The 57,436-nt window shown below is 48.9% G+C and carries 50 protein-coding genes, 13 tRNA genes and 3 pseudogenes (2 of these 66 only partly in view); 48 read left to right on the top strand and 18 right to left on the bottom strand.

Translation table 11 applies throughout. The features are described from left to right. Nucleotides 1-492: the 5' portion of a TIGR04219 family outer membrane beta-barrel protein gene (locus J7438_RS11920; protein WP_209276704.1), read on the bottom strand. 75 nt of this gene lie to the left of the window's left edge; the window shows 492 of its 567 coding nt (coding positions 1-492); the start codon lies at nucleotides 490-492; its stop codon lies off the left edge, out of view. 246 nt (nucleotides 493-738) lie between these two features. On the opposite strand from J7438_RS11920, the gene J7438_RS11915 reads away from it, so the two are divergent. From J7438_RS11915 to J7438_RS11895, 5 genes and pseudogenes are all read left to right on the top strand, one after another. Next, a complete protein-coding gene (locus tag J7438_RS11915) occupies nucleotides 739-1,023 on the top strand; it encodes a hypothetical protein (protein ID WP_209276703.1) in 285 nt (94 codons plus the stop codon). Between the two features lie 19 nt (nucleotides 1,024-1,042). Then, on the top strand, nucleotides 1,043-1,741 hold the full coding sequence (locus tag J7438_RS11910; RefSeq protein ID WP_209276702.1) for a capsular polysaccharide export protein, LipB/KpsS family: 699 nt from the start codon (nucleotides 1,043-1,045) through the stop codon (nucleotides 1,739-1,741). Further along, nucleotides 1,728-2,126 (top strand): capsular polysaccharide export protein, LipB/KpsS family, encoded by a 399-nt coding sequence (locus tag J7438_RS11905; RefSeq protein ID WP_209276701.1) that lies wholly within the window; start codon nucleotides 1,728-1,730, stop codon nucleotides 2,124-2,126. The genes J7438_RS11910 and J7438_RS11905 overlap by 14 nt, the downstream gene beginning before the upstream one ends. Nucleotides 2,127-2,365: 239 nt before the next feature. Next, nucleotides 2,366-3,213 (top strand): annotated as a pseudogene (locus J7438_RS11900) (capsular biosynthesis protein); the annotation flags it as partial. Further along, nucleotides 3,202-3,855, top strand: coding sequence for an acyloxyacyl hydrolase (locus J7438_RS11895; RefSeq protein WP_353620127.1), 654 nt, complete (start codon nucleotides 3,202-3,204; stop codon nucleotides 3,853-3,855). The pseudogene J7438_RS11900 and the gene J7438_RS11895, both read left to right, overlap by 12 nt. On the opposite strand, the gene J7438_RS11890 is transcribed toward J7438_RS11895, so the two are convergent. Both J7438_RS11890 and J7438_RS11885 read right to left on the bottom strand, forming a co-directional pair. Next, on the bottom strand, nucleotides 3,791-4,090 hold the full coding sequence (locus J7438_RS11890; RefSeq protein ID WP_209276698.1) for a helix-turn-helix domain-containing protein: 300 nt from the start codon (nucleotides 4,088-4,090) through the stop codon (nucleotides 3,791-3,793). The genes J7438_RS11895 and J7438_RS11890 overlap by 65 nt on opposite strands. 208 nt (nucleotides 4,091-4,298) lie before the next feature. Then, entirely contained in the window at nucleotides 4,299-5,120 is an 822-nt protein-coding gene (locus tag J7438_RS11885) for a hypothetical protein (RefSeq protein ID WP_209276697.1), read from the bottom strand. Between the two features lie 116 nt (nucleotides 5,121-5,236). Between J7438_RS11885 and J7438_RS11880 the strand changes: the two genes are divergently transcribed. Further along, nucleotides 5,237-5,443: a hypothetical protein gene (locus J7438_RS11880; protein ID WP_209276696.1), complete on the top strand. Its 207-nt coding sequence runs from the start codon at nucleotides 5,237-5,239 to the stop codon at nucleotides 5,441-5,443. A 333-nt stretch (nucleotides 5,444-5,776) separates the two neighbouring features. Here J7438_RS11880 and J7438_RS27685 read toward each other — a convergent pair. Then, nucleotides 5,777-6,955: pseudogene (locus tag J7438_RS27685) on the bottom strand (ISAs1 family transposase). Nucleotides 6,956-7,307: 352 nt separating this feature from the next. Here J7438_RS27685 and J7438_RS11865 point away from each other — a divergent pair. Then, entirely contained in the window at nucleotides 7,308-8,474 is a 1,167-nt protein-coding gene (locus tag J7438_RS11865; RefSeq protein WP_209276694.1) for a hypothetical protein, read from the top strand. A gap of 531 nt (nucleotides 8,475-9,005) precedes the next feature. Here the strand turns inward: J7438_RS11865 and J7438_RS28265 are convergent. After that, nucleotides 9,006-9,293 carry a LysR substrate-binding domain-containing protein gene (locus J7438_RS28265; RefSeq protein ID WP_353620126.1) on the bottom strand — a complete coding sequence of 96 codons (288 nt, stop codon included), beginning with the start codon at nucleotides 9,291-9,293 and terminating at the stop codon, nucleotides 9,006-9,008. A 306-nt stretch (nucleotides 9,294-9,599) separates the two neighbouring features. On the opposite strand from J7438_RS28265, the gene J7438_RS11855 reads away from it, so the two are divergent. The 15 genes from J7438_RS11855 (at nucleotide 9,600) to J7438_RS11785 (ending at nucleotide 15,449) form a co-directional block, all read left to right on the top strand. Next, entirely contained in the window at nucleotides 9,600-10,547 is a 948-nt protein-coding gene (locus J7438_RS11855; protein ID WP_209276711.1) for a TDT family transporter, read from the top strand. A 75-nt stretch (nucleotides 10,548-10,622) separates the two neighbouring features. Next, nucleotides 10,623-11,939, top strand: a complete 1,317-nt coding sequence (locus tag J7438_RS11850) for a cation:proton antiporter (protein ID WP_209200485.1) — start codon at nucleotides 10,623-10,625, stop codon at nucleotides 11,937-11,939. A gap of 281 nt (nucleotides 11,940-12,220) precedes the next feature. Then, entirely contained in the window at nucleotides 12,221-13,699 is a 1,479-nt protein-coding gene (gene gltX / locus J7438_RS11845) for a glutamate--tRNA ligase (protein WP_209276692.1), read from the top strand. Nucleotides 13,700-13,930: 231 nt separating this feature from the next. Continuing rightward, nucleotides 13,931-14,006: transfer RNA gene (locus tag J7438_RS11840), tRNA-Ala, on the top strand. Nucleotides 14,007-14,025: 19 nt separating this feature from the next. Further along, nucleotides 14,026-14,101, top strand: a tRNA-Glu gene (locus J7438_RS11835). Nucleotides 14,102-14,155: 54 nt separating this feature from the next. Next, nucleotides 14,156-14,231 (top strand) — tRNA-Gly (locus J7438_RS11830). Between the two features lie 47 nt (nucleotides 14,232-14,278). After that, nucleotides 14,279-14,354, top strand: a tRNA-Glu gene (locus tag J7438_RS11825). 54 nt (nucleotides 14,355-14,408) lie between these two features. Beyond that, a tRNA-Gly gene (locus J7438_RS11820) sits at nucleotides 14,409-14,484 on the top strand. Between the two features lie 36 nt (nucleotides 14,485-14,520). Next, a tRNA-Gly gene (locus tag J7438_RS11815) sits at nucleotides 14,521-14,596 on the top strand. A 48-nt stretch (nucleotides 14,597-14,644) separates the two neighbouring features. After that, a tRNA-Glu gene (locus J7438_RS11810) sits at nucleotides 14,645-14,720 on the top strand. A gap of 51 nt (nucleotides 14,721-14,771) precedes the next feature. Then, nucleotides 14,772-14,847 (top strand) — tRNA-Gly (locus J7438_RS11805). Between the two features lie 37 nt (nucleotides 14,848-14,884). Next, a tRNA-Gly gene (locus J7438_RS11800) sits at nucleotides 14,885-14,973 on the top strand. 47 nt (nucleotides 14,974-15,020) lie between these two features. Then, nucleotides 15,021-15,096: transfer RNA gene (locus tag J7438_RS11795), tRNA-Glu, on the top strand. Nucleotides 15,097-15,153: 57 nt separating this feature from the next. Then, nucleotides 15,154-15,229, top strand: a tRNA-Ala gene (locus J7438_RS11790). A gap of 144 nt (nucleotides 15,230-15,373) precedes the next feature. Further along, nucleotides 15,374-15,449, top strand: a tRNA-Glu gene (locus J7438_RS11785). A gap of 259 nt (nucleotides 15,450-15,708) precedes the next feature. On the opposite strand, the gene J7438_RS11780 is transcribed toward J7438_RS11785, so the two are convergent. After that, nucleotides 15,709-15,930, bottom strand: a complete 222-nt coding sequence (locus tag J7438_RS11780) for a hypothetical protein (protein WP_101745863.1) — start codon at nucleotides 15,928-15,930, stop codon at nucleotides 15,709-15,711. 354 nt (nucleotides 15,931-16,284) lie between these two features. Further along, a complete protein-coding gene (gene fbaA, locus J7438_RS11775; protein ID WP_209276691.1) occupies nucleotides 16,285-17,358 on the bottom strand; it encodes a class II fructose-bisphosphate aldolase in 1,074 nt (357 codons plus the stop codon). Between the two features lie 581 nt (nucleotides 17,359-17,939). On the opposite strand from fbaA, the gene J7438_RS11770 reads away from it, so the two are divergent. Both J7438_RS11770 and adhE read left to right on the top strand, forming a co-directional pair. Then, on the top strand, nucleotides 17,940-18,146 hold the full coding sequence (locus J7438_RS11770; RefSeq protein ID WP_209200488.1) for a hypothetical protein: 207 nt from the start codon (nucleotides 17,940-17,942) through the stop codon (nucleotides 18,144-18,146). 56 nt (nucleotides 18,147-18,202) lie between these two features. After that, nucleotides 18,203-20,818, top strand: a complete 2,616-nt coding sequence (adhE, locus tag J7438_RS11765) for a bifunctional acetaldehyde-CoA/alcohol dehydrogenase (RefSeq protein ID WP_209276690.1) — start codon at nucleotides 18,203-18,205, stop codon at nucleotides 20,816-20,818. 70 nt (nucleotides 20,819-20,888) lie between these two features. Here the strand turns inward: adhE and J7438_RS11760 are convergent, their stop codons facing one another. After that, nucleotides 20,889-21,182, bottom strand: a complete 294-nt coding sequence (locus J7438_RS11760; RefSeq protein ID WP_209200490.1) for a hypothetical protein — start codon at nucleotides 21,180-21,182, stop codon at nucleotides 20,889-20,891. Nucleotides 21,183-22,365: 1,183 nt separating this feature from the next. Here J7438_RS11760 and gap point away from each other — a divergent pair. The 4 genes from gap (at nucleotide 22,366) to crr (ending at nucleotide 26,910) form a co-directional block, all read left to right on the top strand. Then, complete coding sequence (gap, locus tag J7438_RS11755; protein ID WP_209200596.1) at nucleotides 22,366-23,376, top strand: type I glyceraldehyde-3-phosphate dehydrogenase; 1,011 nt, start codon at nucleotides 22,366-22,368, stop codon at nucleotides 23,374-23,376. A gap of 356 nt (nucleotides 23,377-23,732) precedes the next feature. After that, on the top strand, nucleotides 23,733-25,166 hold the full coding sequence (gene pyk / locus J7438_RS11750) for a pyruvate kinase (protein ID WP_209276689.1): 1,434 nt from the start codon (nucleotides 23,733-23,735) through the stop codon (nucleotides 25,164-25,166). 69 nt (nucleotides 25,167-25,235) lie between these two features. Further along, complete coding sequence (gene pfkA, locus J7438_RS11745) at nucleotides 25,236-26,216, top strand: 6-phosphofructokinase (protein ID WP_209200492.1); 981 nt, start codon at nucleotides 25,236-25,238, stop codon at nucleotides 26,214-26,216. Nucleotides 26,217-26,403: 187 nt separating this feature from the next. Beyond that, nucleotides 26,404-26,910 carry a PTS glucose transporter subunit IIA gene (crr, locus tag J7438_RS11740; protein ID WP_209276688.1) on the top strand — a complete coding sequence of 169 codons (507 nt, stop codon included), beginning with the start codon at nucleotides 26,404-26,406 and terminating at the stop codon, nucleotides 26,908-26,910. Between the two features lie 105 nt (nucleotides 26,911-27,015). On the opposite strand, the gene J7438_RS11735 is transcribed toward crr, so the two are convergent. The 3 genes from J7438_RS11735 to ptsG all read right to left on the bottom strand — a co-directional run bounded on the left by J7438_RS11735 (nucleotide 27,016) and on the right by ptsG (nucleotide 30,462). Beyond that, on the bottom strand, nucleotides 27,016-27,615 hold the full coding sequence (locus tag J7438_RS11735) for a hypothetical protein (RefSeq protein WP_209276687.1): 600 nt from the start codon (nucleotides 27,613-27,615) through the stop codon (nucleotides 27,016-27,018). A 492-nt stretch (nucleotides 27,616-28,107) separates the two neighbouring features. Beyond that, nucleotides 28,108-28,752 carry a hypothetical protein gene (locus tag J7438_RS11730; RefSeq protein ID WP_209276686.1) on the bottom strand — a complete coding sequence of 215 codons (645 nt, stop codon included), beginning with the start codon at nucleotides 28,750-28,752 and terminating at the stop codon, nucleotides 28,108-28,110. Nucleotides 28,753-29,028: 276 nt separating this feature from the next. Then, entirely contained in the window at nucleotides 29,029-30,462 is a 1,434-nt protein-coding gene (gene ptsG, locus J7438_RS11725; protein ID WP_209276685.1) for a PTS glucose transporter subunit IIBC, read from the bottom strand. A 592-nt stretch (nucleotides 30,463-31,054) separates the two neighbouring features. Between ptsG and J7438_RS11720 the strand changes: the two genes are divergently transcribed. The 4 genes from J7438_RS11720 (at nucleotide 31,055) to queF (ending at nucleotide 34,737) form a co-directional block, all read left to right on the top strand. Further along, the gene (locus tag J7438_RS11720) at nucleotides 31,055-31,966 is read left to right on the top strand and encodes a TIGR01777 family oxidoreductase (protein WP_209276684.1); all 912 of its coding nucleotides are present in this window, start codon (nucleotides 31,055-31,057) and stop codon (nucleotides 31,964-31,966) included. 129 nt (nucleotides 31,967-32,095) lie between these two features. Then, nucleotides 32,096-33,043 carry an ABC transporter ATP-binding protein gene (locus J7438_RS11715; RefSeq protein WP_209276683.1) on the top strand — a complete coding sequence of 316 codons (948 nt, stop codon included), beginning with the start codon at nucleotides 32,096-32,098 and terminating at the stop codon, nucleotides 33,041-33,043. Nucleotides 33,044-33,159: 116 nt separating this feature from the next. After that, entirely contained in the window at nucleotides 33,160-33,873 is a 714-nt protein-coding gene (locus J7438_RS11710) for an ABC transporter permease (RefSeq protein ID WP_503003902.1), read from the top strand. Nucleotides 33,874-33,885: 12 nt separating this feature from the next. Then, nucleotides 33,886-34,737 carry an NADPH-dependent 7-cyano-7-deazaguanine reductase QueF gene (queF, locus tag J7438_RS11705; RefSeq protein WP_209276681.1) on the top strand — a complete coding sequence of 284 codons (852 nt, stop codon included), beginning with the start codon at nucleotides 33,886-33,888 and terminating at the stop codon, nucleotides 34,735-34,737. Nucleotides 34,738-34,787: 50 nt separating this feature from the next. Here the strand turns inward: queF and J7438_RS11700 are convergent, their stop codons facing one another. From J7438_RS11700 to msrB, 5 genes and pseudogenes are all read right to left on the bottom strand, one after another. Beyond that, a complete protein-coding gene (locus J7438_RS11700; RefSeq protein WP_209276680.1) occupies nucleotides 34,788-35,975 on the bottom strand; it encodes a hypothetical protein in 1,188 nt (395 codons plus the stop codon). 574 nt (nucleotides 35,976-36,549) lie between these two features. Further along, complete coding sequence (locus J7438_RS11695; protein ID WP_209276679.1) at nucleotides 36,550-36,876, bottom strand: hypothetical protein; 327 nt, start codon at nucleotides 36,874-36,876, stop codon at nucleotides 36,550-36,552. 23 nt (nucleotides 36,877-36,899) lie between these two features. Then, nucleotides 36,900-38,582 carry a tetratricopeptide repeat protein gene (locus J7438_RS11690; protein ID WP_286196541.1) on the bottom strand — a complete coding sequence of 561 codons (1,683 nt, stop codon included), beginning with the start codon at nucleotides 38,580-38,582 and terminating at the stop codon, nucleotides 36,900-36,902. Between the two features lie 39 nt (nucleotides 38,583-38,621). Beyond that, nucleotides 38,622-38,822 (bottom strand): annotated as a pseudogene (locus J7438_RS28260) (RING finger protein); the annotation flags it as partial. A gap of 103 nt (nucleotides 38,823-38,925) precedes the next feature. Then, on the bottom strand, nucleotides 38,926-39,318 hold the full coding sequence (msrB, locus tag J7438_RS11685) for a peptide-methionine (R)-S-oxide reductase MsrB (protein WP_503003901.1): 393 nt from the start codon (nucleotides 39,316-39,318) through the stop codon (nucleotides 38,926-38,928). Between the two features lie 170 nt (nucleotides 39,319-39,488). Between msrB and J7438_RS11680 the strand changes: the two genes are divergently transcribed. The 10 genes from J7438_RS11680 (at nucleotide 39,489) to J7438_RS11635 (ending at nucleotide 49,003) form a co-directional block, all read left to right on the top strand. Then, nucleotides 39,489-40,703, top strand: a complete 1,215-nt coding sequence (locus J7438_RS11680; RefSeq protein WP_209276710.1) for a pyridoxal phosphate-dependent aminotransferase — start codon at nucleotides 39,489-39,491, stop codon at nucleotides 40,701-40,703. A 130-nt stretch (nucleotides 40,704-40,833) separates the two neighbouring features. Then, complete coding sequence (locus J7438_RS11675; RefSeq protein WP_209276677.1) at nucleotides 40,834-41,073, top strand: hypothetical protein; 240 nt, start codon at nucleotides 40,834-40,836, stop codon at nucleotides 41,071-41,073. Nucleotides 41,074-41,165: 92 nt separating this feature from the next. After that, entirely contained in the window at nucleotides 41,166-43,478 is a 2,313-nt protein-coding gene (locus J7438_RS11670; RefSeq protein ID WP_209276676.1) for a hypothetical protein, read from the top strand. A gap of 137 nt (nucleotides 43,479-43,615) precedes the next feature. After that, nucleotides 43,616-43,993: a hypothetical protein gene (locus tag J7438_RS11665; RefSeq protein ID WP_209200505.1), complete on the top strand. Its 378-nt coding sequence runs from the start codon at nucleotides 43,616-43,618 to the stop codon at nucleotides 43,991-43,993. 35 nt (nucleotides 43,994-44,028) lie between these two features. After that, nucleotides 44,029-44,469: a hypothetical protein gene (locus tag J7438_RS11660; protein ID WP_209200506.1), complete on the top strand. Its 441-nt coding sequence runs from the start codon at nucleotides 44,029-44,031 to the stop codon at nucleotides 44,467-44,469. A gap of 144 nt (nucleotides 44,470-44,613) precedes the next feature. After that, entirely contained in the window at nucleotides 44,614-45,504 is an 891-nt protein-coding gene (gene htpX, locus J7438_RS11655) for a protease HtpX (protein WP_209276675.1), read from the top strand. A gap of 332 nt (nucleotides 45,505-45,836) precedes the next feature. Next, a complete protein-coding gene (rnd, locus tag J7438_RS11650; RefSeq protein WP_209276674.1) occupies nucleotides 45,837-46,988 on the top strand; it encodes a ribonuclease D in 1,152 nt (383 codons plus the stop codon). Beyond that, nucleotides 46,989-47,288 (top strand): YcgL domain-containing protein, encoded by a 300-nt coding sequence (locus J7438_RS11645; RefSeq protein WP_163369715.1) that lies wholly within the window; start codon nucleotides 46,989-46,991, stop codon nucleotides 47,286-47,288. Continuing rightward, nucleotides 47,285-47,734 carry a YcgN family cysteine cluster protein gene (locus J7438_RS11640; protein ID WP_209200509.1) on the top strand — a complete coding sequence of 150 codons (450 nt, stop codon included), beginning with the start codon at nucleotides 47,285-47,287 and terminating at the stop codon, nucleotides 47,732-47,734. The genes J7438_RS11645 and J7438_RS11640 overlap by 4 nt, the downstream gene beginning before the upstream one ends. Before the next feature lie 99 nt (nucleotides 47,735-47,833). Beyond that, nucleotides 47,834-49,003, top strand: coding sequence for a hypothetical protein (locus J7438_RS11635; RefSeq protein WP_209276673.1), 1,170 nt, complete (start codon nucleotides 47,834-47,836; stop codon nucleotides 49,001-49,003). Between the two features lie 43 nt (nucleotides 49,004-49,046). On the opposite strand, the gene J7438_RS11630 is transcribed toward J7438_RS11635, so the two are convergent. Next, the gene (locus tag J7438_RS11630) at nucleotides 49,047-49,628 is read right to left on the bottom strand and encodes a nitroreductase family protein (protein ID WP_209276672.1); all 582 of its coding nucleotides are present in this window, start codon (nucleotides 49,626-49,628) and stop codon (nucleotides 49,047-49,049) included. Between the two features lie 95 nt (nucleotides 49,629-49,723). Here J7438_RS11630 and J7438_RS11625 point away from each other — a divergent pair, with 95 nt between their 5' ends. Then, the gene (locus J7438_RS11625; protein WP_209276671.1) at nucleotides 49,724-51,166 is read left to right on the top strand and encodes an adenylate/guanylate cyclase domain-containing protein; all 1,443 of its coding nucleotides are present in this window, start codon (nucleotides 49,724-49,726) and stop codon (nucleotides 51,164-51,166) included. Here J7438_RS11625 and J7438_RS11620 read toward each other — a convergent pair whose 3' ends face one another. Continuing rightward, nucleotides 51,167-53,503 carry an ATP-binding protein gene (locus tag J7438_RS11620; protein ID WP_209276670.1) on the bottom strand — a complete coding sequence of 779 codons (2,337 nt, stop codon included), beginning with the start codon at nucleotides 53,501-53,503 and terminating at the stop codon, nucleotides 51,167-51,169. It abuts the gene before it with no gap. A gap of 151 nt (nucleotides 53,504-53,654) precedes the next feature. Between J7438_RS11620 and J7438_RS11615 the strand changes: the two genes are divergently transcribed. The 5 genes from J7438_RS11615 to pxpB form a co-directional block, all read left to right on the top strand. Further along, nucleotides 53,655-53,730, top strand: a tRNA-Glu gene (locus J7438_RS11615). Between the two features lie 238 nt (nucleotides 53,731-53,968). Continuing rightward, on the top strand, nucleotides 53,969-54,937 hold the full coding sequence (locus tag J7438_RS11610; protein ID WP_286196540.1) for a P1 family peptidase: 969 nt from the start codon (nucleotides 53,969-53,971) through the stop codon (nucleotides 54,935-54,937). 126 nt (nucleotides 54,938-55,063) lie between these two features. Continuing rightward, nucleotides 55,064-56,314, top strand: coding sequence for a valine--pyruvate transaminase (locus J7438_RS11605; protein WP_209276668.1), 1,251 nt, complete (start codon nucleotides 55,064-55,066; stop codon nucleotides 56,312-56,314). A gap of 4 nt (nucleotides 56,315-56,318) precedes the next feature. Further along, complete coding sequence (locus J7438_RS11600; protein WP_209276667.1) at nucleotides 56,319-57,062, top strand: 5-oxoprolinase subunit PxpA; 744 nt, start codon at nucleotides 56,319-56,321, stop codon at nucleotides 57,060-57,062. Further along, nucleotides 57,059-57,436 carry the 5' portion of a 5-oxoprolinase subunit PxpB gene (gene pxpB / locus J7438_RS11595; RefSeq protein WP_209276666.1) on the top strand. 351 nt of this gene lie beyond the right edge of the window, so 378 of the gene's 729 nt are visible here — the first part of the coding sequence; the start codon lies at nucleotides 57,059-57,061; the stop codon falls past the right edge of the window. The genes J7438_RS11600 and pxpB overlap by 4 nt, the downstream gene beginning before the upstream one ends.

Here is a 57,436-nt window from a genome sequence, read left to right as displayed (position 1 = left end):
CTCATAATGGCGATAACCGGCCTGGAGATAAATGGCGGGCAGCAACTGGAAGCGGGCACCGGCACTGATGTCGGTTACGGTGGCATCGGAGTTTCTGGCGTAGTTCAGTTTGCTGTAGTAAGAAACCTGACTGCCCGGGAACCATTCGGCATCGGCAACCGCCATGGGCAGGGTTTCGTCGTAGTAACGACTGCCATTGATATGGTGCAGGCCTGCGCCCAGGTCGATGGAGACCAGGTCGTTATCCAGGATTTCGTAGTAGCCGTACGCGTCTACATTGTTCATACCATCCGCTTCACCCTCAAGCGTAGTGGCACGCAGGGCAGCGTTGGGTACCAGAGGCACCGGGTGCTCGATCTGGGCATACGCGGAGCCTCCTTTGCCGTGATCGTTGGTGTGCCAGTAATCCAGTCCGGCCTTTGCGCCGGCAATGTCTGCCTGGGTGAGTGTGCTGGAAAGTAACAGCAAGGATAAGCTGATCGATTTTTTCATCAGGGTGAGATTCGCTTTGTGTCGGTGAGATAGACGTTAGCGTGCACTGTACAGTGTATTCTCCGGTGTGTATTTAGGGTTTTACCGAACGGGTGCTAAACAAGATGACCCGTTTCATTCTTGCCCTCGCATCATTGCTCTTTATTTCTTTCTGGTTGTCTGCGGGAATCTGCGGATTGGGCCCGGGGATAAAGGCTGATACAGTCGTTTGCTTTTAGCCCTGATCGAAGGTGAGTAGAGATAACCTTGAGCCATTTCCTGTGTCTTTCTGCTGGTATTGTTCGAGCCCCTGAATTGAAGCCTTTGCTTCAGGGAAGTGTTTGCCTGCATCGGCCATGGAACCGATGGCCTGGTCTTCGTGAACCGGATGCTGTGCTTGGTTGGGGTATGAAAGCCAATACTGGCAAAACCAGCGCATTGGCCGAACGGCTGCAATTACCCTTCTGGCGGCTGGAAGATGGTTTTATCAGTTATCTTGGTCATCCGGCTTTGGGGGATCGTCGTTTTTCCCTGATCGTGGATAAATGGTGATTGTTCTGTTTCTTGTGGGATGGCCAATGCAGAAACTTTTACTGCAATGTTGGTTGCTGCCTTGCAGGAGAACCCGGAAGCGGAAGTGTGGGTTAAGGTTCATCCGGATGTGGTGCTGGGTACCAAGCAGGGCTACTTCCCGTTTGAGCATGGCCATATAAAGGGCGTGACGGATACAAGGGTTAAGGTGCTGGCGGATAAGGTGAATGCCCAATCACTGTTCCCGCACTTTGACAAGGTGTATGTGGTGACCTCCCAGCTCGGGTTTGAAGCGTTACTGCATAACAAGCCGGTGGTCTGTTTTGGTGTGCCTTTCTACAGTGGTTGGGGGCTGACTGATGACCGGGGAGGGTGTGAGCGTCGCGTTCAGAAGCATTCACTGGCCAGTCTGTTTGCGGCGGCCTGTCTGCTATATACCCGGTATATTGACCCGGAAACCGGTGAGCCCTGTGAACTGGAAGATGTTGTCGAGCTGATTGCGCTTCAACGTCAGTATCAAAATCCTCAAGTTGATCGGCTCTACGCATTGGGCTTTAGCCTTTGGAAGCGAGCCTTTGTTAAAGAGTTTGCTGCCGGGCTGGCGGGTGAAGTGGTGTTTGTGCGCCATCATCGGGCGTTACAAAAGCGGTTAGCGAAGGATACCGGAAACAGCGGCCTGCTGGTTTGGGGGCGAAAGCCTTTACCGGAAGTTGGTGGATCGGGTGGTGACGGACTGTGATATTTTTGATTGCATCAGCCAGTGTGATGAACTCCATGTGATGACTTCCCGGGCCGGTTTTGAGGCGCTGCTTCAGAATAAAACCGTGCATTGCTGGGGCATGCCGTTTTATGCCGGCTGGGGGTTGACCCATGATCATATGGCGGGGAGTACTATTGATCGTCGTCGGCAGCATTCCCGCAATCTGGCGGAACTGGTGTATCTGGCCTTGTGTGAATATCCACGTTATGTGCACTGGCAGACCCGGCGGTTCACCACGCCGGAGCGGGTGGTAAAGGCGCTGGCTCGACAACGGGTTCTGGCTGGTAAACAAGTGATGGATAAGGGCTGGCTTGGGCGAAAATGCCGAAAAGTGCAGTTTTTGCTGGAAGCGATCCGTAGCTGAGGGATGTTAATGCAAATAGCATCGGTACTCTTTCTTCAGGGGCCTCTGGGGCCATTTTTCCGTGAGCTGGCCCGGGAGTTTTCTGACCATGGGTATACACACACAAGATTAATTTTAATGGTGGCGACCGTTTATACAGCGGTGCTGACCACTGTGTTGATTACATCGACACTTTAGAACAGTGGCCAGAGTTTCTGGAAAGCTATCTGCTGGAACATCAGATTCAGACTGTTTTTCTGATGGGGGATTGCCGCCTGTACCACCGGCTGGCCAAACCAGTCTGCGAACGTATGAATGTGCGGTTTATGGTCTTTGAGGAAGGATACCTTCGGCCAGACACCATTACCCTGGAACGTGGCGGGGTAAATGACCTGTCGAGCCTGGATTTTTCCCTAATGGGCCTGGCTTCGGCTTCCAGCCAACGACTGAATGCTGAAATAGCCATGCCACCATCCATGGGGCGGCGGGTGAGGTATGCAGCATTCTATTACTGGGCTGCCTGGTTCCAGCGTCAGCGGTTTGTTGACTACCAGCATCACCGGGCTTTTTCTCCGGTTGTGGAAGGTGCGAAATGGATTCTAGGGTTTGGTCGTAAATGTCTGAGCAAGTGGCGTGACCAGCGAATTCACCAGACGTTAACCGGAAAGCTGAGTGGCCGTTTCTTTTTGGTGGCCCTACAGGTTCATGATGACTCTCAGATGCTTTACCACTCGGATTATCCCTCTGTTGAGTCCTTTATCGAAGAGGTGATCGCCTCTTTGCAGGCCATGCCGACCACAGGGACTTTCTGGTGTTAAAGCATCATCCGATGGACCGGGGATACACTGATTACCAACAGCTGATTCAACAGCTGGCACTGCGCTATGGTGCGGTTGGGCGAATCATCTATTGCCATGATGTTCCATTGCCTTTGTTGTATCACCATGCTCTGGGAGTGGTTACGGTTAACAGTACGGTGGGGATCTCAGCATTACTCCATGACCTGCCGGTAAAAGTAACCGGCCGGGCGTTTTATGATATTCGCCATCTGACTTCGCAATGTTCTCTGGATCAGTTCTGGAAGGCTCCGGAGCCGGTGCATTCGGAGTTGTTTAACCGTTTGCATTCACTGATTTTCCGGGAGAGCCAGATTAATGGCAGCTTCTTTAATGAGCTGCCTCTGACCTGCCAGAATACCCGGCTTTTTTATGAACAGAAGTTTGCGTCAGTCTCTGCGGCAGAGATCGTTAATGTGGCAGAACTGGTGCAAGTGGTGGCAAATGAAGAACTGGATGATTACCGGGCCAGCGTGCGCTGGGACTGGAACAAGGCCTGGCTGGAAGATTCTGATACCTGGCGTTTAACCGGTTACTCTGATCTGGCCATCAATTTCTGGATCAGTCGCCTCGGGCCGGAAGATCAGCCCAGCCCGGATGGGGCGGCTAATGTTTATGCCATCAGCTTTTCTCCGGTCTTTCGCCTGGAACATAACACATCAGACTCAATGCGCCTGTTTGTGGATGCCGGTGTGGGCCTCAGTTACCAATCAAAAAAAGATATCGAGAAAAAACTGAAGTCTCCCATCAATATGGGCGGCCATACACAGTTTGAAATCCGTACCATGATTGGTTCCCGCTTTGGCGGTCAGGTGCAGTACGAGGTATCTGCCGGGTGGTTCCACTACTCTAATGCCAACCTCCACGACCAGAATGAAGCACTGGATTTTGGTGTGATTCAGTTTGGATATTGATGGTGAGAATATTGGAAAACAGATACTCCCAGTCAAAAAAGTCCCTTATTTTTACCCCCAATACCCTGGCCAGTTTTTCTATACTGGCCAGAGTCAGATTCTTCTCGCCTCGTTCAATATCGCCAATATAGGTACGATTAAGCCCTGCACGGTGAGATAGCTCCTCCTGCGTGAGGCATTGCTCCTGTCTGAGTTCCCGTAGACGATTTCCAAATGCTTTTTGAACGGTGTCCAAACTTCGTATCCTTATGGATAACTAATTGCCAACTTATTGTATCTTTCCAGATTGTCATTTAATGGTTTATGTTCTGGGGATTCTGGGCAACGTGAAGGTATGTAGTTACCTTATTGGTAAACCGACAACAAAACATACCCCGGCATCAATACACTTCGTATTGTCTCGCCGGGGTCTTATTAATATACCTTTGAACTATCCCTTTGAATTACGGCAGCTTCAGATCCGTTGCTGTACCACTTTGCAAATAGGATTTTACCTCCTGATAGTGGGGCTGAATCTCCGCGCTGTTAAGTTCTCCCAGCCAGAATGTCCAGGTCATTTTTTTTTCACTACCATCTATAGCCTGGACTGCTCTGAGACCAAAATAGAGCGGTTGGCTATCCTTGTCTGCATCAGTGCCGGTCATGATGTAAGAAGCTCCTACTAAATTATCGGGCATACTTCCATGTGACAATGGGAGATCTTTCAGGCATTTGTTCTGTTCTTTGGCCAGTTCTTTATGATAAGTTGCCTGCTGATTGGTGTCTCTGATCTGCATACCGCTCTTAGGGTAGGCTATGTACAGGGTCACTTTTTCAGGGTCGGATTTGGCCAGGTTCCTGACGGTGACAGTTCTGTCGCTAATGGTTTTCGCCCGTGCACTGTCACCTTGCATTTGTTTGGACATGGCTTCAGGGGGGGCTGTATTCTCGAGAGTAACCAGCGGGGTTGCAGGGGCTTTCGTATGAAATAATACCATCACCCTGGTGACGGATCTTTCTTCCATTAGCTTTAAGAGTGTCTGTTCGAAAATGGTTTGCATGCCTACGCCAATGGGGCGTAATTTTTTGTCATTATCTGAAAGTTGGATTACTTTAGCTTTTGAAATCTCTTGAAAGCGCTTTAATATCTCTTTCTTAATTGTCTGGTCATTCTTATCTGAATCGGACAATGGCTCGTAAGTACTATGTTGGTCTTTAAATCTGGCTTGCAGATTGTCCTGAACTTTAAATCTGGCTTGCAGATTGTCCTGAAAGGGGGGAATCACTTTTTTAAACCTCTCGCCGTGAGTGCAGCCAGTCAAAACAAATACAAGAGTACTGAGGGTCAATGCTTTTAGGGCATTAGAAGGTTCCATGTTTTTATCGAGCAGGCTGATTTTTAATGAATTGGAGTGATAAAAATAGAACAGGATTTGGATATTTCAATCTTTGGCTGACAGTTTGGGCAACATTTTTGGGAATCAATGTGCTTAGTCCTCCTGTGATGGTACGCCTGATCATGGATGTGGCCTGGAATCTACATGAAAACGTCATTACGTCGATCTGGCTAAAGTGGCATGCTCTTCCAACTAAAGCGGGGGGCTTCTGACTTAACAGGCTACGGCCAGTTTATAACAATTTGACTTACACAGAAGCCTCCTGGCCCGTCCGGTTTTAAATTTCAAATTCCCGAACAGCCTCCAGATGTCGGGAGGCTCACGCCAGGGCGATAGAACCAGATGTACGATCATTCGTAAAATACAAAACTTAACTTTCTGACCTGCTTATTTTGCTATCATATGAACGTCCGTATTTCTTCGCTTTCTCAATACCCAAGGTTTTCATTGAAAACCTGCAGATTTTAGCGACAATGAAGCCGCCCATTTCAAAACAGGCAGATTTTTAAAACTGGATTTGTCTCCCGAAAACTATATATGCCGATTTAAGTCAAAAAAGAGTGCTCCAGTATCAATTTTGTTCGGTAGTTTCTATTAAGTCCCGCAAGTTCTATTCTGCGATTCATGCTTTCTTTTGAGTAGTAATCGCTTAATTTGTGAGCATTAAAGCAACAGCGTCGAAGTGTAGCCACATTTCGGGTCGCTGTCCGCTCGTGAATTTTGGATGCATCTTCACCAAAGCTAATATCAAGCCGCAAGTGTTGACCGTTCTCTATACTCCAGTGGTTACGGATTGATGCCAATGCTGACCTGGCTTCATTTACCCTGCTTGAAATGTAGTAATGTAACTCTGTCGATTGTTTAAGGTCTACTGTCCGATCTCTCTGAACCACTACTATAAGCTGCTTGAGTTCCGGCCATTCCGACTTAGGGTCAATACGACGAATATCGTCGAATACCCAGCAACGACGGTGCTCCTTTCTACCCCGGTTTTTCTCTATGGTTTCGGCAAAAAGGCCTGTTTTCTCATCTGGATCAACAGGATTCTCGGTAATATACTCCTGAAAAACAGCTTCACTATTATCAAATAATGTCTTCTGATTTTTTTTTACACACAGCAGGTAGTCTGCTTTCTTTTCGAGGATTTTTTTTCAAATTGATTTTTGACAACCAATGGCATCAATGCTGATCAATGCACCTTCCAGCATGAGTGTGTCCAGTATCTTTGGAATCGCCTTTATTTCATTGGACTTAGTCTCTACAGGCTCCAAGCCTAAAACCAGGCTTAGCTCAGAGCTGTAGGCACTGACGATATGCAGCATCTTATCCCCTTTTTTAGGGAGAGAACCTCTTAAAGCCTTGCCATCCAGGGCAATAACATGATCATCAGATTCACTGGGAGGCCCCATTTTTTTCGCATTGATAGCGGCAACAATATCCTTCATCCAGTCAATGAAAACACGGGTAAGTGCATCAGGATCAACGAGCATACATACGTTTCTAATCGTATAATGTGAAGGGAAACCCCATGTATAGTGAAAAAACTGACGAAACCAATCAGCATTAAAACGAGCAAAATCTTCCATGCCTTTCCAGGTTGTATAACCACTGAGAATGCTGGCGTAGACAATGAACAGGACCTCTGTGAGTGGGTATACTATCTGTTCATTACGTGGATCCTCCAAACTCTCGAGTCTTGCGATGAGTGTCTTGTATCCGGACATGAGTTACCTTCTCTATTATTCATTTCTGACAGAAGGTATTGCAGAAAATCAAAACTAATGCGATTCCGGTACTATTGGTTTTGGTTTCCGATAATCATTTTTTTATACAATCAGGCGTCATTGTTATAATCCAGTCTAATCGGTTAAATAGGTATGGTAAAAAGCATCAAGAAGCGCGGATTAGTGATTTAATGAATGTCCGTACAGCCGATTCTAGCGCCCTGAGGCTCACGCTGATAATGCTGGAAAACTTGAAAAACCACAGCTTCTTAAAATCTGAAATTAAGCATGAACATATCTGATTTTTTGTTGTCTGAAACTGTCCAGGTTTGAGAAATATAAGGTTATGCTTATGATTTCATCCTCCTCTTCTCCAGTATCTTCTCCTGTTACTGTTACTGCTGCTGCTACTGCTGCTGATCAACCATCGTCTTATGAAGAAGCAATGGCACAAAAGGCTGTATCAGGGAGTCACGATGTTCAATCTGCTTCTTCTGATGCAACGATAAGTTTAAAATTTCAAACTACAGTTCCGATTCTGTCGGAAACTTCCCAAAAGGCAAATGCAAATGTTGACACGCATAAAGTCAGTGCCGTTGCAATCAATAGTGCAAATTCACTCAAATCCCTGAAAAGGCCATCCACCGATAACTCAGCCCTCGAGCCTCCCTCCCGGGAAGCGTTAAAAACAGCGGCATCTACTTTTATTGCAAACAGTGCCAAAAGAGGGTATTGCCCTGGTGATCCGCAGACTCACGGTGCTGCGGCTAGACCTTTAGATTTGTATTCCGTATCTCATTCTGATGATTCGGAAGAACAGAAAAATATGTCAAAATTGGCTTTATGTGAACTTGTTCAGAATAATGTTGAGGGTTTCAATATAATATTTCCTTATGTAGCTGTTCCCGGTTGCGGTCGTTTAAATCCAGTAAGATTTCTAAATGTTATGCTCTGTTTATGCGAAAGTGCTTATCAAGACGCTTTTCCAAAAACAGTTATCAGTATTGGTTCGGGGCAAGCATTCCTTGAAAAATGTTTTGGTTTGATGGGTGGAGTTAATGTTAAATGCTATGATCGTGAACCATTAACTCGATTTTTACCTGTTGAACAAGCTGAGTTCCCAAAAGATATTAACAAGTGCCTGCCTGAGGATTGCAGTAGTTGTTTATTGGTTTCAGCATATCCCCAAGGGTATTTAGGCCCTGTGCTCGCGGAATTTATTCGACGTGGAGGGGAAATGCTCTGCACCACTGTTGAGGGTGGTTTGTTTTGTAGTATGCATGAAGGGTATGAAGATAATCCGGACATTCTCAGGGACGGGATTAAAGAGTTAAGGAGAAAGAATGGAGAGTTCTTTCAGGTGCAATTAAATGACTACAGTTTAATGGGGTCGCCATCATTTATCCAATTTTACAATTGGCCATCAAGCGTTAAGCAGTTGATGTTTGATTCTCAGAGGTTAAAGGGTTTGTGTTCCGATATCGAATTTCCAGGAATCCTAACATCAAGTTCACGTTAAAGGAATTAATTATGCAAAATATCAATTCTGGAACCACGCCATCGCAATCACAGGGTATGTTACCCATAAACTCAGAAAGGACAAATATAAATGACATGAAGAGAGAATTAATGGGTTTTGTTAGACCTCTGTTTTCTTTGAATACACGTGTGTGCGGGTTGTCAATGTCTGGCAACAACAGGGGGCAACTTCAGTTCGTTGTTAAGTAGCTAACCATATGGAATCATATATTTCTGACTCCTTGTTCAGGCACTCTGCTTCGTTACAACTCCGGTCACATAGCTACGGCTATGCTCCCTCCGTTGTGCCTCGCATAGCACCTGCCCAAGTAGCCAGAAATATATGATTCCATATGGCCAGCTACTTATAGCTGATTACGATTGCAGCCAAAGGCAGCAGTTGCTCGCCGACTTGGAACTCTTCCTACAGAATAATATTCCGGAGAGGTTGCGCACTGAATTTAAACTCAATATCAGATACATCAGCCTATCGAAGCTCTGTAGGCAGGCTTTTCTCATGGCGTCGGGTATGTCAGGGATTCTCGGTAAGTTGTACCAAATCGCCCTGTACCAGCTCGTTTGCAATGCAGGGTTCCGAAAGGCAGCTGATGCCAATGGAGCTCACCATGCTCCTGATCGCCCCAGTCTGGTTAAGCTCCATCTTCAGATGTCTTTGTCGTAAATACTGACCAATATGATGAAGCTCAAAAAGCATACGGGTGCCTGATCGGGGCTCCCGTAATATCCATTCAGTCTGCTCAAGGCTCTTAATGTTTACCATTTTGTGTTTTGCCAGGGTGGTGCTACTGCAAAAAAGTATAAGTAAAACTTAACCCGGATATTTCATAAACATGCCCCCGCTCTCGCTTGTCCTTTGCCGCTCTAAGGGAGTTTTGCTCAGTCGACCGTACTCCCCGGTACGGCGCTCCTTCACAAAATCCCTCAGAGCGACAAAGTCCCGCGCGAGATTCGGGGCAGTTTATGGCATATCCGGGTTAATCTCACTATCCATAAGTTTGACTTTCCTTATTTTTTGTTGGGTTATATCTTTATTCCAACTGGTTTCTGGAGATGAGTGCAAGTGGCAGTTGTTAGTCAGTTAAAGGATGGCTTGCCAATGCGTAAAATGGCTTTGAGTGTCCGTTTCAGGAATGTACCGACTCCGCTGGGAGGTCTGGCTTTGGGTATTGCCAGTCTGGGAGCTGTCTGGGCTCTGGTGTTGCCTGACTTCGCCGGGTGGTTCAAGTTGTCTTCGGCGCTGGTGGCCAGCCTGCTGGTTTTGGCCATTATTCTGAAATTTGTGAGCAATCCCGATTTGTTTCGGGAGGATCTGGCTCACCCTGTAGTGAGCAGCGTGATGCCAACCTGTGCCATGGCCAGCATGGTCATTGCGCAATCTTTGTTGATGGTAGCGCCTGCTTTTGCCAGAGGACTCTGGCTGTTGGCTGTTATTGCTCATCTGCTTTTGTTTATCAGTTTTACGGCTCACAGATTCATTGATTTTCATTTGCACCAAATGGTTCCAAGCTGGTTTGTGCCGCCCGTTGGCATTATTGTCGCGGCAGTGACCAGCAAGGGTATGGGGCATGAGGAACTTGTCTTTACGTTGTTTGTTTTTGGACTATGCTGCTACTTTATAAAGCTGCCATTGATGTTGTATCGTTTGATTTTCAGAGAGAAAATTCCTGATGCTGCACTGCCCACGTTTGCCATTATGGCGGCACCGGCGAGCCTTTCTCTGGCGGGCTACCTGTCGATAACTGACCAGCCGAATTACTTACTGGTTGCGGTCCTGCTGCCATTGGCTATTTTTATGACGAGTCTGGTCTATGTTGCGTTTGTTCGCTTACTGCGTCTGCCGTTTTCGCCAGGATATGCTGCTTTCACATTTCCGATGGTAATTGGGGCTACAGCGTTGTTTAAGCTGGCAGATATACTTCATCAACAGGGCTATCAAAAAGTTTGTGATGTTATTAACAGTCTGGCCGGTTTTGAACTTTTGGTGGCGACGGTGATCGTACTTTATGTTGCCCTCCGCTATCTCTGGTATTACTTCTCACCTCGCCATCCCTGATGTATGTCGAGATATGGACTGACCGGTCAATATGGCCACGGGTGAATTGTACCCATGGCCTGAAATGCCGAGTTTATGATCCCTCTTCATTTCGGCATTTATTTATTAACGGAACAGGAAATGTCGGTAACACACTCTGACGCTGGTCTCGCCATCCCTATGCTGATCTTTTGCGGCCTGTTTTTATTGGCGGCTATTTCGGCAATCCTGCTTAAAAAGCTGCGTTTTCCCTATACTATTGGGCTGGTTGTGATCGGTATGGCCCTGGGGATAGCGGCTGAATATTCTGAAATACTGGCACCTTTGCTCCGTCTTTCCCTGACTCATGACCTGATTATGTACGTTTTGCTCCCCGTACTGGTGTTTGAGGCGGCCATTAATATAAAGTTTTCCGCCCTGATGAAAGAGCTGGTGCCTGTATTGATGCTGGCCATTGTGGGAGTGATTTTGTCTACCCTGGTTCTCGGTGTGGTTCTGGGTGAGTTGACGTCTCTGACGCTGGCGGGCGCGCTGCTGTTTGGTGCGCTGATTTCGGCAACGGATCCAGTGGCCGTGATTGCGCTTTTTAAAGAGGTGAAAGCGCCTGAACGGATGTCTCTGCTGATGGATGCAGAGAGTTTGTTTAACGATGCAACCGCGATCGTTATGTTTGGCATTGTGCTTTCGATTATCCAATCGGGTACAGGGCTGTCCGGTAGCACGGCTTTTGCTGCCTTTATCGAGTTCTTCAGGGTTTTCTTTGGTGGGATTTTTGTGGGTGCGGCCATGGGGGCAGCCATGCTGGTACTACTCAGGTTGTCCCGGGGGATGCCTTATGTACATATTGCTCTGACAACTATCCTGGCTTTTACCAGCTTTATTATTGCTGACCATGTCTTTGAAACGTCCGGTGTCATGTCGGTTATCGCTGCCGGGATTGTCACTCGCAGCTATGGCCGTCGGGCCATGGCTGACTTTATGACATTGCGTCACCTGGATCCTTACTGGGAGTTTATGGCATTTGTAGCCAATAGCTTTATTTTCCTGCTGTTAGGGTTAAGTGAGGACTTCCTGCTGCGGAATATTGAGCGGCTCGGTACGATCTACCCCACGTTAATCGTTGCCATTGTCGCCGTTCTTATGGCGCGCTTTCTGGTGGTATATCTGTTGCTGCCCGTCAGCAACCTGATGCCATTGAGTAATCAAGTGGACAGCCATTCAATGAAGGTGATGTTCTGGGGCGGATTGAGAGGGGTTGTGCCTGTTGCCCTGATGCTATCGATTCCGGACTCCATGCCTGAAAAGCGCATGATCATAGAAATGACGCTTGCCGTTATTCTTTTCTCACTGTTGATTCAGGGTACAACCATTGGCTGGTTGATGTCCCGTTTGGGGATAAAAAGGGAAGCCTGACGCCACTGAATTCAATCAATATTTGGGTGCTGTTGGCTCTCAGCCTTATAATACCTGTTTTGGCATTCTGTCAGCCTGCGCCCACCAGGAGGCTGACCGAGAATAGCGCCCATAGCGAGGATGGCAGAAAATTGAGGATAAAAATTCGGTTTTGTGAGGTGAATAGCGGGGCTATTTGCCGAACAAAAGCGGATTTTTAGACCAATTTGCTGCCACCGCAGTAGGGCTGTCTATTCTCGGTCAGTCTCCCGGGGCTCGGGCGTTATTGAGAAAGCAATTCCATGACTGTACGCACCCGTATTGCACCTTCCCCTACCGGCGATCCTCATGTCGGTACTGCTTATATCGCCCTTTTTAATCTGGCGTTTGCCAAGAGTCAGGGCGGCCAGTTCCTGCTTCGTATAGAAGATACGGATCAAACCAGAAGTACCCCTGAATCCGAGCAACAGATTCTCGACTCGCTGCGCTGGCTTGGATTGAATTGGGATGAGGGTCCTGATGTTGGCGGCCCACACGGCCCTTATCGACAGAGTGAGCGCTGGGAAATCTACGCTGATCATGCTCAAATCCTGTTGGATAAAGGGCATGCATTCCGTTGCTTCTGCTCATCAGAGCGTCTTGATGCCCTGCGTGCAGAACAAATGGCTAACAAGCAGACACCCGGGTACGATGGTCACTGCCTGCATCTTTCTGAGGACGACGTTCAGGCCAGGCTGAATGCGGGCGAGCCTCACGTTGTCCGGATGAAAGTGCCTGACAGTGGCGTCTGCACGGTGGATGATATGCTCCGTGGTACCATCGAGATTGACTGGTCCCAGGTGGATATGCAGGTTCTGGTGAAAGCCGATGGCATGCCAACCTATCATCTGGCCAATGTTGTTGATGACCACCTGATGGAAATCACGCATGTTATTCGTGGTGAGGAGTGGATCAACTCTGCGCCCAAGCATCAGTTGTTGTACGAATACTTTGGTTGGCAGATGCCTGTGCTCTGCCATATGCCGCTGTTGCGGAACCCTGATAAGAGCAAGTTATCCAAACGCAAGAACCCAACCTGTATTACTTACTATCGTGATATGGGGTATCTGCCGGAAGCGCTGTTGAACTACCTGGGTCGTATGGGCTGGTCCATGCCAGACGAGCGGGAGAAGTTCAGCCTGGAAGAGATGCTGGCGGATTTTGATCTCAAAAGGGTCTCTCTGGGGGGGCCGATTTTTGACCAGGAAAAACTGTCCTGGTTGAATGCCAGCTGGATTCGCGAAAACCTGACCACGGAGCAATTTGCCGATCGCCTGCATCACTGGTTGCTGAACCGTGACTACCTGATGAAGTTTCTGCCAATGGCGAAAGAGCGGGTTGAGCGTCTCAGCGATTTCGCCCCCATTGCTGCCTTTATGTTCTCAGGTATGTTGAATCTGTCGCCTGAAGACTTTGCCCATAAAAAGCTGGAAGCGGGTGATGTTAAGAAGGTGTTGCAGTTCACGCTCTGGAAGCTTGAACAGCTGCGCCAGTGGCAGCGTGATCAGATTTTCGCGGAAATTAAAGGGCTTTCCAAAGCGATGGACATTAAACTGGGTGATTTTAATCATCCTGTCTTTGTTGCTATTGCCGGTACGCCAAACTCCTGGTCTGTTATGGAGTCTATGGAGATCCTGGGCCCGGATATGACGCGTGCACGCCTGCGTCATGCTGTTGAGGTGTTGGGTGGCGTTTCCAAAAAAGAAGCGAAGCGTCTGGAAAAAGAGTTTGCAGCGCTTTAACCCGGCGGCTTCTTTGGGCTAAGGCCGGTTGTCTACCGGCCTTTTCTATAGATGCATATATAACTGCACCATTATTTGATCATAATTTTTATAAGCGACGCTTGACAGGATAGGGGGGCATCCATATCATTCGCCCTGCGTTTCGGGGGGGGCAAAACAAAGCGTCCATCGAAAGGTGCTAAAGCAAAAGCAGTTGTTGAATACGCTAAGTATTGTTGCTGCGAAGGTTTTGGGGCTATAGCTCAGCTGGGAGAGCGCAACACTGGCAGTGTTGAGGTCAGCGGTTCGATCCCGCTTAGCTCCACCAAACATCGTTCGATGTTTGCGTCCCCTTCGTCTAGTGGCCTAGGACACCGCCCTTTCACGGCGGTAACAGGGGTTCGAGTCCCCTAGGGGACGCCACTTATTCTCTTGACTTGAGAGCAAGGATTTGAAGAATCCTTGATATGTTTTATTGCGGGAATAGCTCAGTTGGTAGAGCGCAACCTTGCCAAGGTTGAGGTCGCGAGTTCGAACCTCGTTTCCCGCTCCAAATCTAGAGTTCAAGTGGCTTGATGTTGCTTGAATCAGAAGGATTGCGTCCCCTTCGTCTAGTGGCCTAGGACACCGCCCTTTCACGGCGGTAACAGGGGTTCGAGTCCCCTAGGGGACGCCACTTATTCTCTTGACTTGAGAGCAGGATTTGAAGAATCCTTAATATGTCTTCATTGCGGGAATAGCTCAGTTGGTAGAGCGCAACCTTGCCAAGGTTGAGGTCGCGAGTTCGAACCTCGTTTCCCGCTCCAGATTCAGACCTGAAGCTGTCTTTAAAAGGTTTCGCTGCGGGAATAGCTCAGTTGGTAGAGCGCAACCTTGCCAAGGTTGAGGTCGCGAGTTCGAACCTCGTTTCCCGCTCCAAATCTAGAGTTCAAGTAGCTTGATGTTGCTTGAATCAGAAGGTTTTGCGTCCCCTTCGTCTAGTGGCCTAGGACACCGCCCTTTCACGGCGGTAACAGGGGTTCGAGTCCCCTAGGGGACGCCACTTATTCTCTTTTGAGAGAAGGATTTGAAGAATCCTTAACATGTCTTCATTGCGGGAATAGCTCAGTTGGTAGAGCGCAACCTTGCCAAGGTTGAGGTCGCGAGTTCGAACCTCGTTTCCCGCTCCAGATTCAGACCTGAAAGTTGTCTTTAAACGTTTTCACTGCGGGAATAGCTCAGTTGGTAGAGCGCAACCTTGCCAAGGTTGAGGTCGCACTTTCTTGTTACAAGAGCGAACCTCGTTTCCCGCTCCAAATCTAGAGTTCAAGTGGCTTGATGTTGCTTGGATCAGAAGGATTGCGTCCCCTTCGTCTAGTGGCCTAGGACACCGCCCTTTCACGGCGGTAACAGGGGTTCGAGTCCCCTAGGGGACGCCACTATTATCAAAATGTTGTATTTGCTATCCAGAATGGCATAATGCGACAGGTTGATATGGGGCTATAGCTCAGCTGGGAGAGCGCAACACTGGCAGTGTTGAGGTCAGCGGTTCGATCCCGCTTAGCTCCACCATTTCTATTGCGGTAATTACTCGGTTGTTAGACCGCTCTATTTCCAGGGTAGTGTCACACTTTCTTGTGACAAGAGTTATTGCATGCTTTGTTCCAAATCTAGAGCTTAAGCGATGATTGCATCATTTAAGTCAGAAGGTTTTGCGTCCCCTTCGTCTAGTGGCCTAGGACACCGCCCTTTCACGGCGGTAACAGGGGTTCGAGTCCCCTAGGGGACGCCACTTATTCTCTTTCAGAGAGTCGGGGCTGATAAATTCTTAAAATCACCTTCGCAGCCTGAATAGCTCAGTTGGCAGAATACAATGCTTGCCAGCGTTGAGGTAGAACTTACTTGTTACAAGAGCCAGCCTCGTTTAAACATCCAATTAAAAAAAATCAGCCTGATGGCTGATTTTTTTTGCGTGAATTTTCTTGTTCCCCTTTACCCATCAATCCTCTGTCTTACTCTGATTTCGGATCGGTCTCTGGCTAAAGTGGGCCTTAACGAGTCTGGGACTGACGTCTCTGCTTTTTCAGAGCTTTAAAGCCTTCTTTCAGTAAATCAACCAGCTTAAAGTCATTCTTGGCCGCATACACCTTAAATTCCCTGGAAAACTCAGGGGATACTCGGAAGCTGAGCCCGACCCATTCATCATTGGATGATTTGGCTTGCTGCTTATTTTTTGTGGTGGTGCTTTTGGGTTGTGCTTTCTGTCTGGGCATGGTCTTCCCCCATTCATTTTTGTTTAGAGTTGTGTGGATATATCGTCAAAAGTACTAAAGAGTTTAGAAGAAACAGGGGATTTCGCTGCTTTTGATGTTTTGAGAGGGTGGGGTTTGGCTTGAGAGGTTCTGGCGAAGGGTGATAGACACCGGCAAATGCCGGTGCCTTGGAGGCTGTCCGAGAATAGACTGCCCTACTGCGGTGGTAGCAAATTGGCCTAAAAATTCCGTTTTGTTCGGCAAATAGCCCCGCTATTCACCTCACAAATCAGAATTTTTATCCTCAATTTTCTGCCATCCTCGCTACGGGGTCGCCTGGACGGGCGCTATTCCCGGTCAGCCTCCTGGCTCTGATTACAGCACGTCGATGCTGTTCAGGTCATTATGGGCTTGCTCAAGACGGGAGATCATGGACTCCTGACCAGCTCGCAGCCAAACCCGTGGGTCGTAGGACTTCTTGTTTGGCTTGTCGGCACCTTCAGGGTTGCCCAGCTGGCCCTGCAGGTAAGCTTCGTTCTTCTTGTAGTAGTTCAGAACGCCTTCCCAGCACGCCCATTGGGTGTCTGTGTCGATGTTCATCTTTACTACGCCATAAGAGACGGATTCACGGATCTCTTCCAGAGTAGAGCCAGAGCCGCCGTGGAATACGAAGTTCAGCGACTTGGCTGGAATGCCGAACTTCTCAGAGCAGTACTTCTGGGAGTTGTCGAGAATCTTCGGTGTCAGCTGAACGTTACCTGGCTTGTATACGCCGTGAACGTTGCCGAAAGAAGCAGCGATGGTAAAGCGGTGGCTGATCTTGCTCAGAATTTCGTAAGCGTAGGCTACGTCTTCTGGCTGGGTGTACAGCATGGAGCTGTCCATGTGAGAGTTATCAACGCCGTCTTCTTCACCGCCAGTGCAGCCCAGTTCGAACTCCAGTGTCATGTCCATCTTGGCCATACGCGTCAGGTATTCGGCGCAGGTGGCAATGTTTTCTTCCAGAGATTCTTCAGACAGGTCGATCATGTGCGAAGAGAACAGTGGCTTGCCGTGCTGCTCGTAAAACTCTTCACCCGCAGTCAGCAGAGCATCAATCCATGGCAGCAGTTTGCGTGCAGCGTGGTCAGTGTGCAGGAGTACAGGAATGCCATAAGCTTCAGCAACCGCGTGGACGTATTTTGCACCGGCAATGGCACCCAGGGCACCGGCAGGGTCAGTCTTCAGGCCTTTACCTGAGAAGAAGGACGCGCCACCGTTGGAGAACTGAATGATAACAGGAGACTTTACTTTAGCCGCAGCTTCAAGAACTGCATTGATTGAGTCGGTACCAACAACGTTCACTGCTGGAAGTGCAAATTCACCGGCCTTGGCAGCTTCAAAGATTTTCTGAACGTCATCGCCGGTAACGACGCCTGGCTTTACCAGGTCCAGGATTTTTTGGGACATGTGACTGATTCTTCCTCGATCAAGGGTTAACGGTGTGTTTCAGTTTGAGTGCTGTGTCTGGTCAGGATGTCTTTTCTTGCGACCAAGGCTCAACGACGGGACCGAATCGTTCATCGATCTATCATCAGGGCTGAAAAATTCCGGAATAGACACTTCAAATTCTTGCTAATGATACGGAAAGGTTACAACAGGTAAAGCCTTTTTTCCTGATTAATAAAAAACTATGGCGGGGGGATTTTATAACTGTTGTTTATTGTTGTCTGTTTCTGTTTTTTTTCAATGTGGTTGTGTTTTTTTCAGAGGCTGGATTTTGAAAATGTTGTTTCAGTTTATTGGTTTTTATTGAGAATGCCGTTTTTTAGCCGTTTTTCCGAAGATTTAGTCTGGGAAAAAGCATGTCAATGTATGAATGCTGTTGATCTATTTTGATGCTCTATTTGGCAAAAAAATCAATAGTGGTTTCTTGATTTGAGTCAGTTTTTTTGAGGTTTTCTTGTGTTGTAATGCTGAAAACAGAGAGCGATATATACCTTAAGTCAAATAAAAAATATTTTTAAATAATTATTTGGAATAAAAGTTTTGTGATACCCGGTGAACTTGCAAAGGCTGACGCAGGCAATTTTATCGAAGTTGAGAGTTTACCAATAAATGGCAATGGTCAGGCATTAATACTCAGGATGCACTATCTTGAGGAGGTTGAAATAGAAGACGGAGACCTGATGATTGCCAGCTTATTAAACAGCATTTCTATTCTGGGCAAAGATATAAAAAAAATAGCCTCGGAATAATAGATAGTTTTTTTAAAGGTTATCTTGGTTAACTACTAGAGTAGAGGGCGATAATCATGGCCGGGAAAAAGCAGGCTGGAAAAACTGTAAATAAAGATGCAGTTGTTCAGGATGTTGATGCTCAGATTAATGCGTTAATTGAGCGGGCAATGGTGGCAAGGGAGAAGTTTCTCAAGCTGACTCAGGAAGATGTCGACAGGGTCACCAGGGCTATGGCTCTGGCGGGTCAGGCAGCTCATATGGAGCTGGCTCGAATGGCTGTTGAGGAGACCGGTCGTGGTATCCTGGAAGATAAGGTGACCAAAAACATCTTTGCCACCGAGTACGTTTACCACTCCATCAAGTACGATAAGACCGTAGGCGTTATTGAAGACAACGCTGAAGAAGATTTCATGCTGGTTGCTGAGCCTGTAGGCATTGTGTGTGGGGTTACTCCGGTGACTAACCCGACCTCCACCACCATGTTCAAGTCCATTATTTCTACCAAAACCCGTAACCCGATTATTTTTGCCTTCCACCCTTCGGCACAGAAGTGTTCCAGTGAAGCTGCCCGGATTGTTCGTGATGCGGCGGTTGCGGCTGGTGCTCCTGAAGATTGTGTGCTGTGGGTCGAGTACCCTTCCATTGAAGCGACTCAGAAGCTGATGACCCACCCTGAAGTTGCCGTTATTCTGGCGACCGGTGGCTCCGGCATGGTGCGCGCAGCTTACTCTTCCGGCAAGCCTGCCCTGGGCGTAGGTTCTGGTAACGTGCCTTGCATTATTGACCAGTCAGCAGATATCAAACAGGCCTGTAATGACCTGGTTATGTCCAAGAGCTTTGATAATGGCATGATCTGCGCATCCGAGCAGGCCGCGATTGTTCATCAGTCGGTTTATAAAGAGGTGGTCAAAGAGCTGAAGTCCCAGAATGTGTACTTCACTACGCCGGAGGAAACCGGGCGACTGGCTGAAGTGGTCATTCATGACGGTCATGTAAACAGTAAGATTGTTGGCATGAAGCCTTCTTATATTGCCGGACTCGCCGGTATCAAGGTGCCTGAGAATACCCGTATTCTGGCCGCAGAAATTGAGGGTGTCGGTCCTGAGTTCCCGCTGTCCCGGGAAAAGCTCTCTCCGGTTTTGGGAGTGCTTAAGGCTAAAGATGCCCATCATGCTGTTGAGCTGGCGGATCAGATGTTGAACTTTGGCGGTCTTGGACATTCTGCTGTGTTGCATGCCCAGGATAACCAGGTGATTGATGAGTTCTCTCTGGCCATGAAAGCCGGTCGTATCATTATCAACTCACCAAGTACCCACGGTGCCATTGGTGATATTTACAACACCAATATGCCTTCCCTGACTCTGGGTTGTGGTACCTACGGTGGTAACAGTACCACCTCCAACGTATCTGCGGTGAACCTGATCAATGTTAAGCGTGTCGCCAAGCGCCGGGTCAATATGCAATGGTTTAAACTTCCCAGAAAGATTTACTTCGAGGCCAACTCTCTTCAGTACCTTGAAAAGATGCAAGACATCTCTCGTGTATTTATTGTTACTGATGAGATTATTCAGTCCCTGGGTTATGTGGATAAAATCCTCTACCACCTGAGAAAGCGTACCGTGCCGGTTCAGGTTGAAATTTTCAATCAGGTTGAGCCTGATCCAAGTTTGGAGACCGTTCGCAATGGTGCCCGGGAAATGGCACGGTTTAACCCGGATGTGATCATTGCCCTGGGCGGTGGTTCACCGATTGATGCGGCCAAGGGAATGTGGCTTTTCTATGAACAGCCGGATGCTGACTTTGCCGGTATGGCCCAGAAATTCCTGGATATCCGCAAGCGAGTCTATAAATTCCCGCATCTGGGTAAGAAGGCGAAGCTGGTTGCGATTCCGACCACTTCCGGTACCGGTTCTGAGGTAACGTCCTTCGCCGTTATTACCGATAAGGAAAAAGGTGCCAAGTACCCACTGGCTGACTATGAGCTGACTCCGGATGTGGCGATTATTGATCCTAACCTGGTACTGACTGTTCCGAAGAAAGTGACAGCAGATACCGGTCTGGATGTGCTCACTCACGCCATGGAAGCTTATGTGTCCATCATGGCTTCAGACTACACCGATGCTCTGGCGATGAAAGCGATTCAGCTGGTCTTCGATTATCTGCCGCAGTCTTATGAAACCGCTGACCGAAAAGCCCGGGAGAAAATGCACAATGCGTCCTGTATTGCCGGCATGGCATTTGCCAACGCCTTCCTGGGCGTCAACCATGCGATTGCCCATAAGCTGGGTAATGAATTGCATATTTCTCACGGCCAGGCCAATGCGGTGTTATTGCCTCACGTGATTGAGTATAACGGCTGCCCTAATCCCACCAAGGTGGCATCATTCCCGAAATATCAGTATTACATTGCCCACGAAAAGTATGCTGAGATTGCCAAAATGCTCGGCCTGCCTGCCAAAACGCCGGAAGAGGGGGTTAAATCCCTGGCCAATGCGGTTCGTGATTTGATGAAGCGCCTGGATATGCCTGCTTCTCTTCAGGAGATTGGTGTGGATGAGTCTCTGTTCAAGAGTAAAATCAGCATGCTGGCTAACCACGCCTTTGAAGATCAGACCACAACGGCGAATCCTCGTTTGCCATTGATTTCTGAGCTGGAAGAGCTGCTCACCAAGGCTTATTACGGCAAATAACCTTCGACTGAAACAGGTCGTATGCCTCTAATCAGAGCTTGGTTAGAGGCATTTTTTTATGGTGCAGTTGTTATTGGCTGTGGGTTAGTCCATCCCAGAAGGCTTTCATTTTGTCCATCAGAGACTGGCCTGCATCTTTTGCCTGTGTGGCAAGTTTTCCCGCTGACTCCTTGCCTTGTTCCAGTTCACAGGCTGTTCGCTCTCCCAGGCATTGAGCTTTGCAAGTGCTGCTGTCCTGCTCATTGATAAGGCTCGATGCCTTGCATTTGGCTTCACAAACCGATTGCTTTTGCTCACAATTCAGCACTTCGGCGGTTATCGTGGAAGAAAAAATCAGCATCCCGGCAATAAATAGCTGTTTCATAAAAGACCAATATTAATAAACGGTAAGAAGAATGATATTACCAGTTTACTTGATGTTGAGGGTCTGGGTATCAGCAGAAAAATTGATTTGTTGTGTTTTGTGATGTTATTAAGTGTTTAATTTTTTTGTGTCTGTTTCTGTGGTTATATTTTTTATTTATAAAAAATGAAGTATTTGATGAATCTACTCATAACCAGTCAGATTGTCTGGCGTTTAAAAATGACTGATTACAAAAAAATTACATTTTTTGGGTGGTGAAAGTATCAAGAATTTCCTGATTTTTTGCTTCCTGCCTTGTAAATATGTTTGCTTGGGTGTTGTTTTTTGATGGGATGGAACGGTTGTCTCTGTTGGCATGCTTGTTAATGGATCATATTGCTTAAATTTGAATTTATTTGCTTTCAACCCTGAGTTGCGGCGGCTTTGAGATATTTTAAGCTTATCTCTTCAGATGCGTAGGTGATTTCTGTCGTTTTTCTAATATTGAATAGTTCCTCAGAGTCCTGTGATTAGAACTCTGTGGTCATTTATTCATGTTCATATTTGATAATGTCGGTAAATAAGATCTTGCATTCAAGTAGATGGGAGTGGGCCTGTAATGGGCTTGACTAGCGGGATTACAGTCCGCATTATCCATATAGGTAAAGGTGCTGATCTGAATGTATGATGAAAACGAATCTTGCTGACTGGCTAAGACAGCGTAGTAGCGTGGTTCGTTGGGAGTACATATAAGGATTCGGAATCAATCAAAACTGTAACGGCTTTGCTGAATTCCGGTTTTTCGATCAAACTCTATATCACACTGGTGACCTATGAAGCTAACCAGTGGCTTCGACAATCGGTTGATCCCGGATGGGAAGCGGTGTGAAATTATGTGTTATGTGTTGTTTTCTTTTGCATATTTGTAACTCCGTACCACCAAGAAGTCAACCCTTGTCCGTAAGTTTATGTGCTTCAGGGATACAAGTCCTGTGGAGTGGGTTTCGAAATGCGGCAGCTAACCAGTGTTGCCGTTTGTTTTTAGTGTTGCTGTAGCTATGTAAAAGCTGTGATCTGCCGTTAAACCCTGTAGTTAAGTGTTCGGGTTTTTCGATAGGTGTATTTACTGTGCTGCATTCGCTGTCGAAATCCTTTTTACTAGAGGCAGGGCGGTAATTCCGCTTTGATTAACGGTATTGGAGACATCATGATCAAGATTGCTATTAATGGCTACGGCCGTATCGGTCGCAACGTACTGCGCGCACTTTACGAAGCTGGCCGTCGCGATGAATACCAGATTGTTGCCATTAATGATCTGGGTGACACCAAAATCAATACTCACCTGACTAAGTACGACACCGTTCATGGCCGTTTCAACGCACAGGTTGAAGAAGGCGAAGGCGCTCTGTTCGTAAACGGTGACGAAATCAAGACTTTCTCTGAGCGTGACCCATCAAAGCTGCCATGGGGCGAGCTGGGTGTTGACGTTGTCTTTGAATGTACTGGTGTTTTCCGTTCCAAAGATTCCTGCAAGCCACACCTGGATGCTGGTGCCAAGAAGGTTATCATTTCTGCGCCTGGCTCAAACGTTGACGCTACCATCGTTTATGGTGTGAACCACGACACTCTGACTGCAGATATGACCGTTATCTCTAACGCATCCTGCACTACTAACTGTCTGGCTCCTATCGCCAAGCCTCTGAACGACGCTCTGGGCATTGATAAGGGTCTGATGACCACTATCCACGCTTACACCAACGACCAGCGTCTGAGCGATGTATACCACTCTGACCTGTACCGTGCCCGTGCCGCTGCCATGAATATGATTCCAACAGCTACCGGTGCTGCTGCTGCTGTTGGTGAAGTTGTTCCTGAACTGAAAGGCAAGTTCGACGGCATGGCGGTTCGCGTACCGACCATCAACGTTTCTCTGGTTGACCTGAGCTTCGTTGCTGCACGTGAAACCACCGTTGAAGAAGTGAACGAAATCATTGCTATTGCTGCCAAGTCCAATCCGGCCATGGCAACTGTTCTGTCTGTGAACAACGAAGAGCTGGTTTCCATGGACTTCAACCACAGCCCGTTCTCTTCCAACTTCGATGCTACTCAGACTCGTGTTCTGGGCAACCTGGTTAAGGTTATGTCCTGGTACGACAACGAGTGGGGCTTCTCCAACCGTATGCTGGATACGGCCAAGGCATTGATGAACGCGTAAGGCATTCACACAGTGAACTCAACACAGGCTCGTTTAACGGGCCTGTGCTGGTTACGATAAATGAGATAAGTAGTTTCAGGCTGTTGGTAAACAAAGAGAAGACAGTGCTACGGGGCAAGATGGCTCCTATACTCTAACGGCACTTTCTTCTTTTGTTTGCACTCCGTTCAATACATTCGTCCTGCAGAGCAGAGGTGTACAGGTTGTGAACGGCTGCCGTGCACATCATTAATCCATTAAGTAGTTGGCCAAATTTCATTTGGTTAACTACTTAAGGCCTGTCGCTTGCTGTAATGACTCCGGTGGAGGCTGAAGGCTCCCACGACAGCGGCGGGTTCACAAGCGAGAGGATTATTATGCTCAGACGCACAAAAATTGTGGCAACCCTGGGGCCTGCAACAGAATCTGAAGAACAACTGCAAAAGCTGATTGAAGCTGGCGTCAACGTTGTTCGCCTCAACTTCTCCCACGGTGATCCGGAAGATCACAAAGCCCGTGCCAAAACCATTCGTGAAATTGCTGAAAGGCTGAACCGTCCGGTTGCTATCCTGGGTGATTTGCAGGGGCCAAAGATTCGCATTGGCCGTTTCCAGAATGGCAAGATTCACCTTCCGGATGGCGCAACCTTTCACCTGGATGCCAGCCTTCCCATTGATGATGGCGATGAAACCCAGGTGGGGCTCGGTTATAAAGATCTGCCAAACGACTGCAAGGTTGGTGACATACTGCTGCTTGATGACGGACGGATCAGCCTGAAAGTCATGGCGATTGATGGTCCGTGCATTAAAACCAAAGCGATCAATGGTGGCGAGCTGTCCAACAACAAGGGCATTAACCTTCAGGGTGGTGGTCTTTCTGCGGCGGCATTAACGGAAAAAGATAAGCAGGACATCCTTCTGGCGGCTGAGCTGGAAGTGGACTATCTGGCCGTATCTTTTGTTCGTCACGCCAGTGATGTTGAAGAAGCCCGTCGTTTACTCCGCGAAGCTGGCGGAACCGCCGCTATACTGTCCAAGATCGAGCGGGCTGAGGTGGTGAACGACCATGATCTACTGGCTGAAGTTATTTCTGCATCCGATGCCGTGATGGTTGCCCGTGGTGACCTGGGTGTCGAAATTGGTGATCCTGAGCTGATTGGTGCCCAGAAGCACTTGATTAATGAAGCCCGTCGTTTGAATAAGCCGGTCATTACCGCCACTCAGATGATGGAGTCCATGATTCACAACACGCAACCAACCCGGGCAGAAGTGTTTGACGTCGCCAATGCGGTACTGGATGGCACTGATGCCGTGATGTTGTCCGGCGAAACCGCCACCGGTAAGCGCCCGGATGAAGTGGTCAAGGCCATGAGTCGCATTTGTCTCGGTGCTGAAAAACAGTCCGTTGAGTACATGACAGAGCGCCGCATTGGTCAGTTTACCAATATTGATGAGGCCATCGCTCAGGCAACCCTGTTTGCGGCTAACCATCAGAGTGACATTAAGGCCATCGTCTGTCTGACGAAAAGTGGTGCCACACCCTTGTGGATGTCCAGAATCAATACCCGCCTTCCTATTTTTGCCATGACGCGTTACCAGACTACCGAGCGCCGGGTTGCCCTGTATCGTGGCGTGGAAGCGGTGGCTTTTGACAGTGGTACTGAGTACGGCCCGGAAGTCAATGGACGTGCAATTAATGTCCTTAAAGAGCGTGGTCTTCTGGAAGTAGGCGACAAGATTATTCTGACCAAAGGCGAAAGTCAGGAAATCGAAGGTGGTACCAACACCATGCAGATTATCAGCGTAAGCTGAGTCAACAGAACCTGTTTATTTCTAATTGCTTTACCAGCAGTTAGGCACTTGGAAGGAGAAGAGCCTGGCATGACCGAATTAAAGAGAGTCGGAGTTTTGACTTCCGGGGGCGACGCTCCCGGTATGAATGCGGCCATCCGTGCCGCTGTTCGTGCCTGTATTTACTACGGTATTGTTCCCGTAGTAATTCAGGAAGGCTACAAAGGGTTGATTGAAAACCGTATGGACGTGGCGGATGCCCGGACGGTTGCCAATATCATTAATCAGGGGGGGACCTTCCTGAAATCTGCCCGCTGTCAGGAGTTCCGCACCAAAGAAGGCCGTGTAAAGGCCTACGAAAATGCCCGGGCTGCGGAGCTGGATGGTCTGGTGGTGATCGGCGGTGATGGTTCATTCACCGGTGCCATGCTGCTGGAAGAAGAGCATGGTCTGCCTTGTATTGGGGTTCCCGGTACCATCGATAATGACATTTACGGGACTGACTTCACCATTGGTTATGACACAGCCCTGAATACCGTTGTTGAAGCCATCGATAAGATTCGTGATACCGCAACTTCTCATAACCGCCTGTTCTTCATTGAAGTGATGGGCCGTGATGCCGGCTTTATTGCTCTGAACACGGGCATTGCTTCCGGTGCAGAGGATATCCTGATTCCTGAGCAGGAAAAGACGGTTGAACTGTTCATGGAATCTTTGCAGAAGAGCGGCCGTGCGGGCAAAACCTCCAGTATTATTGTGGTTGCTGAAGGTGATCGCAGTGGTGGTGTTTTTGAACTGTCCCGTGCTGTGGAAGAAAACTTTCCTGAATATGAAGTGAAGGTTACCGTGCTGGGGCATATCCAGCGTGGTGGCAAGCCTAGCTGCTTTGACCGTGTTCTGGCCAGCCGCCTTGGTGTTGCTGCTGTAGAAGCGCTGCGCAATGGCGACAGTGGTATTATGGTCGGCGTCCGTGACCAGCAGGTGGTGAAAACCCCGCTGGAAAGAGCAATCAGTAAGCACAACCAGATTGACAATCACCTGATGAAAGTGGCTGAAATCGTTTCGGTTTGATTCTCTGGAGCCCAATGGTTGAATGCTGATCAGCAGATGACTAAAGTTCTTTAAGTCGGAAAAGCCTCTGAACAAGAGGCTTTTTGCTTTCCTCCCAGCCGGTTAGTCCGGTCCCGCATCTGTGAAGCGGTCTCATGCCATGGGCAAGCTTCACAGAAGATTGTTGTAACAGCCGCAGGTAACAGTTATGGCTATCTTTGACTCTCTCAAAAAAAGTCTGGGCTTTGGCTCGAATGAGGGAACAGTCCTGAAGGCACCTTTGACGGGCAAGATTGTTCCCATAGAGGACGTTCCGGATCCGGTGTTTGCCGACAAGGTGGTGGGAGATGGTCTGGCCATTGATCCAACCGGGCATATTATGGTCGCGCCCTGTGATGGTGTGATTGGCAAGATTTTTGAAACCAATCATGCTTTCAGTATGGAAACCCCCTCGGGCGTTGAGCTGTTTGTCCATTTTGGCATTGACACCGTGGAGCTGAAAGGGGAGGGCTTTAAACGGATAGCGACAGAAGGGCAGCGGATTAAAGCGGGTGATCCTGTGGTTGAAGTGGATCTTACTTTGCTGAAGGAAAAGGCGAGAAGTTTGGTAACGCCCATTGTGATCTCCAATATGGATGATGTCAGTCACCTGGAGAAGTCCAGTGGGCATGTGCAGGCTGGGGCTGATACGCTGTTGACTGTATATATGAAGTGAGTCGCTTTCAATGATGGCCAGCCAGACTGGTTTGGCCATTGACGAAAGTTCGCTTATACAAAAACCGTGCAGGCAAGAAAAGTGCCGCGCAGAAACACGATAAAGTTAGCTTTTTGGCATAAATGAAGGGATTTTCATTTGTTGAAACCTGGCTATGTTTTCGGCAAATTCTGGTGCGTCCTTATTAGCCATTGCCATCTCAAGGTCGAAAGCGTCAACTTTCAGATCATCACCAACGACACTGTTGAAGCTTTCTACTGCCTGTTTAAAGTTTGCTTTAGCCACATTAATGTCAGATTCAGACTCTATGTGAGCATTACTTCTATGACCCAGGTCCTGTAACTCATTTTTACAATCTTGCATCTGTTTCAGGGTATCGCAAAGGTTGGTAAATTTTTTCTCAGTGTCTGGATTTTTGAGGGCCAGATCTATTGGTTGCTCAACATTCTCTGTATTCTCTACAAAGGCAGGGATGTTCATTTGTTTATATTTTGCGGCGTCTTCAGCAAATTCTGGTGAATGTTTATTCGCCATTGTCATCTCAAGGTCTGAAGCGTCAATTTGTTGATCAGCACTGACGGAGTTATTGAAGCTGTCAACTGCCGCATTAAACTTTGCTTTAGCCCGCTGAAGTCCAAGACTACACATTCTGAACTCGTCAGTACCACGCTCCAGGTTTTGTAAATCATTTTTAAAAGTTTGCATCCGTTCCAGATTGGAGCAAAGCCTGTCAAATCTCCTTTTGATGGTGGCTGGATTGGCCTGTTTTGCTGGCTGCTCAACACTCTTTTCTGTTGCTTGTTTGTCACTGACGGTTGGGCCGTGTTGCTGTGTTGGCTTGTACTTTTGGGCGTGTCTGTCCCGGATGCTGGTTTTTCCGGGTGTTGACGAAAAACGGGATAACAGGGATGACAGGAATGACTTGAATGTTTTTGTTGTTGTGACCTTAAACCCGCGAAAGTCTCCTTCTGATTTATTGGTTTCCGGAGCTTTAACGTCGTTGGTTGTCGGTGTCAGGTTGACAGGTTGATGGCCGCCGCCGACTCCATGCATCGCAGTGTCTCCCCCAACACAATTAAGAAGATAGTGAAATATAGTCTATTTGTCGGCCTGTATGGCTAATGAATGAGTGCAAGCCAGAAGGTATCTTTGGCGGGAATGAATGTTCCCATAAAGGATGTTTCGAATCCCTGTTGGCTAGCGCTTAAGTAGATCAGTTTTCATTTTTTCAAACTTGGCTAAGTCTTTAGCAGATTCAGGCGAGCGTTTTTCCTCCGGCACCTGTAACGCGTCAATATCAAGTTTCAGTTGAGGGTCCACCGTTTTATTGAAATTTTCCTGGGCACGGGTGCCCTTTTGTTTGGCACCAGTCATGAAATCTTGACATTCAGTGATTTTTTTATTGACTTCCTTGAATCGCGCGGTATTCATTCCCCCGGGCTTCTTCAGAAGTGCGTGGTTAGTGATATAAAGTTCTGAAAGTTTTTCTTGCAACTGTTGTATTTTCTCCAATTCCTGGTTGATTCGAGAAAAAAATTTCAGGGATTTTGGATTATTACTTGCCTCTTTCAAAGCCTGCTCAAAATCCGGGCTGATGCCTTTGGCTCCGTCGTTATCCCTCTCATTAAACAAGGGGTGCAGGGCGGAGGCGAGCACGGTGATATTTCGTGAAGCAAGCTTGGCGTTGTCGGGGATTGATGAATAATTTGCAGAGAGAATATTTCTTACGCCTTTAACGACAGTGACTTTGAGCTGGCCAAAAAAGCCTTTGTCAGTCTGGACATTGCTGTCGTTTGCTGGTGCCAGATTGGCGAGCTGCTGAGTGCCTCCTACTCCATGCATGCGCTTATCTCCGCAATAATTATGAAAATTTTTCTATCGGCGGATTCCTGTCATTCATAAGCACCGCCAGAAGTCCTGAGACTTGTACATGGTTTCAATGAGCTTGACGGGTTGTCGTGCCTCCGCACTCCGTTCGTCCTGAGCTTGTCGAAGGGCGGAAACTCCGGATTCTGATAGATCGTGCCAAGCACCCTTCGACTCCGCTCAGGGTGAACGGAGGCTGTACACGTCAAACTCATTGAAACCATGTACCAGGCTTCTGGCGTGACCCCCTTATCATATGGTCTTCATGGCCTCCTGCATTTCGGTACGGATATTGTCAGACCTGGGCCCGAAGATTGCCTGCATATTATGGCCAACCACCACCACTGCGGTTGCGCCCAGCTGTTTGATACGGTCTACATCGACATTCTCTGTATTGTTAACGGTAACTCTGAGGCGGGTAATGCAGGCGTCCAGATTTTTAATATTGCCTTTACCACCAAACGCATTAATCAGATTAACGGCCAGCTCGCTGGATGACCCGGCATTGACTTCACTCTCACTTTCATCTTCGCGCCCGGGCGTTTTCAAGTTAAGTGCCAGAATCAGTACCCGGAAAATAACATAGTAAAGTACGGCATAGAGTGCCCCGAGCATAATGATCCAGACAGGTTTGGTGGCAATGCCGAAATAGAGTACGTAGTCGATCAGGCCATTAGAAAAAGACATGGCCATCTTGATGTCCAGATAGTTGGTGATGGCGAAAGCCATGCCAGCCAGCAACGCGTGCATACCATAGAGCAGCGGGGCAACAAACAGGAAAGAAAATTCAATGGGCTCTGTGATGCCCGTCAGTACCGAGGTAAGCGCTGCAGAGATCATGATACCGCCAGCTTTTGCCCTGTTTTCCGGTTTTGCACAATGCCACATGGCAATGGCTGCTGCCGGCAAACCAAACATTTTGAACAGGTAGCCGCCGGCCAGAAAACCGGCGGTTGGGTCTCCGGCAAAGAAGCGGGCAATATCGCCATTAAATACTGTACCGGACTCATCAATAAATTCACCCATTTCCATATGGAAAGGCACGTTCCAGATATGGTGCAGGCCAAAAGGGATAAGTAGCCTTTCGACAAAGCCGTAAACAAACCCTGCCATCTCCGGGTTTTCATTCACTGACCAATGGGAAAAGTTATTGATAACGGATTGGATAGGAGGCCAGATAAAACTCAGCAGAATACCGAGCAAAATGGCACTGATGCCGGTGGCAATGGGGACAAATCGCTTACCGGCAAAGAAACCAAGATACTCCGGTAACTGAATTTTGTAGTACCGGTTAAACATCACTGAAGCCAGTATCCCGACAATGATGCCGCCAAAGACGCCGGTGTCAATGGTACTGATGCCCATCACCGATGAGGGTTCAAAGCCCAGTTGATTGGCCATGATACCCATGGTGCCGAGCATAATGACAAAGCCAACGACAGCAGCCACTGAAGAAACGCCGTCGTTTTCCGCCAGTCCTATGGCGGTACCAATGGCAAAAATCAGCGGCAGATTGCTGAAGACGGCACCGCCAGCCTGGGCCATAATGCTGGAAATCAGGTCCGGTATGAACGAAAACCCTGCACTGCCAACGCCCAGAAGAATCCCGGCTACAGGCAGTACGGCAACTGGCAGCATTAATGCTTTACCAATTTTTTGCAGCGTACCGAAAGTACTTTTGATCATGAGGGTGGCTCCGGAAAGGGATTAACCGGTCAGACCGCCTCTTGAATAGTAACCGGTCAACTGCAACTCCTGCCCGTTATGAATGGCGACGGAGTACAGATACCCTGCTGCGATCAGATTGAGTCAGTCTCGGTTAGTGTGTTGGAGGAGAAAAACAATAGTCCATAAGAATAGACCAACTGGATGCTTTACTAAGGAGCTTGTCAGATTCTGTTGGTTCGTAGGTGGAGTTAATAATATTCCGATAGGTATATGTCGAAATAGTTTGATCTGGATCAAGTGGTCGTGTGCGGCTTTTACGTACAATTCGAAGTGTGCACTGGATCAACAAGAGCAGGTCAAACAACAAGAAATGCCCTGCTCCGGGTCTGGGCAGTCAAAACCACAGCATGGAAATTAGAATAGAAGCGGGAGCATCAGAGTGGCAGTCAATAAAGCTCAGGTTTGAGGGGACCTGGGCTTTTTTTTATCTTTCCAGAAAATGTTACGATTATTAACGGATGTGAGTATTATTAATCAAATGTAGTTTCCCTGCCTCTGCTGGCAATAAGTCAGGGCACAATTGGGGCTGAGCAATGGAGCTGATGGATTCATGCAATATCTGATTACCGGTGGTACCGGGTTTATTGGGCGCCGACTGGTTCATCGTCTGCTTAATGAAGGGCATCAGGTGGTCGTGTTGAGTCGTCAACCGGCTAAAGAAGTTCGTCTGCAACTCTCTACCCGGGTAAAGCCTGTTTCCTCGCTATCCGCTGTTAATCCAGCCTCGTATTTTGATGCGGTGATTAATCTCGCCGGGGAGGGCATTCTCGATAAAAGATGGAGCCAGGCTCGCAAAAAGACCCTGCTGGATAGCCGAATTGGGGTAACGTCAGAGCTGGTGGACCTGATTGAGCGGATGGAAACTAAACCGGGCTGTTTCATCAGTGCTTCTGCGATCGGGTATTATGGTTTCTCCCGTCCTGGTGAGGAGCTGGATGAGTCTGCGGAAGTGGGCAGTGACTTTGCGGCAACCCTTTGTGATCGCTGGGAACAGGTGGCCAGGCGCGTTGAGGCGTTGGGGGTTCGCACCTGTATCGTCAGAATCGGTGTGGTGTTGCACCCCAGTGGCGGAGCGTTGCAGAAGATGCTGCCTGTTTTCCGTCTGGGGCTGGGAGGGCCAATTGGCAATGGCCGACAGATCATGTCCTGGATACATATGGATGATATGCTCAATGCATTGCTCTATCTGGTAAACCATCCGGAAACAAAAGGGGTTTTTAATGCCGTTTCCCCGGAGATTCTGACCAACAAGGCATTTGCCAAAGAGCTTGGGCGTGCGGTTCGCCGACCGGCGATCCTGACCACGCCAGAAAGTGTTCTTGCGTTGATGCTTGGAGAGTCTGCACAGTTGCTAACGGAAGGGCAGGCGGTGACGCCCAGGCGACTTCAGGAAGCAGGCTTTACCTTCGCTTACCCCAATGCCAGAAAGGCTTTGGCATCACTGCTCGCTTACCTGCGATAAACGCTCCTCACTGGCCGGGGGCGTTTCTTATCCTGATCATTGCAGACCGTGTAAATAAATTAACGGTCTCAAAGATTTTTTTATTATAAGATTTCATAACTGATTATAGATATCTCAAGGCTGAGAACCATGACTCAGGCATTGGCCATCAAGAATTTAAAAAAAGTATACGACGACGGTTTTGTTGCTCTGAAAGGGGTTGATCTGGAGGTCGCGAAAGGCGATTTTTTTGCCTTGCTGGGTCCCAATGGTGCTGGCAAATCAACCACCATCGGCGTGATTTCATCAATGGTCCGAAAGTCTGCCGGGAGTGTCTCTGTCTTCGGCCATGACATTGAGCGTGATCTGGTTCGGGCCAAGCGTTCCCTGGGGGTAGTGCCCCAGGAATTTAACTTTAATCAGTTTGAAAAAGTTGAAGACATTCTGGTCAGTCAGGCTGGCTATTATGGTCTTTCTGCCAGACAGGCCAGACCCCGTATTGAGCACTACCTGAAAAAACTCGGCTTGTGGGATAAACGCTTTACCCAGTCCCGAATGCTGTCGGGCGGTATGAAGCGACGCTTGATGATTGCCAGGGCGTTGATCCATGAACCTGAATTGCTGATTCTTGATGAACCCACCGCTGGCGTGGATATAGAGCTTCGTAGAAGTCTGTGGGAGTTTATCAAAGAGATCAACGACCAGGGCACTACGATTATTCTGACTACCCACTATCTGGAAGAGGCGGAGCAACTCTGTCGTAATATTGCCATCATCGATCAGGGAGAAATCGTGGAAAACACCAGCATGAAACGGCTGCTCAGCCTGTTGCAGAAGGAAAGTTTTGTCCTGGATTTGCGCCAGCCTATTGAACAGATACCGGTGTTTTCAGGCTATAAGGTGAACAAAATTGACAACAACTCCCTGGAAGTTGAAGTGGATAAGAACACGGGCGTGAACGATCTGTTCCGGCAGCTGAGTGAACTTAAAATAGAAGTCGCCAGCATGCGAAATAAAAACAACCGGCTGGAAGAGCTTTTTGTCAATATGACCAAAGGTGCCTTGAAAGGTGACAGTGCAATGGGAGGCGAGGCGTGATGTCAGGCTTGGAACATGGGGGAAGTCGAGGCCTGCCTGAAAGGCCGCAACACAGTGAATTTCGTTATCACTGGGTTGCCTTTGTCACCATCTTTGCCAAGGAAGTGCGGCGCTTTATGCGAATCTGGCCGCAAACTCTGTTACCGCCGGCGATTTCCATGGTGCTCTATTTTGTTATTTTTGGGGCGGTGATTGGTTCTCGCATTGGTACCATGAGCGGCTTCAGTTATATGACTTACGTATTGCCCGGGTTGATCATGATGTCGGTGATTACCAACAGCTTCAGTAACGTAGCCTCCAGTTTTTTCAGCAATAAATTTCAGCGAAGCATTGAAGAGGTGCTGATATCTCCCGTGCCCAACTGGATCATTCTGGCGGGCTATGTGCTGGGAGGGGTGGCCCGGGGTGTGATTACCGGGGCTATCGTCATGGGGCTGGGCATGTTCTTTGTTGAGCTGGATATCTACGATGTGTTTGCTACTTTACTGGCCGTGGTCATGACCGCCACCCTGTTTGCCCTGGGAGGGTTTATCAATGGTATTTTTGCCAGAAAGTTTGACGATGTATCCATTATTCCGACCTTTGTATTGACGCCCATGACCTACCTTGGTGGTGTCTTTTACTCCATCGAAATCCTGCCCGAATTCTGGCAGAAAGTCTCTATGCTGAATCCGATTCTCTATCAGGTGAATACCTTTCGCTATGGACTGCTGGGGGAGGCAGGTGGTGTTGATACCCGCTTTGCTTTTGCGGTAATGTTGCTGGCGATATTGTTACTGGGTGCCTACAGCTTGCACCTGCTGAAAACCGGTCGAGGTCTGAGAAGTTGATGGTTGTTGGCAATGAGTGATGTTCTGCATGCTTCACCGCTGGGTAAAAACAGCGACTACAAATCGGAATACGATCCTTCGTTGCTGTTTCCCATTGAGCGGCGAGACAAGCGTAAAGAGCTGGGGATTGATCCGGATAATTTGCCGTTTTACGGTCGTGACCTCTGGTATGGCTATGAGCTTTCCTGGTTAAACCTTTCCGGAAAGCCCGTTGTACGCGTTGCCCGGTTTGAGCTGCCCTGCAGCTCCCCCTGCCTGATTGAATCCAAGTCGTTCAAACTGTACCTCAACTCGTTTAATCAATCCCGGTTTGCCAGTGCTGAACAGGTTGCAGACTGTATTGCCCGGGATCTTTCTGCAGCAGCCAAAGCACCGGTGGCAGTGCGGCTATATACCATCGATGAATTCGAGGCCCGTGCTTTTGAGCCAGCACCGGGGATCAATATTGATGAAGCCGATGTTATTGTTGATTGTTACCGGTATGATCTAACGCTGCTGGCCAGAACTTCAACGGGCAATAAATCAGCGGCTGATGATGGATTGGTCAGTGAGACGTTGAATACCCATCTGCTGAAATCCAACTGCCCGGTTACCGGCCAGCCTGACTGGGGAACGCTGGTGGTCAGTTATTGTGGCGAGCAGATTGATCATGCATCGCTACTGAAATATGTCTGTTCATTCAGGGATCATCAGGAGTTCCATGAACAGTGTGTTGAGCGAGCGTTTGTTGATCTGCAAAAACACTACAGGTTTAAAGAGCTGACGGTATATGCCCAATACCTGCGGCGGGGTGGGCTGGATATTAACCCCTGGCGCAGTACATCAGATAGCAAACCAGGGGCTCTGCGGTTGATTAGACAATAAGTCTTCTCAATAATTTCTCATCAGGCACAATAAGAGGGGAAGGCCGGTCCTTAATCGGTCTTGCTCTTGGTATGCTCCGTCAAATCCCGTAATTTGTCTAATATCTCTGATTTCTTTGTCTCATCGATTGAAGACTGAGTGACTTTTTGACAAGCATCCTGGTAAGCCTTCTGCTCAAGGAAACACCCCTCAAAACGACTTTTCAGTCTTTTTGCCATGTCAATTTCATTTCTGCAGACACAAAACTCAATGAGCGGATTGAGCAGGAATAATTTGTCACTGACCTCTCCGGGAAGGTGCCAGGCATAAGATGCGATAAAATCCTTGAAAATTGAAATATCGTGGTGTTCCAAGAACCTGATTTCACGTTGCTTTTTTGTCAAAATATCCTGAATGGTGTTTTTAATTATTGGTTTGCCAGCCGCCCCGGGAGCTGCCAGTTGCAGCAGTTTATCGACATCGTGAGAGCGTTGGCGAGATGTATCCATGAGGGCTTTGATAAGGTCCTTGTCGGTAAGGCGAACACTGAGATTGTCTGAAATAGCTATGGCTCTATCGTAATTACGCCTGGTAAAGCAGAGATTCATGAGGGAGTATGCCAGCTTGGTATCCTTGATGCCTTGTTCGAAAAATTCCTTAAAAAATTCCACTATGTCTTCATACTTTTCTTCGCCCAGATTTAGTAGCCATCCAGGGTTTTGCAAACATTTTTCCAGCCCGATAGCCAGAGTATTTTTGGCAAACTCCAGGGATTGGGCATCTTGCAGATTTGCCAGTTTCAGTATTGCTTTGCCATGGTCATAAAGGGGGTGTTTGCCAGGTTCAGCTTCTTTTCCGTATTTCAGGATCAGTCTATCGAGAGCTTCGCTACTTTCAGCGTCTGATGTGTATTTCTTGATCAGTTTATCGCGAGCATAGCTACGATCAGCGTCTGATTTGGGTTGCTGGAACAGTGTTTCGATTTCTATGGCAGGTTCAGTGTAGGGTGAGAATTCCCGGACCAGTTCATCGAGAGCTACCTTGAAACGGTCTGCTTCAAGATTTGCAGTTGTTTTGCAGGTATCTTTAATATGAGCGGCATGGTCGAAATCTTTCCGGTCGAAGAACAACTCAAGAGCTGAATTCGCCAGTGTACTATCATCATGGTCACATCCTGCCAGCAAACAGTCGATAAGCACTTTAAGCTTATTGTACTCTTCTGGGGGCAAGCTTTGGATAGATGGTAAGTTATCCTGCAAGACGGTTTTCAGGATATCCCCGGCTTTTTGCGCAGCCTGATCCGGGGATGACAGTTTCAGCGATGCCAATAATGATTGAACCCGGGCGGTATCTTTTGCTTCTACAGCTTCTGTAAGAGCAGTCAGAGCCTCTTCCGGATCCATCAGAATTCCGGCCTGCGGACCGGTTGTTGTGCTGGTTGCGGATAGTGTGCCTTTACCTGCAGGGCCGCCCGGGTCAGAGGAAGAAATTTTTCTGTCGGCAAGGGCAGTATCTGTGCCTGAACCGGTGTCTGAGTAGCCAATAGCATGTCGAAGCCCGGTAACGAAGGCACCAAACCAGCTGCTTTCAGACTTTTCTGGTTTTTCTGTTGACTTTGCAGAGGGTTCCTGGCTGTTTGAGTTGGGCTGTGGCAACGATGGTGGGAGCTTTGCAGGTTGCATAATTGAGTAACTCACTAAGGCTTTTGTTTTGCTGGTACTCAATCAGACAATAAAAAAAGCAATTAGTTGCAGCAGTCCAACAAAAGTACCGGATTAATCTTCTGTTTCCCATACCCGGAGCGTTATTCAGGGTTTCCTGTTTGACCGTGTGTCATGATGCCGGGCTGATACTATCATTGTTGTTAGCCTCCAGGTCGCCGGCATAATCGGCAAACGGAATAGCACCGGCCGGCATTTCCGCTACCGGGCGTGGTGTTGTGGCGCAGACGCAAACAGCAACACCGCTGCAACAACCTTCGCTGACAATAGTACCAATCACCAGGGAGGACCTTGGTGCACTATTGGTATACTGTTGCAAACTTTGCAGTACGTAAGTACTAAGAAGGGCATCGCCAATCCCCACTGCTGTGTTCTGATCACTGGAATCCCTGAGGAAATGATATTTTATGGAAGTAGCCGGGAAACGGGAGTTGGACAAAAGGTTATGGGTAAAGTTCGCTGTCAGCAGCTTGATTGCTCCAACCCCGGACTGTTGCGATGCAGCCGCTTCAGATTTTTTTGCGCAGCGGTGTGCCCCTGCCTGGCGGCCTTGTCAAGCCAGGTCAGGGCCACGGCGAAGTTCTGCTCCGTCCCCAGACCCTTCAGGTGCATACAGGCCAGCTGATATTGTGCAGCGGCAACACCCTGGTCGGCAGACTTGCAAAACCAGAACAGTGCTTCGGCGTAGTTCTGCTCCACCCCCAGACCCATCAGGTAAAAATAGCCCAGGTTGTTTTGTGCAGCGGCGTGTTCCTGATCAGCAGACATGAGGTACCAGGCCAGGGCCTCGGCATAGCTCTGCTCCACCCCCAGACCGTGTTGGTGCATCCAACCCAGACTGTGTTGTGCACCGGCGTGTTCCTGGTCGGCGGCCTTGCGGAACCAGATCAGGGCTTCGGCATAATTCTGCTCTGTTCCAAGCCCCTTCAGAAATATCAGGCCCAGCTGATACTGTGCAGCGGCGTTTCCCTGGTCGGCAGACTTGCGGAACCAGATCAAGGCCTCGACGTCGCTCTGCTCTGTCCCCAGACCGTTCTGGAGCGTACAGCCCAGATGATATTGCGCAGCGGCGTGTCCCTGGTCAGCAGCCCTGCCGAGCCAGGTCAGGGCTTTGGCGCAGTTCTGCTCCGTCCCCAGCCCCTTAAAGTGCATCCAGGCAAGCTGATATTGCGACGCGGCGTCTCCCTGGTTGGCAGCCTTCTCGTACCAGGTCAGGGCTTCGGTGTGGTTCTGCTCCGTCCCCAGCCCCTGATAGTACATCCAGCCCAGGTTGCTTTGTGCGGCAGCGTGTCCCTGGTCAGCGGCCTTGCGGAACCAGGTCAGAGCCTCACCGTAGTTTTGCTCCACCCCCAGTCCTTTAAAGTACATCCAGCCCAGTATGTTTTGCGCGCTGACGTCTCCCTTTTTGGCGGCCTTGCGGAACCAGATAAAGGCCTCGACGCAGTTTTGCTCCGTCTCCAAAGGCAACTCACCGAGGATCCAGCTCAGATTGTTATGCGCGGCGGCACTTCCCTGGTTGACACTCTTACAAAACCAGGTCAGGGCTTCGGCGTAGTTCTGCTTTACCCCCAGGCCCTTTGCATACATCCAGCCCAGGTTGTTTTGCGCGGGACTGTATCCCTGGCAGGCGGCCTTGCGGAACCAGGTGAAAGCACTGGCGTAGTTTTGCTCCACTCCCAGGCCCCTTAAGTATATAGAGCCCAGGTTGTTTTGTGCGTCGGGGTCCCCACGGTCGGCGGCCTTGTGGAACCAGTTAAGGGTCTCGGCGTAGTTCTGCTCAACCCATAGACCATTGAGGTACATCAAGCCCAGGTTGTTTTGTGCTTTGGCATTCCCATGGTCGGCGGCCTTGTAGAACCAGGTCAGGGCCTCGGCGTAGTTCTGCTCCACCCCCAGACCGTACAGGTACATCAAGCCCAGGTTGTTTTGCGCTACTTTATTGTTGGTGGTCAATCCCGCTCTTATCAGCAGTGCTGCTATTTCCCAGCGTTGTTGCTTTAACGACAGGGTTAGAGGGTTTTTCCTATCCAGGAGCGAGCGCTGATCAGGGTTGAACCCGGTTGACAGAATATCCTCCACATCCTTGATCCGGTTGCCCTCAATTGACTTGAACAGCTCCTTCCGCAGATCTATGGGCCAGGTCATTGAGGGAGTACTGCCCGTTATCAGGCGGCGGTCAATTGGACATCGTGGGGTTATTTTTACCCAGTCGCTTATACATGCGTGGTGGTATTCATGAGTGCACGGCTGTAGCCTTACGACCGTAGCCGCGTCTTTGATTCGGATCTTTCGAGCAAGGGCCGCTGCAGTTCGAGAACACCTTGTACCAGGACTTTCCTTGATTTCATCCCAGCAGATTGCACAAGATTGACTGACACTGTTCATAACTTGTACAGACTTGTCTATCAACCAGAAGTTCCGTGAAAAAACTCCATACGAAAGAGTGCTGAAATTATTCCCTGATATATTTCATGAGTAGCCGGCAGGACTATCGGTCTTTAAACTTCATCGCCACCGAGTTGATACAATATCGCAGGCCGGTAGGCTCCGGCCCGTCCGGAAATACGTGGCCCAGGTGAGCACCGCAATTAGAACAAAGGACTTCTGTGCGCTCCATGCCAAGGCTGTTGTCTTCCTGCATGGTGATCGCATCGCTGTCGATGGTTTGGTAGAAACTGGGCCAACCACACCCGGCATCAAATTTCACCGATGAGTCAAACAGCTTTTGCTGGCAGCAGACACAGTGAAAAACACCATCTTTCTCAAAGAAGTTATATTCGCCGGTAAAAGGCTGCTCAGTCCCCTTTTCACGGCATACATAGTACTGTTCATCGGTAAGCGTTGCCCGCCACTGTTCATCTGATTTTTTTTCGGTCATCAAATACTGCCCTCTTAATCCACTTTCATCAGTCAACAGAGACTTTCCTGAATCGTCTCGGATAAGGATAACCGCCCGGTTAAAAACTATCTACACTAGTGCAACTCTTGCAAGATCAATTCATAATGCCACACGGCAAGCCCAAAGAACCTGAAACCATCGGTAAGACATCCATGAAGGATATTGAAAAATCCACCAAACTCGACAATGTCTGTTACGACATTCGCGGCCCCGTTCTTCGTGAAGCCAAACGGCTGGAAGAAGAGGGACATCGTGTCATTAAATTGAACACGGGCAATCCCGCGGCGTTTGGCTTTGATGCCCCCGATGAAATCACCCAGGATGTGATCCGTAATTTGCCGTTGTCGCAGGGTTACTGTGATTCCAAAGGCCTGTTTTCAGCCCGCAAGGCCATTATGCAGTACTGTCAACAGAAGAACTTCCCGCCCATTTCTGTTGAAGACATTATTATCGGTAACGGTGTCAGTGAGCTGGTGGTTATGACCATGCAGGCATTACTGAACAATGGCGATGAGATGCTGATCCCGACTCCGGACTACCCTTTGTGGACCGCCGCTGTGCATCTGTCCGGTGGTCGTGCCGTTCATTATCGTAAGGATGAGCAGTCAGACTGGTGTCCGGATATTGACGATATCCGCAGTAAAATTACCGCCAAAACCCGGGGGATTGTGGTTATCAATCCAAACAACCCTACTGGCGCGGTTTATCCGGACGACCTTCTGAAAGAGATCGTACAGCTGGCCAGAGAGCACGATCTGATCATATTCGCTGACGAAATATACGATAAAATCCTCTATGACGGGGTTGAGCACACGGCCCTGGCCTCACTGGCAGACGACGTGCTTTGTATCAGTTTTAACGGCCTGTCCAAATCTTACCGGGTTGCCGGCTTCCGGGCTGGCTGGCTGGTGGTTTCCGGCCCGAAGCAAAATGCCAGAAGCTACCTGGAAGGCCTGGAAATGCTGGCCTCAATGCGCCTCTGTGCCAACGTGCCTGCGCAACACGCCATTCAGACCGCATTGGGTGGTTACCAGAGTATTAATGACCTGATATTGCCCGGCGGCAGACTGCTTGAGCAGCGTAACCGGGCTTGGGAAATGCTGGACCAGATACCGGGCGTCAGCTGTACCAAGCCCAAAGGTGCCCTCTACCTGTTCCCAAGGCTCGACCCTAAACATCACAAGATCCATGATGATGAACAACTGGTACTGGATTTCCTCCTTCAGGAAAAAGTACTGCTGGTCCAGGGTACTGCTTTCAACTGGCCTGAGCCTGACCATCTGCGAATCATTTCGCTCCCCAGGACAGAAGACCTGGAAACCGTAATGACCAAACTTGAACGTTTTCTCAGTCGGTACCAGCAGTAATTAACACCGGTCCCCCCCCCGGCTATGCCGGGGCGACTCGCATAGGTTCAACAGAACAGCTTAAAAGGACATTTAACGGGAGATCATGTCCATAAGTATCCCGGCAAAATAGGCACTATCAACCATTGGTTTGGATGAAGAAGTTGTCAGGGTTTATATTCGAGACCAGAAAAAGAATGATGGGGTTGAACTTTTATTTTGTCTGACAATCGAAAAAACAGTGTTCTATTTAATAATGGAACTTGTCAGGGAAGAAATAAAAGTAATTAAAACGGGATTATCATTGTGGATAACCTGCCTCCCACAACATCGAACACAGCATTCTCTGCGAATCCCCCTGATAAAGATTGCAGGAAAACCGGGAAACTAGGCAGACGGCAAGTTCAATCTACAACACCTGCCCAAAAGCACCAGCTTATTTTGAAAAGCATGATTGCTGAAATGGGTGCACTGAGTAACTTCATGAAACATAGTTTTCGCACTTATAATCCAGACGCTTCATTGGAACAAGGTGAGTTACTGCACGATATTGATACGCGACAACTGTCAAAGCATATGAACAGGTGTAAAGATTTGCACCAGGAGTGCCTCAAGGCAATGCCGACCTGTCCAAATATGGCAACTTTTGAACGACTGATGAAAGCTGCAGATTTTTATAAGGAATTCCGGGAAAATTTTTATAAAAAAGTAAATGAAATGAGCAACGATATAAACCGTCAGATCGCGCAAGAATTATACCGTGTGTCCAGTGATAGCGATGATGATGGCGAAACAGTCAGCAAAAATACGACAGATGATATTGTCATAAACTTACCGGATAATATCGATAAGGCGGATAAAACTGAATCTGTCACTCTGCTGAAAAGAGTTCTTAAATGCTTTTCACTTTTTGTTGATCCAATAGCAAAATCATTGAAAAAAATCGAACAATCCGAACAGAAACTATATTCCAAATGGTGTGAGTTGTTTGCCAGGTTACTAGCCAAGGTACTCGACCATGACCGGGAACTTGATTCTGAGATCTTGTGCTCAGTAAAGACAATCATGGCGGCGTTTGGTAAACGCACTTATGGTCAGGATAATTCACTGCATTTACTGGCCGTCCTTAACCAGCTTAATAAGACAGGTATCCTTGATCCGAAAACGTCGTTTACTGGTAAAGAGATATTTGCAGGACATGTCATTGAAGCATGTGTTGCGCAGTTGAAAGATCTGAACAACATCATTGATTCAAAAGCACGGGATGGCGAACCGTACCGGGTGGAATTGCACAAGAAAGACAAGTTTGTGAGCCAGTTGAATGCCCTGAGACCCTTTTTTCCTGAGGGCGACCTGTATATTGAGTTTATCCTCACACTGGTCGTTGATCGGGTTGACCACAACTGGTTTGCGCTTCTGTACGCCCTGGCCCATTTTCCATCTGAAGCGTTATCGGATCCACAGCATGAAAGACTTTCACAACGGCTGGCGCAATATCATCCCCAGGCCCAAACGATGCTTGATGCCCTGTTCACAGGCAACCATGGGCAGATACCCGAAGCTACAGCCCCTGACTACTACCCGGTGCTGTGGCTCAAGGCATTTATCCTGAACAAACAGAGTGAACACCATCGTGCCTATGAAGCCATCATCCAGGCGGAGAGCGGTTCTCGGCGGATGCCAGGGCAGAAGCAGCCTGATGTCCGCCTGCAACTGGAAATCCTGCGCATAAAGCTGCGGAGTCAGCTGCTGGCCTCAGGACTCCCCGGGTTAAGCTTTGAACAGCTTAAGACCATGAAAGCACAGGCCGACAATCTGATTAGTCATCCCGGGGCCTTCTGGACGCAGCACGAGCATACCTTGCTTCAGCAACTACGAGAGGAATTGGCGGTACTGTTGCCGCAGTACGCGCCAACTGTTACTGAATCGGTAACACCGGCAAGCACCGGAACCGTCGAAGACCCTCCCGAAGAGCCCGATACTCTCAACACAGAGGCAGATGATGTCATGCCAGCACTGCCCCGGAGCCGGAAAACCCTGGTAAAGGAACTGTGCAAAAAACTGAGGGCCGGGATCAGGGTCTGGCAGGGCCGTAACCGACCAGAACCGCTGATACCGGATGACTCATACCAAGTGATGGGGCCTTATGGAAAAACGCTGTCAGCAACGGAAACCATGCGAAAAGATCACTGGAACTGTGGCATTCGGCAATTGCTCGCCGAGGTCAATGCCCATCGGGCCCATGGTGATATCATCAGAGAGCTGTCCTGCTACCAGAGAGTCCTTGCCGATCCAACCCGAAAGGGTGCCATTGGCATTTATCGCCTGACACTGGAGTTGTCCTGGACCATTATGCGCTATGTTAACGGAGAGTATGGGGCAGTTGGCCTGACGGACAGCGAAAAAGGAGAGTTGCTGGATATATCCTGGCAATCCCTGAAGCAATCCGTCTGCCTTGCCATGCGCAGGAACAGCCCCTTGCCTGAGCAGGTATCGGACAAGGAACTGGTCGAAACCGTCGTCCAATGGTTGCAGCTCCTGAAAGATCCCGAAGCAAAAAAAGAGATGGAATTTTTTATGCGCTGCGCCCTGGGCAGTACGGCCGGACATATTCATGGCTTTCTGGCAGAAATATTTCCGAGGCAGAAACAACACTCAGACAGCGCCCGATTTTTCTTTGAAGCGAAGACCCGGCTTCAGCCGGGCTATCAAAAACCGGTTTACGAAGAAGGCCAGGATACCCGCCAGGCCCTGATGCGACAAAATCAGCAGCAGCGCTGGAGCCAAGGACGTTAATCATGCTGTTGCCAACAAAAAAAGGTGTAACCGGCAATTGTCAAGAGCCTTGAATCTCGCACAACAGGCAGAGATTTACTCTATAATTTCCCCGGATTATGACGCAGTAAATATAAAATTCACAGGATTCATTGCTCGTGAAAGGCACAACTGAAACCAGTAAGAAGCTTGCACAGCTTGCGTGTATCACCTGCCGTGGCACTAAATTTGAGACGGACACATTAACCAAAGTTGGGGCATACTTAGGATTGAAGGTTGGCGTAGGGACTTTTGTTTTAGAAAGAAATGCCGTTTACATCGCGAAACAGATGGCGAAAGCAACCGGCCAACCATTCATCAGATCCATGTCGACGAGAGCCCCTGTTGTCATACCCGCAGTAGTAGTGGTCGGAGCAGCTTTGGGAAGGATGGCTCAGACCTTCGAAGACATTACCGGGAAGACGACTGTATCTGATTATGTAATTGCGAATTATGTTAATGGAAAAGCTGCTGTTGACTTGGACATTAACCTCTGAAAGTGTCAGCCTTTCAGCGTTTTTATGGATGATCTATGAACGACATACACATTGACGAATTTTACCAGGACTGCGTAAAAACGCTGGTTCAGCTTTATAATAGCTTCCCCCGCCTGACAACACTTTACGTTGACGATCTGATTACCAATGCCGGCACCGACGAGTACGGCATCCCTAACCGGCGCCACAAAGCCTGTTTTGATGCTATGCTCTGGCTGGCTTCAGAAGGCTATATCCGTTACCAGGATACTATCCGGCAAGACGCGCTGGATCAGGTGGTACTCACGGAAAAAAGCTTTTTACGCTTAAGTCTGCCCACTACTGCCCCGGATAATCCGGATAATAAAAAGAACGACCTGCCGCCGTCTGTTGCCCGCAAACAGGCTACAATGGCCTGGCATTGCCGACAGGCACTTAACAATAAAGGCAGTGAAGTGATTGCACAGGCTGCGCTGCAGTTTTTTACCGGGTGCTGATCGGAATGGGGTCAGACACCCGGCCTTTTTTCTGTCAGTGCCATGTAAAAATAAAGCGCATTTTTTAGTCGCTCTTGAAAGAAGAAGTAGACGCCTTTATATAACTCCTTAATGACAATGATGACGATGAGGTCACCTTAACTCATGAAGAGAATCCTGTTGTTTCTGGCCACAAACATGGCAGTCCTTTTGCTGGCCAGTATCACACTGAATATTCTCGGCGTCGGCAGTTATCTGGGGCACCAGGGGCTGAATATGGGTTCCCTGTTGGTATTCTGTGCCGTATTCGGTTTTGCCGGCTCTTTTGTCTCCCTGCTGCTCTCCAAAACCATGGCCAAAATGAGCACCGGGACGCAGATTATTGAACAACCGCAAACAGCCCGGGAACAGTGGCTGGTTGAGACGGTCAGGGAACTCTCTGAAAAGGCCGGCATCGGCATGCCGGAAGTGGGTATCTTCCACTCCCCGGAAGCCAATGCCTTTGCCACCGGATGGAACAAAAATGCCGCGCTGGTTGCTGTTAGCGAAGGACTGCTGGATCGCTTCAGCCCGAACGAAGCCCGTGCAGTTATTGGTCACGAAATCGGCCATGTTGCCAACGGCGATATGGTTACCCTGAGCCTGATCCAGGGGGTTGTGAACACTTTTGTCATGTTCTTTGCCAGGATTATCGGTTATGCCGTTGATTCCTTCCTGCGTCGTGGTGATGAAGACGAAGGTGGCGTCGGTATCGGCTTCTACATAACCAGCTTTATCGCCGAGATTATTCTTGGTTTTCTGGCCAGTGCCATCGTTATGTGGTTCTCCCGTCAGCGGGAATTCAGGGCAGACGAAGCCGGTGCCGAACTGGCAAGCCGCAGAGATATGATTGCCGCACTGGAACGCCTGCGTGCCGAGTATGAAGCGCCGAGTGCCATGCCTGCGACCATGACTGCCTTTGGTATCCGCAGCGGTAATCGCAGTGGACTGGCAGCTCTGTTTACCAGTCACCCGCCGTTAGACCAGCGCATTGAAGCGCTACGCGCTCACCATTAAGTTCCCCCTTAAGGCCGGTAATCCCCGGCCTTTTTTTAACCACTTAACACACAAATACTTATGACGATTGTTCGTCACCCTCTGGTGTGAAAGATTTGCCACGGAGGCACGGAGACACAGAGGTAAAACTTTATCTTGTCTCCGTGCCTCTGTGTCTCCGTGGCAATTTTTCTTTTACGGCAAATAAAAGGCTTTCCTCCGTACCGTTTGTGATCTTTAAATGTCAACCAACGGCGGACAGATAAAAAGACAGGACTGAGAAAAACCGCTTCGGTCTATCAACAGCTGCTATTGACTGTTTATAATGGGGTTTTTCGTTAGAACCTTTCGATATGCAACTTTTGTCGCCAGAGCCAGTCTGGATCAATAACAATCAGTCACTTGAAGACTATTGCCAGCGATGGTCCGGGCTTGATGCCATCGCTCTGGATACTGAGTTTATTCGTACCGACACTTTTTACCCACAGCCAGGGCTGATTCAGGTGGGCACAGGCGCGGATGTTTTTCTGATCGATCCACTGGCCATTGATCAGTGGCAACCACTGGCCAGATTGTTTGAAGACAGCTCGGTGGTTAAAGTACTACACGCCTGCAGTGAAGACCTGGAAGTGTTCAAACTGTTAACCGACAGCGTTCCCAGTCCACTGTTTGATACCCAGCTGGCCACAGCGTTTGCAAACCTGGGGTTTTCCCTTGGTTATCAGGCCCTGCTCAGGCAAGTACTGAATATTGATCTACCCAAGGATGAGACAAGGTCTAACTGGTGCCAGCGACCATTGACGGATGCCCAGATTCGCTATGCCAGCCTGGATGTTGCCCATTTACTGGAGATTTATCAGCACCTGGACCAGCTACTGACGCCAACACCGAAAAAGGCCTGGCTGGAGGATGAGTGCCTGGCCATGACGTTGAATGTGTTGCCTTTTGATCCGGAAAATGCCTGGAAAGAGGTAAAACGAGGCTGGCAGCTGCGCCCCCAGCAATTGGCTGTACTAAAGGCACTCTGCCACTTTCGGGAAGTTGCCTCCCGCAGTCTGGATGTTCCTCGCAACCGGGTTATTCCCAAAGGGAGCCTCTGGCCACTGGCGAGGTTTCAGCCTAAAGCCATGAATGCCCTGCGGGAAATACCAGAAATGCGTGCCAGTATTATCCGCAACCATGGTGAGCAGATACTGGATATTATCAGATCGGCCAGTCAGGTTCCGGAAGCACAAAGGCCTGAAAAGCTGCCTCTGCCACTGCCAAAAAATGTCAGGGATTGGGGTAAGCAGATCAAAACACTGATGTCGCAACTGGCTGTTGAATTGCAGTTGCCTATGGAGCTGCTGATGCCGGGCAAATTAACCACACCACTGCTGCGCAGCTGGCTGGATCATGGCCGTTTTATGCTCCCGGATACCCTCACGGGCTGGCGTCGTGATATTATCGGCACCCCGCTGATTCAGCAACTTAATCAATTAAGTCAACAGGAAAAAGGCCATTGAATGAAGTCTCTGGTGACCATCTATAAAAGCCCGAAAAGGGAAGGTATGTACCTGTACCTGAACAAGGGGGCCATATTGGAAAAGACCCTGCCAGAGGCATTATTGCAAGCCTTTGGTAAACCGGTGCATGTTTTTGACCTGTTGCTGACGCCGGAGAAAAAGCTGGCGCGAGTAGAGACTGCCAGCGTCCTTCAGGGAATTTCCGACCATGGCTTCTATCTGCAAATGCCCCCCAAAGAGCAGGATGATTACCTGATCAAACTGCCGGATGAGTTTCTTTCATTTAACGACCCGACATGACCGAAAAACCTTTCTGGGAAACCAAAACCCTGGCAGAAATGACCGCCGATGAGTGGGAAAGCCTCTGTGATCGCTGTGGTCGCTGCTGCCTGCACAAACTGGAAGATGAAGATACGGATACGGTTTATTACACGTCAGTAGCCTGCAAACTGCTGGACACCGGCAGCTGCCAATGCCAAAACTACCCGAGCCGTAAAGACATCGTGCCGGAATGTACGGTACTGACGCTGAAAGATGTTGAGCTGTTCCACTGGCTGCCCGCAACCTGCGCCTATCGGTTGATCAGCGAAAAGAAACCGCTGTTTGACTGGCATCCACTGGTATCCGGCTCCTGTGAATCTATCCATCAAGCCGGAATCTCGGTAAAAGGATGGGTACATTCAGAAAATGATATTGCACAAGATGATCTTGAGGACTATATCATTCCCCACAACATGATTGGCTGAAGAATCAACAGCATTTAATACGACCTTCATCCAACATTCATATAATGAATCAGTCCGGTAACCTCCCTGAAATTTTGATCAAATGACAGGACGTTATTTATGTTTTGCTCAGTTAGCCATGCTCAAACAACAGCAGTAATGACCTCACCGGCATTTACGTCAGTACGTGCCCAGTGTGGCACTGTTGCCACCGTGTCAGGCCGTTGTATCAGCATGGCTGATGGGCCGAAAAGGCAAAGTTTTGAAAACGCCAGCCCTGGCACAGAACATTCACTGAAAAATTGTGGGCTTACAGCCAGACATGTAGAAGGCAAGCCTGCACAGCCACCGCTTATGCTTGCCATTGAGGTGGCAGATGATACCTTGTCAGCATCATGTTGTCGCAAAGATTACTGCAAAGAAAACAGCGAATCCAAGGTAGGCCAGGAAGGTGATACTCTGCTGGGGCATGAAGAGCCCTCTGTACATAGAGAGCCTCCCACGTATGGGAAGCCTTCAGCACTGCAAAAGCCCGGTAAAAAAAACGATTTTTGTATTATTGACATCGAAGGTAGCAGCAATAAATCACCGCTCCTGCTTGCAGAAGAGAACAGAGGCAGTACAGCCAATGAAACCATTAGTGCTATTGAAGGTGACTCTGCGTTCATCAGTCAGTTAAATGAACACGGTTTTGCCAGTGATATTTTTTCTGAAGTCCTGCAAACACTCAATCCCCAAAAAGTATATTCCCGATATGTCGTCCAGCATGATGACACACTGAAAAAGTTTGCCGCCAAAGTATTGTGTAACGGGGCAGCAGGCACTATTTCTGCGGATGCACTGGACTATATAAGCCAGGCAAAAGGCGCTGCAGGTATTATCTCTGCCATGGTGGCTATTGGCATCGTTGATGGTCTTTATTCCTGTGGAAAGCATCTTCATGAGCATCGGCAACAGCCTGACAATGTACTGCGGATACTTGGTTATGGTACGTACAAATGCATCAGGCCAGTCATGAACCTGTTACCTGAAACGTTTTGCCAATGTATCAGAAAAGCCTATATCTATGGCTCTCTTTCTGGTGCCAGCGCAACCCTGCTGGCGGACTTCCTGTCGCACTTATCAAAGTTTGCCATGACATCCTCAGCGGCTTCCTTTATCACTGGGTACGCATGCCCCATACTGTTGCTGGTTCTTACCTCGGCAGGAGGGGTGAGCGGAATAATATGCGCTTATGAAAATTATAAAAAAAACACCGACTGCCAGCTTCTCAGTCCGACAGACTCCTGAGCAGCGTCAGACTTCATTGAAAACGGTGCTTTTTATTGTCCAATCAGGCACTGGTCACCCACTCAGAGACAAAGTCATTAACATCCAATACAGGCACTTTCTTTTTAGCGCCAGCAGGCTTGCCAAGGTAGATAAAACCCATCAGCTGCTCGTTGTCGGCAAGACCCAGCCCTTTTGCCAGTCGTGGGTGGTAACAAAGTTCCCCGGTTCGCCACATTGCCCCGACCCCCTGGGCATGGGCCGCCAGCAGCAGAGAGTGAACTGCCGCCGCCAGTGACATCTTCTGTTCAATCTCCGGCACCTTTGGATGCTGTTTAACCGGGCAAATAGCCAGTACCAGCATAGGGGCCCGGAGCGGCATCCCTTTGAAACGTTTCAGCGCATCTTCTGAAATATCTGGCTGATCCTCAAGGACTGCCTGCGCCATCAGCTCACCCAGGGCTTCCCGTGCCTGGCCACTGACTTTTAGAAATCGCCAGGGGCGAATACGGCCATGGTCAGGGGCTCTCAGGGCTGCCCGGAACATGACATCCAGTTGCTGATCGCTGGGTGCTGGTTCCTCCAGGATGGGTGTCGATACCCTTTCCAGTAAAAGCTCTATACCATTCATCAATAACTCACTCACACCAATTACAGATTTGAGCGTTCTTGCATGTTAGAATTAGCTGCCCACAGCAAATTGCTGACGGTATTATCAGGTCTGGCTATGAACCAATTTTAATGCAACCCAATAAGAATACTGTATCTCCGCCCCTGAGTCGTGCCTCCCGGCTCTCTCCAAGGTTTCTGGTCTATTGGCTCGCTGCCTCAGTGATGGTTTACGGCCTGGCCAATCAGTACCTTCCTTCCGTTTTCCTGGGCGCTGTCGCTTATTTATCGGTTTTTCCCTGGCTTTCAAACCTGGCGATCAATCGGGTATTTCGCGCCAGCAATCAAAAGACAGTGGGCAACAAAAAGCCTCTGGTTACCCTTTTACTGGATTCTTTGAATGTTGGAGCCTTAATCACTCTTGCCGGTTTCCCAATGGTCAGTGGCATGCTGCTGGTGGCTCTGCTGACAGGCTGGGCGATTTACCTTCAAGGGCTCAGGGGGCTGATGATCATTATTCCCCCGGCAGCAGCTGCCATATCTATTCATCACTTTATTGAACCTGATTTCACTATTTCAGCCGGGCAAGATGCAGTGTTTATCAGCCTGCTCGGAATGCTTATTTTCATATCTTATTGTGCCTATGCCCTCAGGCTCAGAGAGCAGCATTTTCAGGCTATTCAGCTCAGTGCCCAGCAACAGCGGCAACGTTACAGCAGGCTTGCCAGCAGTCTGGCCAAATACCTTTCTCCCCAGGTATGGGAATCTATTTTTTCCGGTAAGCGCAATACCAAACTGGAGAGTCAGCGGAAAAAGCTGACGGTCTTCTTTTCCGATATCAAAGGCTTTACGGATCTGGCCGAAGCACTTGAGCCAGAGGTGCTGACAGAGTTGCTGAACACTTACCTGAACGACATGTCCCGTATTGCTCTGAAATACGGGGGGACCATCGATAAATTTATCGGTGACAGTATTATGATTTTCTTTGGTGACCCTAAAACCCGGGGCTACCAAAAAGATGCCCTGGCCGCTGTTTCAATGGCCATTGAAATGCAGAAACACATGCAAGTACTGCGTAAGCAATGGATCGCCAAAGGGGTCGAGAACCCACTTCAAATCAGGATTGGCATCAATACCGGTTACTGTACGGTTGGTAATTTCGGTGCCGAGTCACGTATGGATTACACGCTCCTGGGGCGTGAGGTGAATTTAGCCAGTCGGCTGGAAAGCGCAGCAAAACCCAACCAGATTCTGCTGTCCCATGAAACCTGGTCGCTGGTTAAGGATGTGGTACTTTGTCAGTCCAAGGGGGAGATACAGGTAAAAGGCTTCAGTCGTTCGGTGCCTATTTATAAAGTGATTGATCTGCGCCGCAATCTTGGTCAGCAGAAAAGTTACTTTGAACTCGATAGCAAAGGCTTTTCCTTCAGCCTGGATACCAACAGTATTGATGAGTTCGAGCGTAAAAAGATCATTCAGACGTTAGATGAGGCAACACAGAAGTTACTGAAAGATGATCTGTTGAGCCCGGCAAAGCCGGGACGAAAAACAATTGTCCAGACCCTGGTAAAGTAATTACTCAAGCCATCGGTTCAGTAATGTATCTAACGCTTTTTTATTGAAAGGTTTGGCAATGTGACCATTCATCCCTGCGTCCCGGCATCGTTCTTTGTGCTCTTCCAGTGTGTTTGCTGTTAGTGCGATGATGGGCGTCTGTCTGGTATTCGTCATTTTTCGCAGCTGTTTTGTTGCATCGTAGCCATCCATCACGGGCATATTGCAGTCCATCAGGATCAGGTCAAACTTTTCAGTGGTGCATGCTGTGATGCAATCCTGACCGTTGTTGACAAGGTTTATATTGTACCCCAGCTGTTCAAGCATGCCCTCAGTCACCAGCTGGTTGATCGCATTGTCTTCTACTACCAGGATCCTTTTCTTCCTGAAGGCTGGCTGTTGATGGTCTGTTGCATTGGGTGGGTGATTGATGCTTTCTGGTGACGGGTTGTCGGGGATACCAACGGCTTCTGCACACTTCTGATAGAGCTTTTGCTGAGTCACCGGCAGTGAGAGCCATAATAGATTATCAGGCATTTCAGTGGGCTGTTCATAGCTGATAAAGATCGTTTTACACTGAGGCCAGTGTCGAGCCATATTCAGGGCCAGGGATTTTTGATCAGTAATAACGAGCGATTCAGTTGAGTAGCAATCAATGTCCAGACTGCTGTCGTCAGGCTCAACAATACGACAGGGTACCTTCCAGTAGCGGAGTAACCGGTGACAGATTTGCTGTGTGGATCCTTCACAGGCCAGTATTACCTGATCGCTTTTTAGCAGAATGGTGGCTTCACTGGTTATCTGTTCAGGTTTTGTTAAGGGCAGCTTTATCGAAAAGGTGCTGCCCTGTTGTTCCCGGGATATGACGCTGATGGATCCATTCATTGCTTCCACCAGCTCTTTGGTCAGTGCCAGCCCCATACCGGAGCCCCCGTAGCTGTCATAGATTGCATTGCTGGCCTGGGTAAAAGGGGTAAAAATTGCCTCAAGGGCGCTTCCGGGGATGCCAATACCGGTATCGATAATGTGAATGATCACTTCAAGACGGTTTTGGCCAAGCGGTTTTGAGTCCAGTGAAAGTTTGATCTCACCCTGATGGGTGAATTTAATGGCATTACCCAGAAGGTTATTAATGACCTGACTGATGCGGGTAGGGTCGCCAAGCAGAGTGGTTGGCAGCGTTGGGTCAATATCACAGGTCAGTGGAATATTTTTTTCGTAGCTCTTCTGACTCAACAATACGACCGATTCTTCAATGATTTCACGCAAATTAAAATGAGTATGTTCAATGGCAACTTTGCCGGACTCCAGCCTGGCCAGGTCCAACATGCTATTGAGCAGTCTGACCAGTCGAACGCCTGACTGACGAGCCAGATCGAGGCGCTCATATTGTTTGCCGGTCAGTTCTTCATTAATAGTCAGCTCCAGCATGCCTAAAATGCCATTCAGTGGCGTGCGAATCTCATGGCTCAGGTATGAAAGCTGTTCTTCACGAATTCTGGCAGAACGAAGTGCGGCCTGCCGGGCTTTCTCAAGCTCCGCATTGGCCTTGAACAGCGCGTTATTGTTTTCCTGCAGTTCCTGCGTCCTTTTTACAATGCGAAGTTCAAGATCATGGCTATGTTGTCTAAGCTCATTTTCGGCAAGACTTAGATGATATAGCTGTTTTTCAATATCATCCTGAAACTCATTAAATGCACTGGTCAGTAGCCCTATTTCATCCTTTTGATGGTCTCCGGAGATTGCCAGTGTTTTATGTTTGCTGCCTGTTCGAACCTGTTTTACGTGACGGGCCAGTTTCAAGAGTGGTTTGGTCAGCATCAGATAAAACATGCCTTGCAGAGCCAGCGCCAGCAGCAGGGTCCGGGCCAGCCCAAACACCAGAGTGAGTACTGAGCGATCCAGAAACTCCTGGCCGGATGGGCGCGTGTCAGCGGTAATGGTCAGAGTGCCAAGCTCTTCTTCAAGGTCGTAAGGCACTGACAATTGTTGCTGATAAGTCCGCGTGGTGCCAAAGAAGAGGTCGGTAAATAGTCTCTGTTCGTCGGAATTTTTTGCGGTTCCGGCTTTGGCCAGAACCAGGTTGTCGGTGTCAATAATTGCTGCACTGAGAATTAACGGCGATTCAATGAGTCCATTCACCAGCTCTATGGCCAGCTCTTCATCCAGGTTGTAGGCGATACGTGATGCGGGTGCCTTGCTGATGTCCAGATAAGCCTGAATGGCACTATCGATGCTCTTGTCCTGAGCCTTATAATCGTGAGTTACCTGAAAGACACTGAAAATCAGTCCCAGAATAAATGCAACGCTGACTGTGTATTTGACTTGCTTATAAGAGAGTCTGTCCCTGAACCTCATATTTCTCTGCCTTTCCCGGGCGATAAGTGACCCATCTAATCGTTAAAATAGCTCTTTTTCAAGAACCATTGATGAAAAATAAAGAGGGGTTGACTCTGTGGCAGGTGATGATTAGTATACCCATCCGCTGCAGCAATGCACGAAGGTTTGCGTCCCCTTCGTCTAGTGGCCTAGGACACCGCCCTTTCACGGCGGTAACAGGGGTTCGAGTCCCCTAGGGGACGCCAATTTCCTGCCTGAAACTCCCTTGTACCTGCCATTTTTGATCAAGATTTCAATTTTCTTCAGCATCCTTCTGTTCAGTATCGTATTCAACGATATCTTCCACGCTGCTCTTCAAAACCAGGGCAAGCTTTGGCCTGTTTGACTATCTTACCGGTTGCCGAATGAAAAAACGGTCAAGCGGAGAAGAACGAAAAACTCCAGATGACCAGCCACTTATTATCCGTGTCACAGGTTCTGCAGATGACTACTCAGCGGCATGAGCTGTTTTCAATTAGCGGCCTGGCCATTGGTCATGCATCGGATCTCGAAAGGTTGACCGGAGTGACGGTGCTGCGCTTTGACCGGGGCGTAACGGCGGGTGTGGATGTGCGCGGTGCCGCTCCCGGAACCCGGGAGACGGAGTTGCTAAGGCCCGAAAACCTGGTGGATTCTGTCCATGCCATTGTGCTTTGTGGTGGCAGTGCGCTGGGTCTGGAAAGTATGAACGGGGTCAGTCGTTACCTGGAGGAGCAGGGCATTGGTTTACCCACAGGCTTCGTCAGAATCCCGGTTGTCACCGGTGCGGTGCTATTTGACCAGTCGGTCGGTGATGCCTCTGCCCGACCCGGTGAGCAAATGGGGTATGAAGCCACCAGGTTGGCCAGTCGTTGCGACATTGGAGAAGGTAATGTTGGCGCAGGTACCGGAGCATCAATCGGTAAAATTGCCGGGTTTGACCGCGCTACAAAAAGTGGCATCGGTTGTTATGCCATCAGGCTGAGAGGAGGGCTGGTCGTTGGTGCCGTGATGGCTGTTAATGCCTGGGGAGATGTTGTTACCGGTGAGAAGCTTATTGCCGGCACCAGGAGCGAAGATGGACAGCGGTTTGTTTCTGGTATGGATCTCTTAATCAATGACCAGGCCGTTCAAGCACTGCCCGGGGCAAATACCACCATCGGCGTGGTGGTGACTAACGGGAAATTAACCAAAGCCCAAGCTTTAAAGATGGCACAAATGGGGCATGATGGTTTGTCGCGTGCCATTCGTCCTGCACACTCCATGTACGATGGTGATACCATTTTCAGTGCAGCAACCGGAGAAGTGGATGCTGATGTAAATGTTTTGGGCATTGTCGGGGCGGAGGCTGTGGAACAGGCGATACATCGTGCCGTTTATGCGGCAACATCCGCGGGTGGCTTACCGTCCATTCACGATATGCGTGCAAAATAATCCTTTTCTGGTAATAAGTCTGCCTCTATATCCGGCCCGTGACTGGTTAGACGGTGGACAGCTTCTGTTCATCATTATATAACAGCACCTCTACTATCCTATGACCAGAATAAATCAGGGGTAAGCATGAAGCTTTCTGCCTTTGGCGAAAAATTCACCAGCCATTCCGGCATCCTTTCATTAATGGATGATCTGGGTAATGCCCTTGCTGATGGTAAAGATATGATTATGATGGGCGGCGGTAATCCGGCCCATATCCCTGAAGTGGAAGCCGTATTCAGGCAGCGACTGCGGCAAATTACCGAGAGTCAGGCGGAGTTTACCCGGTTGGTGGGTACCTATGATCCTCCCCAGGGAGAAAAAGACTTTGTCCGTGAGATGGCGGCTTTTCTTAACCGTCAGTTTGGCTGGCAGCTGACGGCAAACAATATTGCCTTGTCTAATGGCAGTCAGGCCGCTTTTTTTATGCTGTTCAATATGTTTGCCGGACGTTATGGGGATGGCGGGCACAAACGTATCCAGTTACCGCTGGCACCGGAATACATCGGCTATGCCGATGCCGGGCTGAGTGATGATTTTTTTGCGGCCAATAAGCCTGAAATTGAACATCTGGATCAGCATACGTTCAAATATCGGGTGGATTTTCAGGAGCTGGTGATTGATGACAGTATTGGTGCCATTTGTGTGTCACGCCCCACCAATCCAACCGGTAATGTACTGACAGATAGTGAAATTGAGCGGCTCGATAGCCTGGCCCTGCAACATGATATTCCCATGATCATTGATGGTGCCTACGGCACGCCGTTTCCAAAGTTGATCTTTACCGAAGCGACTCCCCGCTGGAACGAACACACCATTCTTTGCCTGAGCCTTTCCAAACTGGGGCTTCCGGCGGTCAGAACCGGGATTGTTGTTGCCAATGAGCAGGTTATCAGAGCACTGTCGGGTATTAATGCCATTATGAATCTGGCTCCAAACAGTACTGGCAGCCTGCTGGCACTGGATATGATCCGGGATGACAGTATTAACGCTCTTTGTGAGAATGTGATTCGTCCTTACTATCAGGAGAAGGCTCAGTTTGCCGTGAACTGTCTCAAAGATAAGCTCGGTGATATTCCCTGGCATGTGCATAAACCGGAGGGAGCAATGTTTCTCTGGCTATGGTTTGAAGGACTGCCTGTCTCCAGCCTGGAGCTGTATGAACGACTGAAGGCAAGAAATGTGCTGGTGGTTTCCGGGCATTACTTCTTCCCGGGCATAGACGACGACTGGCCCCATAAGCATGAATGCCTCAGGCTGACGTATACCCGTGATCATCAGGACGTTGAACAGGGGCTGACTATTCTGGCGGAAGAAGTACACAAACTTTACAGGTAAACCCGTGCAGCTGAATTGTGATATGGGGGAGAGTTTTGGCCCCTGGCAAATGGGCAATGATCAGGCGGTGATGCCATGGATTGATATGGCCAATATTGCCTGTGGCTTTCACGCTTCTGACCCCGATACCATGAGTGACACCGTGCAACAGGCGGTAGACTGCGGTGTCACGGTTGGTGCTCACCCCGGATATCAGGACAAGGCCGGGTTTGGTCGGCGTCCCATTCCCCACAGTCCTGAAAGCATCACCGCCCTTGTGGCTTACCAGGTGGGCGCACTGGATGCTATCTGTCAGCAGCATGGCACCCGGGTAAAGTACATTAAACCCCATGGTGCCCTTTATCATGGGATGATGAATAACCCTGATGTGTTTGAAGCCATTGTGATGGCCGCAGCAAACATGGATATCAAACCAGCGCTTATGATTCAGGCTCTGCGCAATAATGCGTTGCAAAAAAAGACAGCTGACAGGTATTCAGTGCCACTGATTTATGAAGCCTATGCAGACAGGGCTTATGACGATCATGGTTTGCTGGTGTCAAGAACCTTGCCAGGGGCTGTTCACCGGGATTCAGCCACGATTCTTCAGCAGGTGAGAAGCCTGCTCTCGGGGGAAGTGAGCACCCTCAGCGGAAAGCGGCTGAAGCTGAATGCTGATAGTCTGTGTGTTCATGGCGATAATCCTGACGCCACAGCGCTGATCCAGCAGATTCATCAGATTGTAAAGTCGGCAGACGCTGCGTCATGATGGATATCCAGCCTGTGTCAGAAACAGCGTTGATCATACAGCTGGGTGATCATATTGATACTCGGCTGGCGGTAAAAACAGGCAGTCTGGCTGACCATATCAGAAATAGCTGTTCGTCAGAGCTTATTGAAGTTATCCCTTCTTATACGACCATCTATATTCAGTACCACCCGCTGAAAACGGATTTTATTGCGTTAAAAAGCCGGCTGCAGGGGCTGGTTGATGCTTTTTTCCTGTCTGATGATAAAAATGATCGTGCCCGGAAGGTCAGTAAGATAATCACCCTGCCTGTTTATTACAGCCTGGAGACGGGGCCGGATTTACCGGAGGTTGCACAGTTTCATAACCGCACAGTGGCAGATGTTATCCAGATT

The organism is Thalassotalea sp. G20_0 (assembly GCF_017744175.1).
In the GTDB taxonomy this organism is placed as follows: Bacteria; Pseudomonadota; Gammaproteobacteria; order Pseudomonadales; family Endozoicomonadaceae; genus Endozoicomonas.
Note: the sequence above shows the minus strand (reverse complement) of the source record. Positions and strands in the feature narration are given on the sequence as shown.

What these genes read in the sequence shown, in the direction of transcription:
- J7438_RS11910 (WP_209276702.1), top strand. Translation starts at nt 1,043, where the DNA reads ATGGCCAATGCAGAAACTTTTACTGCAATGTTGGTTGCTGCCTTGCAG.
- J7438_RS11880 (WP_209276696.1), top strand. Translation starts at nt 5,237, where the DNA reads ATGAATTGGAGTGATAAAAATAGAACAGGATTTGGATATTTCAATCTT.
- J7438_RS11865 (WP_209276694.1), top strand. Translation starts at nt 7,308, where the DNA reads ATGATTTCATCCTCCTCTTCTCCAGTATCTTCTCCTGTTACTGTTACT.
- J7438_RS11855 (WP_209276711.1), top strand. Translation starts at nt 9,600, where the DNA reads ATGGCTTTGAGTGTCCGTTTCAGGAATGTACCGACTCCGCTGGGAGGT.
- J7438_RS11850 (WP_209200485.1), top strand. Translation starts at nt 10,623, where the DNA reads ATGATCCCTCTTCATTTCGGCATTTATTTATTAACGGAACAGGAAATG.
- gltX (WP_209276692.1), top strand. Translation starts at nt 12,221, where the DNA reads ATGACTGTACGCACCCGTATTGCACCTTCCCCTACCGGCGATCCTCAT.
- J7438_RS11780 (WP_101745863.1), bottom strand. Translation starts at nt 15,930, where the DNA reads ATGCCCAGACAGAAAGCACAACCCAAAAGCACCACCACAAAAAATAAG.
- fbaA (WP_209276691.1), bottom strand. Translation starts at nt 17,358, where the DNA reads ATGTCCCAAAAAATCCTGGACCTGGTAAAGCCAGGCGTCGTTACCGGC.
- adhE (WP_209276690.1), top strand. Translation starts at nt 18,203, where the DNA reads ATGGCCGGGAAAAAGCAGGCTGGAAAAACTGTAAATAAAGATGCAGTT.
- J7438_RS11760 (WP_209200490.1), bottom strand. Translation starts at nt 21,182, where the DNA reads ATGAAACAGCTATTTATTGCCGGGATGCTGATTTTTTCTTCCACGATA.
- pyk (WP_209276689.1), top strand. Translation starts at nt 23,733, where the DNA reads ATGCTCAGACGCACAAAAATTGTGGCAACCCTGGGGCCTGCAACAGAA.
- pfkA (WP_209200492.1), top strand. Translation starts at nt 25,236, where the DNA reads ATGACCGAATTAAAGAGAGTCGGAGTTTTGACTTCCGGGGGCGACGCT.
- crr (WP_209276688.1), top strand. Translation starts at nt 26,404, where the DNA reads ATGGCTATCTTTGACTCTCTCAAAAAAAGTCTGGGCTTTGGCTCGAAT.
- J7438_RS11735 (WP_209276687.1), bottom strand. Translation starts at nt 27,615, where the DNA reads ATGCAAACTTTTAAAAATGATTTACAAAACCTGGAGCGTGGTACTGAC.
- J7438_RS11730 (WP_209276686.1), bottom strand. Translation starts at nt 28,752, where the DNA reads ATGCATGGAGTAGGAGGCACTCAGCAGCTCGCCAATCTGGCACCAGCA.
- ptsG (WP_209276685.1), bottom strand. Translation starts at nt 30,462, where the DNA reads ATGATCAAAAGTACTTTCGGTACGCTGCAAAAAATTGGTAAAGCATTA.
- J7438_RS11720 (WP_209276684.1), top strand. Translation starts at nt 31,055, where the DNA reads ATGCAATATCTGATTACCGGTGGTACCGGGTTTATTGGGCGCCGACTG.
- J7438_RS11715 (WP_209276683.1), top strand. Translation starts at nt 32,096, where the DNA reads ATGACTCAGGCATTGGCCATCAAGAATTTAAAAAAAGTATACGACGAC.
- J7438_RS11710 (WP_503003902.1), top strand. Translation starts at nt 33,160, where the DNA reads ATGCGAATCTGGCCGCAAACTCTGTTACCGCCGGCGATTTCCATGGTG.
- queF (WP_209276681.1), top strand. Translation starts at nt 33,886, where the DNA reads ATGAGTGATGTTCTGCATGCTTCACCGCTGGGTAAAAACAGCGACTAC.
- J7438_RS11690 (WP_286196541.1), bottom strand. Translation starts at nt 38,582, where the DNA reads ATGACCTGGCCCATAGATCTGCGGAAGGAGCTGTTCAAGTCAATTGAG.
- J7438_RS11680 (WP_209276710.1), top strand. Translation starts at nt 39,489, where the DNA reads ATGAAGGATATTGAAAAATCCACCAAACTCGACAATGTCTGTTACGAC.
- J7438_RS11670 (WP_209276676.1), top strand. Translation starts at nt 41,166, where the DNA reads ATGAAACATAGTTTTCGCACTTATAATCCAGACGCTTCATTGGAACAA.
- J7438_RS11660 (WP_209200506.1), top strand. Translation starts at nt 44,029, where the DNA reads ATGAACGACATACACATTGACGAATTTTACCAGGACTGCGTAAAAACG.
- htpX (WP_209276675.1), top strand. Translation starts at nt 44,614, where the DNA reads ATGAAGAGAATCCTGTTGTTTCTGGCCACAAACATGGCAGTCCTTTTG.
- rnd (WP_209276674.1), top strand. Translation starts at nt 45,837, where the DNA reads ATGCAACTTTTGTCGCCAGAGCCAGTCTGGATCAATAACAATCAGTCA.
- J7438_RS11645 (WP_163369715.1), top strand. Translation starts at nt 46,989, where the DNA reads ATGAAGTCTCTGGTGACCATCTATAAAAGCCCGAAAAGGGAAGGTATG.
- J7438_RS11640 (WP_209200509.1), top strand. Translation starts at nt 47,285, where the DNA reads ATGACCGAAAAACCTTTCTGGGAAACCAAAACCCTGGCAGAAATGACC.
- J7438_RS11635 (WP_209276673.1), top strand. Translation starts at nt 47,834, where the DNA reads ATGTTTTGCTCAGTTAGCCATGCTCAAACAACAGCAGTAATGACCTCA.
- J7438_RS11625 (WP_209276671.1), top strand. Translation starts at nt 49,724, where the DNA reads ATGCAACCCAATAAGAATACTGTATCTCCGCCCCTGAGTCGTGCCTCC.
- J7438_RS11620 (WP_209276670.1), bottom strand. Translation starts at nt 53,503, where the DNA reads ATGAGGTTCAGGGACAGACTCTCTTATAAGCAAGTCAAATACACAGTC.
- J7438_RS11610 (WP_286196540.1), top strand. Translation starts at nt 53,969, where the DNA reads ATGACTACTCAGCGGCATGAGCTGTTTTCAATTAGCGGCCTGGCCATT.
- J7438_RS11605 (WP_209276668.1), top strand. Translation starts at nt 55,064, where the DNA reads ATGAAGCTTTCTGCCTTTGGCGAAAAATTCACCAGCCATTCCGGCATC.